At 33.6% G+C, this 57,671-nt stretch carries 49 protein-coding genes and 4 tRNA genes (2 of these 53 running past the window's edge); 18 read left to right on the top strand and 35 right to left on the bottom strand.

Annotated features, from left to right (window positions below; translation table 11 throughout):
- Positions 1 to 179, top strand: partial view of a phosphatase PAP2 family protein gene (locus OD917_RS16905; protein WP_263524555.1) — the end only. Its footprint begins 583 nt before the window's first position; the window shows 179 of its 762 coding nt (coding positions 584–762); the start codon falls outside the window, past its left edge; it ends in the stop codon at positions 177 to 179.
- Between the two features lie 91 nt (positions 180 to 270).
- Here OD917_RS16905 and OD917_RS16900 read toward each other — a convergent pair whose 3' ends face one another.
- Positions 271 to 1,044, bottom strand: coding sequence for an XRE family transcriptional regulator (locus OD917_RS16900; RefSeq protein WP_263524554.1), 774 nt, complete (start codon positions 1,042 to 1,044; stop codon positions 271 to 273).
- An 89-nt stretch (positions 1,045 to 1,133) separates the two neighbouring features.
- Between OD917_RS16900 and dinB the strand changes: the two genes are divergently transcribed.
- From dinB to OD917_RS16870, 6 genes are all read left to right on the top strand, one after another.
- Positions 1,134 to 2,315 (top strand): DNA polymerase IV, encoded by a 1,182-nt coding sequence (gene dinB, locus OD917_RS16895; protein ID WP_263524553.1) that lies wholly within the window; start codon positions 1,134 to 1,136, stop codon positions 2,313 to 2,315.
- A 2-nt stretch (positions 2,316 to 2,317) separates the two neighbouring features.
- Entirely contained in the window at positions 2,318 to 5,371 is a 3,054-nt protein-coding gene (locus OD917_RS16890; protein WP_263524552.1) for a DNA polymerase III subunit alpha, read from the top strand.
- A 106-nt stretch (positions 5,372 to 5,477) separates the two neighbouring features.
- Positions 5,478 to 6,860 (top strand): exonuclease domain-containing protein, encoded by a 1,383-nt coding sequence (locus tag OD917_RS16885; RefSeq protein WP_263524551.1) that lies wholly within the window; start codon positions 5,478 to 5,480, stop codon positions 6,858 to 6,860.
- A 39-nt stretch (positions 6,861 to 6,899) separates the two neighbouring features.
- Positions 6,900 to 7,526 (top strand): alpha-ketoglutarate-dependent dioxygenase AlkB family protein, encoded by a 627-nt coding sequence (locus tag OD917_RS16880; protein WP_248729651.1) that lies wholly within the window; start codon positions 6,900 to 6,902, stop codon positions 7,524 to 7,526.
- A gap of 159 nt (positions 7,527 to 7,685) precedes the next feature.
- The gene (locus OD917_RS16875; RefSeq protein WP_263524550.1) at positions 7,686 to 8,147 is read left to right on the top strand and encodes a DUF1810 domain-containing protein; all 462 of its coding nucleotides are present in this window, start codon (positions 7,686 to 7,688) and stop codon (positions 8,145 to 8,147) included.
- Between the two features lie 141 nt (positions 8,148 to 8,288).
- Positions 8,289 to 8,693 (top strand): MFS transporter, encoded by a 405-nt coding sequence (locus OD917_RS16870; RefSeq protein WP_263524549.1) that lies wholly within the window; start codon positions 8,289 to 8,291, stop codon positions 8,691 to 8,693.
- 89 nt (positions 8,694 to 8,782) lie between these two features.
- Here the strand turns inward: OD917_RS16870 and OD917_RS16865 are convergent, their stop codons facing one another.
- Positions 8,783 to 10,195, bottom strand: coding sequence for an APC family permease (locus tag OD917_RS16865; RefSeq protein WP_263524548.1), 1,413 nt, complete (start codon positions 10,193 to 10,195; stop codon positions 8,783 to 8,785).
- A gap of 202 nt (positions 10,196 to 10,397) precedes the next feature.
- Here OD917_RS16865 and OD917_RS16860 point away from each other — a divergent pair, with 202 nt between their 5' ends.
- The 6 genes from OD917_RS16860 (at position 10,398) to OD917_RS16835 (ending at position 14,622) form a co-directional block, all read left to right on the top strand.
- Positions 10,398 to 10,685, top strand: a complete 288-nt coding sequence (locus OD917_RS16860; RefSeq protein WP_263524547.1) for a hypothetical protein — start codon at positions 10,398 to 10,400, stop codon at positions 10,683 to 10,685.
- 3 nt (positions 10,686 to 10,688) lie between these two features.
- On the top strand, positions 10,689 to 11,087 hold the full coding sequence (locus OD917_RS16855; RefSeq protein WP_263524546.1) for a DUF5958 family protein: 399 nt from the start codon (positions 10,689 to 10,691) through the stop codon (positions 11,085 to 11,087).
- Positions 11,088 to 11,248: 161 nt separating this feature from the next.
- Positions 11,249 to 11,587 carry a hypothetical protein gene (locus tag OD917_RS16850; RefSeq protein ID WP_263524545.1) on the top strand — a complete coding sequence of 113 codons (339 nt, stop codon included), beginning with the start codon at positions 11,249 to 11,251 and terminating at the stop codon, positions 11,585 to 11,587.
- 28 nt (positions 11,588 to 11,615) lie between these two features.
- Positions 11,616 to 12,374 (top strand): methyltransferase domain-containing protein, encoded by a 759-nt coding sequence (locus tag OD917_RS16845; RefSeq protein ID WP_263524544.1) that lies wholly within the window; start codon positions 11,616 to 11,618, stop codon positions 12,372 to 12,374.
- Between the two features lie 450 nt (positions 12,375 to 12,824).
- Positions 12,825 to 14,249: a sensor histidine kinase gene (locus OD917_RS16840; protein WP_263524543.1), complete on the top strand. Its 1,425-nt coding sequence runs from the start codon at positions 12,825 to 12,827 to the stop codon at positions 14,247 to 14,249.
- Entirely contained in the window at positions 14,239 to 14,622 is a 384-nt protein-coding gene (locus OD917_RS16835) for a response regulator (protein WP_263524541.1), read from the top strand. Before OD917_RS16840 ends, OD917_RS16835 begins: the two co-directional genes overlap by 11 nt.
- A gap of 6 nt (positions 14,623 to 14,628) precedes the next feature.
- Here OD917_RS16835 and OD917_RS16830 read toward each other — a convergent pair whose 3' ends face one another.
- The 5 genes from OD917_RS16830 to OD917_RS16810 form a co-directional block, all read right to left on the bottom strand.
- On the bottom strand, positions 14,629 to 15,777 hold the full coding sequence (locus OD917_RS16830; RefSeq protein ID WP_263524540.1) for a peptidoglycan endopeptidase: 1,149 nt from the start codon (positions 15,775 to 15,777) through the stop codon (positions 14,629 to 14,631).
- A gap of 303 nt (positions 15,778 to 16,080) precedes the next feature.
- Positions 16,081 to 18,345 carry an aconitate hydratase gene (locus OD917_RS16825; RefSeq protein ID WP_263524539.1) on the bottom strand — a complete coding sequence of 755 codons (2,265 nt, stop codon included), beginning with the start codon at positions 18,343 to 18,345 and terminating at the stop codon, positions 16,081 to 16,083.
- A gap of 124 nt (positions 18,346 to 18,469) precedes the next feature.
- Complete coding sequence (locus tag OD917_RS16820; protein ID WP_263524538.1) at positions 18,470 to 21,241, bottom strand: bifunctional aconitate hydratase 2/2-methylisocitrate dehydratase; 2,772 nt, start codon at positions 21,239 to 21,241, stop codon at positions 18,470 to 18,472.
- A 390-nt stretch (positions 21,242 to 21,631) separates the two neighbouring features.
- Positions 21,632 to 22,585, bottom strand: a complete 954-nt coding sequence (locus OD917_RS16815) for an AAA family ATPase (protein WP_263524537.1) — start codon at positions 22,583 to 22,585, stop codon at positions 21,632 to 21,634.
- Between the two features lie 78 nt (positions 22,586 to 22,663).
- Positions 22,664 to 24,094 carry a peptidylprolyl isomerase gene (locus tag OD917_RS16810; RefSeq protein WP_263524536.1) on the bottom strand — a complete coding sequence of 477 codons (1,431 nt, stop codon included), beginning with the start codon at positions 24,092 to 24,094 and terminating at the stop codon, positions 22,664 to 22,666.
- Positions 24,095 to 24,595: 501 nt separating this feature from the next.
- On the opposite strand from OD917_RS16810, the gene OD917_RS16805 reads away from it, so the two are divergent.
- The gene (locus tag OD917_RS16805; RefSeq protein WP_263524535.1) at positions 24,596 to 26,035 is read left to right on the top strand and encodes an alpha-amylase; all 1,440 of its coding nucleotides are present in this window, start codon (positions 24,596 to 24,598) and stop codon (positions 26,033 to 26,035) included.
- Positions 26,036 to 26,184: 149 nt separating this feature from the next.
- Positions 26,185 to 27,777 carry a peptide chain release factor 3 gene (locus OD917_RS16800; RefSeq protein WP_132989548.1) on the top strand — a complete coding sequence of 531 codons (1,593 nt, stop codon included), beginning with the start codon at positions 26,185 to 26,187 and terminating at the stop codon, positions 27,775 to 27,777.
- A gap of 326 nt (positions 27,778 to 28,103) precedes the next feature.
- Here OD917_RS16800 and OD917_RS16795 read toward each other — a convergent pair whose 3' ends face one another.
- From OD917_RS16795 to OD917_RS16705, 19 genes are all read right to left on the bottom strand, one after another.
- Positions 28,104 to 28,415 (bottom strand): DUF3467 domain-containing protein, encoded by a 312-nt coding sequence (locus OD917_RS16795; protein WP_111283353.1) that lies wholly within the window; start codon positions 28,413 to 28,415, stop codon positions 28,104 to 28,106.
- Positions 28,416 to 28,425: 10 nt separating this feature from the next.
- On the bottom strand, positions 28,426 to 32,736 hold the full coding sequence (rpoC, locus tag OD917_RS16790) for a DNA-directed RNA polymerase subunit beta' (RefSeq protein ID WP_263524534.1): 4,311 nt from the start codon (positions 32,734 to 32,736) through the stop codon (positions 28,426 to 28,428).
- A 282-nt stretch (positions 32,737 to 33,018) separates the two neighbouring features.
- Complete coding sequence (rpoB, locus tag OD917_RS16785) at positions 33,019 to 36,831, bottom strand: DNA-directed RNA polymerase subunit beta (protein WP_263524533.1); 3,813 nt, start codon at positions 36,829 to 36,831, stop codon at positions 33,019 to 33,021.
- A gap of 266 nt (positions 36,832 to 37,097) precedes the next feature.
- Positions 37,098 to 37,469 carry a 50S ribosomal protein L7/L12 gene (gene rplL / locus OD917_RS16780; RefSeq protein ID WP_008466917.1) on the bottom strand — a complete coding sequence of 124 codons (372 nt, stop codon included), beginning with the start codon at positions 37,467 to 37,469 and terminating at the stop codon, positions 37,098 to 37,100.
- A 92-nt stretch (positions 37,470 to 37,561) separates the two neighbouring features.
- Entirely contained in the window at positions 37,562 to 38,065 is a 504-nt protein-coding gene (gene rplJ, locus OD917_RS16775) for a 50S ribosomal protein L10 (protein ID WP_091492767.1), read from the bottom strand.
- Between the two features lie 22 nt (positions 38,066 to 38,087).
- Positions 38,088 to 38,777 carry a 50S ribosomal protein L1 gene (rplA, locus tag OD917_RS16770; protein WP_025572415.1) on the bottom strand — a complete coding sequence of 230 codons (690 nt, stop codon included), beginning with the start codon at positions 38,775 to 38,777 and terminating at the stop codon, positions 38,088 to 38,090.
- Between the two features lie 13 nt (positions 38,778 to 38,790).
- Entirely contained in the window at positions 38,791 to 39,228 is a 438-nt protein-coding gene (rplK, locus tag OD917_RS16765; RefSeq protein WP_008466923.1) for a 50S ribosomal protein L11, read from the bottom strand.
- A 67-nt stretch (positions 39,229 to 39,295) separates the two neighbouring features.
- Positions 39,296 to 39,847 (bottom strand): transcription termination/antitermination protein NusG, encoded by a 552-nt coding sequence (gene nusG, locus OD917_RS16760; RefSeq protein WP_008466925.1) that lies wholly within the window; start codon positions 39,845 to 39,847, stop codon positions 39,296 to 39,298.
- 10 nt (positions 39,848 to 39,857) lie between these two features.
- Complete coding sequence (gene secE / locus OD917_RS16755; RefSeq protein ID WP_008466927.1) at positions 39,858 to 40,055, bottom strand: preprotein translocase subunit SecE; 198 nt, start codon at positions 40,053 to 40,055, stop codon at positions 39,858 to 39,860.
- A gap of 18 nt (positions 40,056 to 40,073) precedes the next feature.
- Positions 40,074 to 40,144: transfer RNA gene (locus OD917_RS16750), tRNA-Trp, on the bottom strand.
- A 55-nt stretch (positions 40,145 to 40,199) separates the two neighbouring features.
- Positions 40,200 to 41,387, bottom strand: coding sequence for an elongation factor Tu (gene tuf, locus OD917_RS16745; protein ID WP_057123935.1), 1,188 nt, complete (start codon positions 41,385 to 41,387; stop codon positions 40,200 to 40,202).
- A 55-nt stretch (positions 41,388 to 41,442) separates the two neighbouring features.
- Positions 41,443 to 41,514, bottom strand: a tRNA-Thr gene (locus OD917_RS16740).
- A gap of 85 nt (positions 41,515 to 41,599) precedes the next feature.
- Positions 41,600 to 41,680 (bottom strand) — tRNA-Tyr (locus OD917_RS16735).
- A gap of 59 nt (positions 41,681 to 41,739) precedes the next feature.
- Positions 41,740 to 41,813 (bottom strand) — tRNA-Thr (locus OD917_RS16730).
- Between the two features lie 90 nt (positions 41,814 to 41,903).
- Positions 41,904 to 42,206 carry a ribosome hibernation-promoting factor, HPF/YfiA family gene (hpf, locus tag OD917_RS16725; RefSeq protein WP_008466930.1) on the bottom strand — a complete coding sequence of 101 codons (303 nt, stop codon included), beginning with the start codon at positions 42,204 to 42,206 and terminating at the stop codon, positions 41,904 to 41,906.
- A gap of 33 nt (positions 42,207 to 42,239) precedes the next feature.
- The gene (locus OD917_RS16720) at positions 42,240 to 43,133 is read right to left on the bottom strand and encodes a tyrosine-type recombinase/integrase (RefSeq protein WP_263524528.1); all 894 of its coding nucleotides are present in this window, start codon (positions 43,131 to 43,133) and stop codon (positions 42,240 to 42,242) included.
- A 90-nt stretch (positions 43,134 to 43,223) separates the two neighbouring features.
- Complete coding sequence (rpsU, locus tag OD917_RS16715) at positions 43,224 to 43,418, bottom strand: 30S ribosomal protein S21 (RefSeq protein ID WP_026730435.1); 195 nt, start codon at positions 43,416 to 43,418, stop codon at positions 43,224 to 43,226.
- 144 nt (positions 43,419 to 43,562) lie between these two features.
- Positions 43,563 to 44,702, bottom strand: a complete 1,140-nt coding sequence (locus tag OD917_RS16710) for an acyl-CoA dehydrogenase family protein (protein WP_263524527.1) — start codon at positions 44,700 to 44,702, stop codon at positions 43,563 to 43,565.
- Positions 44,703 to 44,715: 13 nt separating this feature from the next.
- Positions 44,716 to 45,603 carry a helix-hairpin-helix domain-containing protein gene (locus OD917_RS16705; protein WP_263524526.1) on the bottom strand — a complete coding sequence of 296 codons (888 nt, stop codon included), beginning with the start codon at positions 45,601 to 45,603 and terminating at the stop codon, positions 44,716 to 44,718.
- Positions 45,604 to 45,864: 261 nt separating this feature from the next.
- On the opposite strand from OD917_RS16705, the gene OD917_RS16700 reads away from it, so the two are divergent.
- Positions 45,865 to 47,337 (top strand): APC family permease, encoded by a 1,473-nt coding sequence (locus OD917_RS16700; RefSeq protein ID WP_263524525.1) that lies wholly within the window; start codon positions 45,865 to 45,867, stop codon positions 47,335 to 47,337.
- A 51-nt stretch (positions 47,338 to 47,388) separates the two neighbouring features.
- Here OD917_RS16700 and OD917_RS16695 read toward each other — a convergent pair whose 3' ends face one another.
- The 5 genes from OD917_RS16695 to OD917_RS16675 all read right to left on the bottom strand — a co-directional run bounded on the left by OD917_RS16695 (position 47,389) and on the right by OD917_RS16675 (position 52,991).
- On the bottom strand, positions 47,389 to 47,616 hold the full coding sequence (locus tag OD917_RS16695; RefSeq protein ID WP_008466940.1) for a PspC family transcriptional regulator: 228 nt from the start codon (positions 47,614 to 47,616) through the stop codon (positions 47,389 to 47,391).
- Positions 47,617 to 47,693: 77 nt separating this feature from the next.
- Positions 47,694 to 48,965, bottom strand: a complete 1,272-nt coding sequence (locus OD917_RS16690) for a DUF2851 family protein (RefSeq protein ID WP_263524524.1) — start codon at positions 48,963 to 48,965, stop codon at positions 47,694 to 47,696.
- Positions 48,966 to 49,040: 75 nt separating this feature from the next.
- Positions 49,041 to 49,523, bottom strand: a complete 483-nt coding sequence (locus OD917_RS16685; protein ID WP_263524523.1) for a 3'-5' exonuclease — start codon at positions 49,521 to 49,523, stop codon at positions 49,041 to 49,043.
- Positions 49,524 to 49,603: 80 nt separating this feature from the next.
- Positions 49,604 to 50,965 (bottom strand): pyridoxal-phosphate dependent enzyme, encoded by a 1,362-nt coding sequence (locus tag OD917_RS16680; protein ID WP_263524522.1) that lies wholly within the window; start codon positions 50,963 to 50,965, stop codon positions 49,604 to 49,606.
- Positions 50,966 to 51,005: 40 nt separating this feature from the next.
- Positions 51,006 to 52,991, bottom strand: coding sequence for a putative porin (locus OD917_RS16675; RefSeq protein WP_263524521.1), 1,986 nt, complete (start codon positions 52,989 to 52,991; stop codon positions 51,006 to 51,008).
- Between the two features lie 168 nt (positions 52,992 to 53,159).
- Here OD917_RS16675 and OD917_RS16670 point away from each other — a divergent pair, with 168 nt between their 5' ends.
- Positions 53,160 to 53,822 carry a ribonuclease HII gene (locus OD917_RS16670; protein ID WP_263524520.1) on the top strand — a complete coding sequence of 221 codons (663 nt, stop codon included), beginning with the start codon at positions 53,160 to 53,162 and terminating at the stop codon, positions 53,820 to 53,822.
- 42 nt (positions 53,823 to 53,864) lie between these two features.
- Here OD917_RS16670 and OD917_RS16665 read toward each other — a convergent pair whose 3' ends face one another.
- From OD917_RS16665 to OD917_RS16650, 4 genes are all read right to left on the bottom strand, one after another.
- Positions 53,865 to 54,716, bottom strand: coding sequence for a nuclear transport factor 2 family protein (locus OD917_RS16665; RefSeq protein WP_263524519.1), 852 nt, complete (start codon positions 54,714 to 54,716; stop codon positions 53,865 to 53,867).
- 300 nt (positions 54,717 to 55,016) lie between these two features.
- On the bottom strand, positions 55,017 to 55,715 hold the full coding sequence (gene lipB / locus OD917_RS16660; protein WP_263524518.1) for a lipoyl(octanoyl) transferase LipB: 699 nt from the start codon (positions 55,713 to 55,715) through the stop codon (positions 55,017 to 55,019).
- A 5-nt stretch (positions 55,716 to 55,720) separates the two neighbouring features.
- Positions 55,721 to 56,470, bottom strand: coding sequence for a hypothetical protein (locus tag OD917_RS16655; protein ID WP_263524517.1), 750 nt, complete (start codon positions 56,468 to 56,470; stop codon positions 55,721 to 55,723).
- Between the two features lie 96 nt (positions 56,471 to 56,566).
- Positions 56,567 to 57,292 (bottom strand): hypothetical protein, encoded by a 726-nt coding sequence (locus OD917_RS16650; RefSeq protein ID WP_263524516.1) that lies wholly within the window; start codon positions 57,290 to 57,292, stop codon positions 56,567 to 56,569.
- Positions 57,293 to 57,574: 282 nt separating this feature from the next.
- On the opposite strand from OD917_RS16650, the gene lysS reads away from it, so the two are divergent.
- Positions 57,575 to 57,671, top strand: partial view of a lysine--tRNA ligase gene (gene lysS, locus OD917_RS16645; RefSeq protein WP_263524515.1) — the 5' end (the start) only. 1,607 nt of this gene lie beyond the right edge of the window; the window shows 97 of its 1,704 coding nt (coding positions 1–97); its start codon is at positions 57,575 to 57,577; its stop codon lies off the right edge, out of view.

The following is a 57,671-nucleotide window of genomic DNA, read 5'->3' as shown; positions in this document are numbered from 1 at the left end:
TGACAGATGTTGCTGCTGGAGCGGGAATCGGGATTTTAAGTACCAAAATTGCGTATTGGATTAATCCGTATATCACAAAAAAATTATTTAAGTCAGATTCTGAAAACAAATCGACTTCTATGATTATGCCTTTTTATAATGGACAGCAATATGGGTTGAGTTTTGCGAAGGTCTTTTAGATTTTTTTTGCCACGAAGGCACTAAGACACAAATTTTTTTTAGTTTTTTTGAATAGCTTTGTGTCTTGGCGCCTTTGCGGCAAAACTTTTTTTATGTATTCGAAGTATTATTCTTAATCTCTCGAACTTCACGTTTCAATTCTAAAAGCAAATCTTTCATCGCTCCAGTTTCCGTTGTTTCTTGTTTTTTATCCGAACGTCCGATGTTACATTCGTATTCCCAAATTTCCAAAATTTCAGAAGCTTTCACTTCATAATTTGGATAAAAACTGTTATCAGATTCTAAAACCAAACTATTCTTTTTATTTTTATTGAGACGTTTATACACTATTCCTTCATTCTTAGTAATCAAAATATAGGTTTTGCCATCCATAACCTCTCCCAACTTTTCCACATAACGGCCAATAATAATGGAACCATCTTCGTGTGGAGGCATTGAATCGCCTTCAACGGGAAATCCGCGGTGTTTTCCAGGACCTAAAAATGGAAGTGTAATCTGCTGTAAACTTTCAATATATTCTGGATCGGCATATCCGTTTAGATAACCTGCTTTTGCTTTTTGAGATACAATTTCGATATAATTTTCTCCAAAACTATCCACCTGAATTGGTAAAATGAGTCGATTGCCTTCTAGTTGTATCAAATTTTGCACATCAATTTTACGGATATCGACAGATAATATCAAGTCAATACTCATATGAAAATATAATGCAATCTTCTTTAGGATATCATACGGTGCTTCTGAAGTTCCGTCTTCGTATTTCACGTATCTTCCTCTGGTAATGCTAAGGTTTTCAGCTAATTTCTCCTGTGATATTTTATGCTTAACCCTTAACGCTCTGATGTTGTCTGAAAATAAGGACATAATTAATTTGTTATAATTTGGAACAGCAAATATACTAAAAATTGTTACCACCTGTACTAATTTTGTTTCATACAAAAACAAAAGGAAAAATGGCACGGGCAATTGTACATATGGATCTGGATACCTTTTTTGTATCCTGCGAAAGACGCACTAACTCTGAACTTAACGGAATTCCGCTTATTGTAGGAGGAGGAGACCGTGGTGTTGTAGCTTCTTGTTCTTATGAAGCTCGCAAATTTGGAGTCCGTTCTGCTATGCCGATTCGTATGGCTTTGAAACTTTGCCCAGATGCAAAAGTCATGAAAGGAGACATGGAATTGTATTCGCAATTATCTCATGATGTTACTGAAATTCTTCAAGAAAAAGCACCCGTTTTAGAAAAAGCGAGTATCGATGAATTTTATATGGACATTACCGGAATGGATAAATTTCACGGAAGTTATAAATGGACAAATGAATTGGCGCAGAAAGTCATTAAAGAAACCGGACTGCCAATTAGTTTTTCTTTATCTATTAATAAAACTGTTTCTAAAATTGCGACTGGAGAAGGCAAACCGACGGGAAATCTTGAAATCCCAGAACAAGGCGTACAGGATTTTTTAAATCCGCTTTCGATTCAGAAAATACCAATGGTTGGTCCTGTTACTTTTCAGCTTTTATCCAGAATCGGTGTTCGTAAAATTCAAACTTTAGCCGAAATGCCTGCTGAAGTTTTACAGCAAATGATTGGCAAAAATGGCTTGGAACTTTGGAAAAAAGCACACGGAATTGACCACACACCTGTTGAACCTTATACCGAAAGAAAATCAATTTCTACAGAAACGACTTTTTCACAAGACACGATTGATCTTGCAAAACTTAGAAGAATATTATTAGGAATGGTCGAAAAACTGGCTTTTCAACTTCGTGCCGAACAATGGCTAACCTCAACGGTGACAGTAAAGATACGTTATGCCAATTTTGATACCGAAACAAAACAATGCCGAGTAGCTTATACTTCAGCCGATCATGTTTTAACCAAAAATGTAATAGAGCTTTTTGAAAAAGTCTATCAGCGTCGTATGCGTCTGCGCCTAATTGGCGTTCGCTTTAGCGGATTAGTTAGAGGAACTTATCAAATTGATCTTTTTGAAGATACTCAGGAAATGCTTTCTCTATATGAGGCAATGGATAAAATGAAAAAACGCTATGGCTTTGATGCCGTAATGCGTTGCGCAGGAGCTCATTTTAAGCCAAATACTAAAGACGAAATTTTAAAACGTATCAAATAATCATGTATCTGAATTGTCATTCTTATCATTCTCTGCGCTACGGCACAATTCCACTTAAAGAATTGATTGACGAAGCTGTTTCGTGCGGTATAAATGCAATGGCATTAACAGATATTAATACCGTTACCGGAATTTACGATTTTATAAAAGCGTGTCACGAAAAAGAAATTAAACCTTTGGTTGGAATGGAATTTCGATTCCATCATGAATTCCGATATATTGGTTTGGCGAAAAATGCAGAAGGCTTAGCAGAAATGAATATTTTTTTAACTGATCATAATTTCAGTGGAGAAACACTGCCATTGCGTGCTCCAAAATTCAAATCGGTTTTTGTGATTTATACTTTAGAAAATGCTCCCGAAACACTTCATGAAAATGAATTTATCGGAGTTCGTCCTGAAGAAGTTTCTGGTCTTCTGACTTCAAAACATAAAACTAAAATCTCCAAAATGGTGATTTTACAGCCTGTAACTTTTAGAACCAAAACAGAATACAACCTGCATAAAATTCTTCGTGCTATTGATACAAATATTATTTTATCTAAACTCACAGAATCTGATTATTGCAAAATTTCTGATGTCATGCAGCCTCTAGAATCTCTTTTGCCTTTTTATGAAAAATATCCTGAAATTATAATCAACACACAGAAAATCATTGATGCTTGTAATTTTGAATATGATTTTAAAAGTCCTAAAAACAAAAAATTTTATACCGAAAGCCGTCAGGAAGATTTAGAAAAACTAACCGAATTAGCTTGGGAAGGATTTGAAAAAAGATACGGAAACGCAAATCTGGAGGCACAAAAACGTGTAGAAAAAGAATTAAAAGTTATTGATGAATTAGAATTCAGCGGTTATTTTTTAATTACTTGGGATATTATTCAGTACAGCAACAGTCAAGGATTTATGCACATTGGACGTGGCAGTGGTGCCAACAGTATAATTGCATACTGCCTCGGAATTACCGATATCTGCCCGATCGAATTAGACTTATATTTTGAACGTTTTTTAAATCTAAACCGTAAAACTCCGCCAGATTTTGACATCGATTGGAGCTGGCAAGAACGCAATATAATTTTAGAATATATCTTCGAGAAATACGGCAAAAATCATGTTGCTTTTTGCGGGACGAATGTAGAATTCAAATATCGATCTATTTTCAGAGAAGTCGGTAAAGTTTTTGGACTTCCAAAAGAAGAACTCGATATGTTGGCTAAAAATCCAATGGCTTTACATGAAACCAATAAGATTGTAAAAATGGTTCAGCAATATGGAATGTTGCTTGAAAAATATCCAAATCAACGCAGTATGCATGCGTGTGGAATTCTAATTTCTGAAGAACCAATTACCAATTACACGCCTTTGGAAATGCCTCCAAAAGGTTTTCCAATCGTATTATTTGATATGCACATTGCAGAAGAAATTGGTTTTGAAAAATTCGATATTCTGAGTCAGCGCGGTATCGGGCATATTGATGACAGTGTAAAACTGATTGAAAAAAATCGAGGTATAAAAGTTAATATTCGTGATACTTCCCTTTCTAAAGACGAAGCAGTTTGCAATTCTTATCTAGCAAAAGGACATACAATTGGCTGTTTTTATATTGAAAGTCCTGCGATGCGTGGCCTATTGCGTCGATTGAATTGCGACAATTATAAAATTCTTGTTGCTGCATCGTCTATTATTCGTCCTGGCGTTGCACAATCGGGAATGATGAAAGAGTATATTTTTCGTCATAATAACCCAACCCAGTTTGAATATTTTCATGAAGTTTTCAGAGAACATCTTGGTGAAACTTATGGAATTATGGTATATCAGGAAGATGTAATTAAAATTGCCCAACATTACGGCGGACTTCCTGCTCCTGACGGAGATATTCTGCGTCGCGCCATGTCTGGAAAAGGAAGATCCCTAGAAGCTTTACAAAAAGTAAAAGATAATTTCTTCGCGAGTTGTGCTCAAAAAGGTCATCCGTTAGAATTAAGTCAGGAAATTTATCGCCAAATTGAATCTTTTGCAGGCTATTCCTTCTGTAAAGCCCATTCAGCTTCCTATGCTGTTGAAAGTTATCAGAGTTTGTATTTGAAAGTAAATTACCCTGTTGAGTTTATGACTGCAGTAATTAACAATCAGGGCGGATTTTACAGAACCGAAGTTTATGTACACGAAGCTCGTATGTCTGGTGGAACGATTCATAATCCTTGTGTGAATAAAAGTGAATATCAGACCACTTTATACGGAACTGATATTTATCTCGGCTTTATGCACATTCAGAGTCTGGAATCGAAAACGGCACATTTAATTGAAGAAAACCGAAATAAAAATGGCAACTATATTTCGTTAGAAGACTTCATCAATCGTATTCCAATAGGTATTGAAAATATTAAAACTCTAATTTTTATCGGTGCTTTTCGTTTTACAGGAAAAACTAAAAATCAGCTTTTGGTAATTGCAAGTTTGCTCTTGAACAATTTTAAACCTGAAAACAGCAACTTAAAACTTTTGCAGGAACCAGTTAAAGAATATAAACTGCCTGTTTTGGAACGTTCTGTTTTTGAAGATGCCTTTGACGAAATAGAATTGCTGAGTTTTCCTATTTCTTGTACTGTTTTTGATATTTTACAGACCAAATATCGCGGTGATGTTATGGCGAAAAATTTAGTAAAACATCATAAAAAACAAGTAAAAATGCTAGCGTATTTAATCTCCAGAAAACACGTTCCAACAAAAAGAGGGGCTATGTATTTTGGGACTTGGATAGATCATGAAGGAACTTATTTTGATACGGCACATTTCCCAGATAGTCTCGAAAAATACCCTTTTCAGGGTGGAGGATGTTATTTATTGTTAGGAAATGTAGAAGTCGATTATCATTTTCCAACTATCACAATTATTAAGATGGCAAAAATGCCGTTCATTCCAGATCCGCGTTATATGGATTCGAAAGATCAATACAGAACACAAAATCAAATTAAAGAAGATATAAGCCTTACTCATAGAAAACCTTATCCGCAAGGTCATGAGATTAATCTACCCAGACACCGAATGAAATTTTAGTCATTAGTCACAGTCTTCATTATTCAAGTAAATATCGAACAATGGAACTGAAACTGAGAACTGAGAACTGAAAAAATAACCACAGAAGAACTTACGTTATATAAAGATGAAAAATACGGAATATGCTATAGTCGATATTGAAACCACAGGCGGAAATGCCAGTGGCAGCCGCATTACAGAAATTGCGATCATTATTCATGATGGTAAAAATGTGTTGGATCGTTATGAAACACTTGTAAATCCTGAGCAGGACATTCCTCCTTCTATTTTTGGATTAACAGGAATTAATAACGAAATGGTGGCCAATGCTCCAATTTTTGATGATATTTCAGAGAAAGTATTAGAAATGCTGACAGATAGAATTTTCGTCGCGCATAATGTCAACTTTGATTATTCATTCGTCCATCATCAACTAGAGCAAGCTGGTTTTAAATGGTCTGCAAAAAAACTTTGTACGGTTCGCGCAGCTAGAAAAATTAAACCTGGATTAGGTTCTTACAGTTTAGGAAATCTTTGCAATTCTTTAAATATTTCGCTAGAAAACAGGCACCGCGCTGGTGGAGATGCTGATGCTACTGCTCTGCTTTTTTCACTTTTGCTGGAATGGGACGATGCTGGAGAAATCGATAAAATGATCAAGAAAACAGCGCAAGATCAACGTTTGCCTCCAAATTTACCACAAGAAGATTTTAATAACTTGCCTGACAAACCAGGAGTCTATTATTTTTATAATCAGGCAAAAAAGGTGATTTATGTTGGAAAAGCCATCAACCTGAAAAAAAGGGTTACTTCTCATTTTACAGGAAATAATATCAATCCGCAAAGACAGCATTTTCTGAGAGATATTCACGGAATTTCTTTCGAAATATGTGCAACCGAACTCATGGCACTTCTTTTAGAATGTACCGAAATCAAAAAACTTTGGCCTACTTATAACAGAGCTTTAAAACGTTTTGAAGCCAAATATGGCATTTATCAATATGAAGCTCGAAACGGCTATAAATATTTGGCAGTTGGTAAATTGAGTAAATTTCAGACTTGCATTCATGAATTTAATAGTCAATACGATGGCATTAATTTATTACGAAGTCTAGCCGAACATTTTGAAATCGATCATCGTTTTTGCAAATATACAAGACCAGAAGAAGGCGATTTTTTCCAAAATAATGACACAAAAGCTTTGCCAGACGTTTCATTTCATAACGAACAAGTTGACAATGCTATTGAATTTTTATTGAATAACAGACCAAGTTTTGCCATTATAGACAAAGGACGTTCTACAGATGAAAGAAGCTGTATTTGGATCGAAAATGGTCATTTTCATGGAATGGGCTACATTCCGAGAGATGTTGCCATCAACGATTCTGATGAAGTCAAAAATTATGTTACGCCTTATAAAAGCAATCAATATATTGAGCAGTTAATTTTTGCTTACGCAGAAAAACATCCGAGAAAAATATTCTTTAACAAACAACTTTTCATTTCCTAAACCAATAAAAAATAGAGCTGTAAAACTAAAATCTGAATTATGACACTATTTAGCGACACCGAATTATTCACCACAGGTTTGGGAGGAAAAAAAATATTTGACATTCCAGATTCTGAATTGATCTTAATTGATAATTTTTTCACCAAAGAAGAATCTGATGTTTTTTATGAAAGAATACTTCGTAAAACGAAATGGAGAGAGTATGAAATGGAAATTTACGATAAAACCTATACCGTTCCTCGAATGATTTCTTGGTATGAAGATAAAGATAATCCCGGCGCAGATCCAAACGGACCAGATTGGACTTATGAATTGTTAAAAATTAGAGGCCGTGTAGAAAAAGAAACACAGCTTGATTTTAATACTGTTTTACTCAATTTATACCGAGACGGAAATGATGGCGTAGGCTGGCATAGTGACAAAGAACATAATACAGGACCAAATCCTATTATAGCTTCAGTCACTTTTGGCGAAACGAGAATGTTTAAACTTCGTCATAAATTCAGAAAAGAAATCCCGCCAATTGAGATTCCGCTGCATCATGGATCCTTTTTATTGATGGCTGGAACTACTAATAGTTTTTGGCAACATCAAGTTCCAAAAACAGCTCGCGATGTTTTACCAAGGATCAATCTTACCTTTAGGAGAACCAATCGAAATCTTTGATTTTTATAGAATTAATTCGCCTAAAAAAGATTTTTACAATCTAAAAACAGTAAGATATTACTTCTTTAAAAAGTTAAAACATGCACTGTATGAACGTTTTATTAGGCAAAACCTATCTTTTTTACTATTTTTGCAACCTTTTTTTAAATACACACCACGATGGCCTATTCGAACAATGATTTATCGCGTTTCTTAGATGCGCAAAACAAACTTTATCTTACTGCTCTTTCTGAAATCGGAAAAGGGAAGAAAGAAACACACTGGATGTGGTTCATTTTTCCGCAAATTATCGGTTTAGGAAAAAGTGATACAGCAAATCTTTATGCCATTAATGATTTAAAAGAAGCTTCTGAGTATTTGGAACACCCAATCTTAGGAAAACATTTAATTGAAATCTCAGAATTGCTTTTAACTTTTAAAATGAAATCGGCTGATGGTATTTTTGGAGATTTAGATGCTCGAAAATTACGCTCTTGCATGACTTTGTTTTCTTTGGTAGAAAATGCAAATCCGATATTTCAGGAAGTTTTGGAAGCTTTCTTCTCAGGAGAAACAGATCCATTAACACTGTCTATTATTAATTCAACTATAAAATCACCCGCTGAAGCTGCTGTTTTATAGCAAATTCATTGTGATTGTTTACATCAAAAGACACTGCTTCATTGTAGTGTCTTTTTTTATTAATGAATCTCTAAATCAAATCATTCATTTTAAAAGAATTAGCCTTAACTTGCATATTCAACCTCAAAGCTAAACCAAATCATGAATGAAAAAATCAAAACATTACAAATTATTCATCTTGCCATTTGCGCAGGAACCATTATCGCATATTATATTGTAGGCGATATCACGTCAGAGACGCTTCATATTCCTACTATTGACTCGTCTTCGATTGTATATCTTGCTATTCCAGTTTTAGCCTTTGTTTTAAGCAGTGTATTATTTAAAATGCAATTAAAGCAAATTGATCCAAAATTAAAACTCGAAAATAAATTGCCTATTTATCAAGCAGCTTCAATTATGCGATGGGCAGTTCTTGAAGGCGCAGCTTTCATAATTCTTTTCGTAAAACCTGATTTCATACTATTTGGAATATTACTTATTATATATTTGATTTTCCTTAGACCTACCGAAGAAAGAATTAATAATGATTTGTCGGGTCTTTAAAATTATAAAAGACTGGAATTTTTCAATAAAAAAAGCGTCTTAAATTATAAGACGCTTTTTATTTTTAGCTTTTAAACTTGAAACAAAACTTACTCTCCTTTCGGTTTTGTTAAGTAATAAACTGGAATTCCCGCAACCATAATTAACACTCCCCATCCACAAGTTGAGAATTTTGTTATGAATAATGATATACAAATTGCTGCTGCAATAACAATATACAGCATTGGCAAAAATGGATATCCAAATGCTTTATAAGGTCTTTCTACATCTGGCATTTTTCTTCTTAAAATAAAGATTCCGTAGATTGTTAGAATGTAAAAAATCAAAACTATGATGATTACGAAATCTAATAAATCGCCATATTTCCCAGTCAAACACAAAGCCGAAGCCCAAATACATTGTGCCCAAAGCGCCCAAGCAGGCACACTTGAACTATTTAAAACAGCTGCTTTTTTGAAGAACAAACCATCTTTTGCCATTGTATAATAAACTCTTGCTCCCGCCATGATTAATCCGTTGTTGCAGGCAAAAGTCGAAATCATAATCATAATTGCGATAATCAGCGCTCCAATATTTCCAAAAATATAATCTGAAGCCACAACCGCAACTCTATCAAATTTTGCTGTAGCGATTTCGTCAAACGGAATTACAGCCAAATACATAATATTTGTCAAAACATAAATAATCGTCACAATAAAAGTTCCTAGAAACAAACTGAAACCAACATTACGTTTTGGATTTTTAATTTCTCCTGCAATAAAAGTCACTCCATTCCAAGCATCACTCGAAAATAAAGAACCTACCATTGCAGCAGATATTCCAGAAATCAAAGCTGTTCCGCCAATTGGCAGCCACGAACCGCTATCTTTATCAAATGTACGTGTAGTCCATCCGTCTGCCCAGTTTGCATCCCAAACAGAAGCTTTCGCAGCTAGCGTTAATCCGAAAACAATTAATCCTAATAAGGATAAAATTTTAATGATTGTTAAAACGGTTTGCAGAATTTTACCGTTTTTCACCCCTCTACTATTAATAAAAGTCAGTACAATAATTGTAAAAATCGAAACGAGTTGCGCCGCATTAAGTTTAAAAGCACCTAATTCAAACAGAATATTTTCGTCGCTTAAAGGTTCGTACAAATAAGCTGCGAACTTAGAAAAAGCCACTCCCACAGCCGCAATTGTACCCGTTTGAATAACTGCGAAAAAACTCCAGCCGTACAAAAAGGCAATCAATTTGTTATAGGCTTCTTTCAAATAAACATATTGTCCGCCCGCTTTTGGGAACATGGCACTCAATTCGCCATAACTTACTGCCGCAATAATCGTAATTAATCCAGACAAAAGCCAGATCAAAGTAAGCCATCCTGCTGAACCAACTTGTCTGGCGATATCGGCACTTACAATAAATATCCCAGATCCTATCATAGACCCAACCACAAGCATGGTTCCGTCTAAGAGTCCTAGTTCTCTTTTAAAATTTTCTTGGTCGTTTTCTTGCATTTTTATTGGTTTAGGTTGGTTAAAGATATACTTTTTTTGGAAATGCGAATCTTCAAATTCTAAATTCCGATAATTCTTTAATAAAATTTAGTAGAACAAAACCTGATCACTTTTTAGAAGGTTATTTGCTTCTATCTCTTACGTATACAATGGCAACAAGACAAAAAAGTTTTTCTATATTTAACCATTAAAACCAACTAATATGAACCAGAAAATAATTTTCAGATTATTAATTTTTATTACCATTTCCTTCATCATTTATCTATTACAAAACAGTTTCAAACAGCATAAAATTCAGAAAGCTAATAAAGATATTGAAGAATTTTATACTCAATTAGACGGACGTTATATTGGTGATTATATGCAAATTCAAAGAGATTTACAGCAATTATTTTTAAATCATGAATTAACCGAGAGTCAAAAGAAAAGGCTCTTATTTACTCAAGATAGTTTGAGAATAGAATTTGGAAAATCAATTCAAAAGAAATAAAAATTGAAAAATATAGAGGTATTAATCAACAAAATTGCTCAAGACAAAATAGACTTTCATCTTGGAATACCTCTTTTGTTGGTAAACGATTATAGTTTTAAAGAACTTTTTACAACTTTACACAATTACATTATTAATTCTATCCCAAACAAAACAGACTATAATACCGAAGCTTATCAAAGAGCTATAAATACAATTCCATTAAAACAGACTTATACACCAATTGTCATTCTAAAAAATTTTTCTACAAAAATTGCTTTTAATAAACTGGCTTCACTTCCAGAAAGCGAAAACGACAAAACAGTAATCTGTTTACTTTGGATTTTTAAAATCGTAGATACTGAAAGAAGGAATACAGAGTGTAAAAATGGTTGCGGACACTTTTGGCACAACCTTGATTAAAAATAAAATTTTATAAAATACTTAAAAACTGCAACTCTTTGAACTTGTAGTTTTTTTTTATACAAAATTAGCGTTTTACGTTTTCCCGTAAACTTATACAATTTCTACTATTTATATTTGATCAACTAATCAAGAAAAAACCAAAGATAAACAACCAATTTATGGAAATCCCTAACCAAGATTCTTTAGAAATTTCAAATCAGATTTACAATTATGCCGCAGACTTAATGTTAAACGAGCAGAAATCAGCTTCCGAAGCAAAAAACGTATTGATCGCACTAGGATTAAGCTCTGAAAATGCAACACTTGTTGTTGAAAATATAGAAGATCAAATACAAGAAGCACATAATTCAAAGGCTAGAAAAGATATGATTTATGGTGCATTATGGTTTGCTGGCGGAACTATTTTAACTCTTTTAAATATTGGATTCATTTTTTGGGGAGCAATATTATTTGGAGGCATCCAATTTTTTAGAGGTCTGATAAATTTAAATTCTTAACTTTAAGATTAGAATTAAAAACAATATTATGACTTGGGATCCTAAAAAATATAATGAATTTAAAACAGAACGTTCTAAACCTTTTGATGATCTTACAAGTCATATTATTGATAAGCAAAATCTAAAAGTTATCGATTTAGGCTGCGGAACAGGCGAATTAACTAAAAAATTATTCGATAAACTTACCAATCCAATTGTTCTTGGTATTGATAATTCAGCAGAAATGCTGGCTAAAACAACAAGCCATGAAAATCTTGAATTTAGAGAAAAATCTATTTTAGAACAAGTTAAAGATGAGACAAAATGGGATTTAATTTTCTCCAATGCTGCATTGCAATGGATTGATAATCATTATGAGCTTTTTCCGAAAATTATTTCCCGTATTAATCCTGGAGGACAACTTGCTGTTCAAATGCCTCAACAGAATGAAAATATTCTCAACAAAATGCTTTTTCAATTAGTTCAAGAAGAGCCTTTTGCTTCTTATCTTAAAAATTGGACGCGCCCTTCTCCTGTACTGACTTTGGATGAATATGCTAAAATTCTTTTCGAAAATGGCGGTAAAGATTTAGTTCTTTATGAGAAAGTATACCCTTTAATTTCGACGAAAAAAGATGATTTTTTTGATTTTATTTCTGGCTCAGCTTTAACGGTTTATCAAGAGCGTTTAAAAGAAAAAGAATTTGAAGAATTAGCAACTGAATTCAAAAAGAGAATAGACACTTATTTTCCTACTGTTCCATCAATCTATGCCTTTAGAAGATTGCTTATTTATGCTAAATTTTAATTTTAAAAAACGCTTTTATTCTACAACTTTCTTTTAAGAAACAAATTCTAAAAATATTTAAATACTTAAACAAAAGGATTATTTTTTCATTTTGTTTAAACGAATATATTTTAGACTTTTTACTACTAAAAATTGAATAAACAAAGAACAATTCGAAATGACAAAATGATTTTCTCCTTCAAAATAAAACAAACAAAACTCTGATTAACAAAAAATTAAACAAAAATAATTATTTACAGAATATTTTTATTCTTAGAATATAATTTTTAGAAAAAGCATAAGATAAATTTTACTATATTTGAAAGAACCAATCTAATCGTATTCATAAATAGCAAATTATATTAACAAGTGTTTAATGTAAAATATTAAAATTCTCTCCCCAAAGATTATTTGTAATTACAAAAAGCACGCAAAAAGGCACTTTATTATTAACCTACTAATTTTAAGTTTATGTCTAAGTTGCAAGCATTAAAAAACTTTCGGTTCCCAAATGTTTTCATTCTTATTTTAATAGTTTTTATTTCATGCGCATTGCTTATCTGCATCAATTTTTTCACCATTAAAATCTTATCTGCTAATAGAGCTTATGTAAATGGAGAATCACATTATTCCAAAGGACAAAAAGATGCATCGTTGCATCTTATTAATTATCTCTATACTAAAAATCCAATTCAATGGAAATTGTATTTAGAAGAATTAAAAGTTCCGCAAGGAGATGGCACTGCAAGAATTACGCTTTTAAAAGCTGGAGACAATGAAATTGCGCGAAAAGGGCTTTTAATTGGCCGAAATCACGAAGAAGATTTAAATGATATTATTTGGCTTTTTGACAATTTCAAGCATGTTTCTTATTTATCAAAAGCTATCGATGAATGGGGAAAAGGCGATAAATTGATCTTTAAATTATTCGTTATTAGTCAGCAGATTAATGCAAAAATCGAACGCAATCTTTTGACTGTTGAAGATCAAAAAAATTATTTAAAACAAATTAGTTTGATAAGTGATCGACTAACAGTAAATGAACGTAATTTTTCGAACACATTGGGGGAAGGAACAAGAAAAATAAAAGATTTATTAATTATCACAAATGTCTTCTTCATTTTAGTCATAATCTGCAGTGTTTGCCTTTATTATTCTATAATGGTAAAAAGATTATTGGTTTCAAAAAAAGAAACAGAAGTAAAAAATGAGAATCTTATTATTGTAAATCGGGAATTGGATCGATTTGTTTATAGCGCATCACATGATTTAAGATCTCCAATTACTTCACTAAAAGGGCTCATTGAAATAACAGCATTAGAAGACGATGTACATCAAGTTCGAAATTATCTGCAAATGATGCACCAAAGTCTTGCCAGACAAGATCAGTTTATTAGTGATATTATTGATTATTCTAAAAATAAAAGAAAAGAAATAATCATGGAACCTGTAAGTTTAAAGGAACTATTTAACGAAGCCATTTTACAATTAATGCATATTGAAAATGCTAACAGAATTAAATTTACACAAGAGTTATTAGTTGATCAAATTGAAAGCGATGGGCTACGCTTAAAAATAATAATTAACAATCTGATTTCCAATGCTATAAAATACTCAGATTGTAGTAAGCAAGAAATGTTTATTACAATCAAAACTTACTTTAGCGAAGGTTTAAATAAAATTGAAATATCTGATAACGGAATCGGAATTCATGAGGAACATAAAGCCAATATTTTTGATATGTATTTTGGAACAAACAAAAATAAAGGATCTGGATTAGGGTTATATATTGTAAAAGAAGCTGTTGAAAATATTAAAGGAGATATCTCTGTTTTCTCAGAAAGCAAAATTGGAAGTAAATTTATAGTAACAATACCAAATTCGTATGCAGTATAAAACTCAATTTGTAATTATAGAAGACAATTTAATTGACCAATTTATCACTAAGAAGCTACTTAAAAAAGGTCTTGATGTAAATCCTCTTTACATAGCCAATAATGGCAAAGAAGGAATTGATTGGCTACTTAAAAACCCGAATCACAATTCGCTGGTTATTTTTTTAGACATCCAAATGCCTATTATGAACGGATTTGAGTTTTTGGATGAATTTTCCAGACTGCCAGAAGGTATAAAGGAAAAAATTAGAATTTATGTTCTTTCTTCGACTTTAGATATTGATGAAATCAAAAAAGCTAAAGAGAACAAATATGTATCTGATTTTTGGAACAAGCCATTCCGTTTAGATACTCTGAAAAATACTTTTCTATAAAAGATACTAATTTAAAACGCGGTTTACTTGAGAAAATGCTCTTGTATAATACGGTTCTTTCGTTGAAGAAATCATTACACCACCGTGAGTAGAAGAATGTACAAATTTAATTTCACCATCAGAAACCTCTACAATCATTCCAACATGATTGATATGTCGCCTTCCGTTTGTTCTAAAGAAGATTAAATCTCCTTTTTGAGCTTCGTCAGTACTAACTTTTGTTCCTATGCGCGACTGTTCTATCGAACTTCTAGGCAGTTTAATATCGAAATTATTAAAAGTACAAATCATTAAACCTGAACAGTCAAAACCTGCTTTTGTTGTTCCTCCTGATCGGTATCTAATTCCAATATTTCCTGTTGCATTAGCAATAAGCTGATCTATTAATTCAGAATTAGTTCCTGTCCTGACAAAAGTAGAGTCCCTTTTTATTTCTGGAGCAGTTTCAGCAATTTGAATTGAAGGGGAAGAAATATTTGTTTCCTGTAAAGTTTTTTCTGCTTGAATTGCATCTGCTTTTTCTTTTGGAACACGTATTTTTAAAAGAAATCCAACTGGCATTTTCTTTTTTATTGATGGGTTCTGACGCACCAGTTCAGCCACCGTAATTCCATATTCTTTAGAAATACCATATTTGGTTTCTTTCGATTTAACTTCTCTATAAAGTTCTACATCGGTTGAAACGATTTCTGGGGCATTTTCGACTGGTTTTTCATTAACTGCAACAATACCTGAAGGAATAACAATTTGCTGTCCGATTTTCAACCCTTCTGTTTCTAGTTGAGGATTTGCTTTTTTTAAATCTTCTACAGAAACATCATATTTTTTTGAAATCCCCCACAATGTTTCTTTTGATGCAACTTCATGAGTTCCAGATGTATTATTGGACGGAGCATTATTTACTGCAACTTCGGCATTTTTAGTTTTTGCCTTTGCAGTACTTTTATTTTTACTAGGAATTAAAAGAGTTGAGTTAAGCTTAAGGATTTTAGGAGCATTTGGGTTTGCATCTGCAATATCCTTTACTTTTACTCCATATTTTTTAGCAATAACAGAAAGGTTCTCTCCTTGCGAAATTTTGTGCTTAATGAAATTATCCTGCGCAAAAGCTCCAAAACTAAAAAAAAACAATACTATTATTAACCTATAAACCATATTTCTTGAATTACATTTTTATTACTATTTCAAGAGCTCAAAACATTAATTTTTAAACTCAAAAAAATCATTTTTATTACGTGCATGGCGAATTTAACTTTTTAAAGTAAAAAAACCTCGATTTTCAACAACAAATTTTTGTCAAAACCTCAAATTTAAACGTTAGTTAATACCCAAAAATCCTTTTTAACTGAATTTCAAAACGTTACAAATTTGAAGTATTTTTCTTACAATTAAAAATAATAACAAATAAAAACGCCCTGTTTTTACAGAGCGTTTAATTTATAATCGAAACTTAAAAAGTTAAGCTTTTCCTGCAGCAATTAAGTTTAATGCAGAACCCGCAACAAACCATCCAATTTGTCCCTCGTTGTAAGTATGGTTTGCCAAGATAATATCTTTAGAACCATCTGCGTGAACAAATTCTAATGTTAATGGTTTACCTGGAGCAAATTCTGTTAAATCTAAGAAATTGATGGTATCATCTTCCTGAATTTTATCGTAATCTGCTTCATTTGCAAAAGTCAATCCTAAAAGACCTTGTTTTTTAAGGTTAGTTTCATGAATACGAGCGAAAGATTTCACTAATACCGCTTTAACCCCTAAGAAACGAGGCTCCATAGCCGCATGCTCACGAGAAGAACCTTCTCCGTAGTTATGATCTCCAACTACAATAGATGGAACTCCAGCTGCTTTGTATGCACGAGCAACAGCAGGAACAGCATCATATTGACCTGTCAATTGGTTTTTAACTGAGTTTGTTTTTTGGTTATATGCATTTACAGCTCCAATCAACATATTGTTTGAAATATTATCTAAGTGCCCACGGAAACGTAACCAAGGTCCAGCCATAGAAATATGGTCAGTTGTACATTTACCAAATGCTTTGATTAGCAATTTAGCACCTGTAATATTTTTTCCATCCCAAGCATCAAAAGGAGCCAATAACTGCAAACGCTCTGAAGTTGGATTAACAACTACTTGAACACTTGATCCATCTTCAGCCGGAGCTTGGAATCCTGGATCTTCAGCATAGAAACCTTTAGCAGGTAACTCATCTCCTGTTGGCTCTTCAAGCATTACTTCTTCACCGTCTTCGTTGATTAATTTATCTGTTAATGGATTAAATCCTAAATCACCTGCAATAGCCAAAGCTGTCACCAATTCTGGAGAACCAACAAAAGCTAAAGTATTTGGATTACCATCTGCACGTTTTGAGAAGTTACGGTTGAAAGAGTGAACAATTGTGTTTCTTTCTTCTTTTTCTGCTCCTTCTCTATCCCACATACCAATACATGGTCCGCAAGCATTTGCAAATACAGTCGCGTTGATTTTATTAAAAGTATCGATAAATCCATCTCTTTCAATTGTAGAACGCACAACTTCAGAACCTGGAGTAATTGTAAATTTAGCTTTAGTTTTTAAGTTTTTTGCCGCTACTTGCTTAGCCAAAGAAGCTGCTCTAGATATATCTTCATAAGAAGAGTTTGTACATGAACCAATTAAACCTACTTGAACTTGTAAAGGCCAGTTATTTTTGATTGCTTCTTCCTTCATTTTAGAAATCGGAGTAGCTAAATCTGGAGTAAAAGGACCATTTAAGTGTGGCTCCAATGTAGATAAGTTGATTTCGATAACTTGATCAAAATATTTTTCTGGATTTGCATATACTTCTGGATCTCCAGTAAGGTAAGAAGCTACTTTATCTGCAGCATCAGCAACATCTGCTCTATTTGTAGAACGTAAGTAACGGCTCATAGAATCATCGTAGCCAAAAGTTGAAGTTGTAGCTCCAATTTCAGCCCCCATATTACAGATTGTTCCTTTACCAGTACAAGACATTGCAGTTGCACCTTCACCGAAATATTCTACAATTGCTCCTGTACCACCTTTTACAGTCAAAATACCAGCAACTTTAAGAATAACATCTTTTGGAGCTGTCCATCCTGATAATTTACCAGTTAATTTAACTCCAATTAATTTAGGAAATTTAAGTTCCCAAGCCATACCAGACATTACATCTACAGCATCTGCTCCACCAACACCAATTGCTACCATACCTAAACCACCTGCATTTACGGTATGAGAATCGGTACCAATCATCATTCCGCCTGGGAAAGCATAATTTTCAAGTACTACTTGGTGAATAATTCCAGCTCCTGGCTTCCAAAACCCAATTCCGTATTTGTTAGAAACAGAAGATAAGAAGTCGAAAACTTCATTACTTTGTGTTTTTGCTCTAGCTAAATCGGTTGCAGCATCAATTTTCGCTTGAATCAAGTGATCGCAGTGAACGGTTGTAGGAACTGCCACTTTAGATTTTCCTGCATGCATAAACTGCAATAACGCCATTTGTGCTGTAGCATCTTGACAAGCAACACGGTCCGGCGCAAAGTCAACATAATCAACTCCTCTTCCAAACGCCTTAGTCGGATTTCCATCCCAAAGGTGATTGTATAAAATTTTCTCTGTTAAAGTAAGCGGACGACCAACAATCTCACGCGCTTTATCAACGCGTGCAGGCATATTTTCGTACACTTTTTTAATCATTTCGATATCAAAAGCCATAGATTTTTTGTTTTTATTATTCTTTTTTGAACATGACAAGATACAAAAAATAGAACAATTATTACTAAAAAAGCCCGAGTTTTACGACTCGGGCTTTTAAAATTATTCTTAAATAATCTATTGATTACATAACTAATTGTTTATTAGAAGGAGCAAACTTAGTTAAGTTGATTCCATCTACCGCTGCAGTATATTCTTCCATAGTTGGAGTTCTGCCTAAAATTGTAGAAAGAACCACAACTGGAGTCGAAGAAAGCAATGATTCTCCTTTTTTACCTTCAGCATCTTCTACAACTCTTCCTTGGAAAAGACGAGTAGATGTTGCCATTACCGTATCTCCTTTAGCTGCCTTTTCTTGGTTACCCATACAAAGGTTACATCCAGGACGCTCTAAGTATAGCATATTTTCGTATTCAGTACGAGCCGCACCTTTAGGAGCGTTATCGTCAAATTCGAAACCAGAGTATTTTTGTAAAACTTCCCAGTCCCCTTCAGCTTTTAATTCATCAACGATGTTGTAAGTAGGAGGAGCAACTACAAGAGGAGCATTAAATTCAACTTTTCCTGTTTGCGCTTCAACGTTTTTCAACATCTGAGCAAGGATTTTCATATCACCTTTGTGGACCATACAAGAACCAATAAATCCAAGATCTACTTTTTTCTCTCCACCATAGAAAGATAATGGTCTGATAGTATCGTGAGTATAACGTTTAGAAACGTCTTTATTATTAACGTCTGGGTCAGCGATCATTGGTTCAGCAATTTGATCCAAATCAACAACAACTTCAGCATAATATTTAGCATTTGCATCTGGAGTTAAAGCTGGTTTCTCACCAGATTTAATTTCTGCAATTCTCTTATCAGCTTTATTGATTAATCCTTGAAGAACTTGTCTATCGTTATCCATTCCCTTGTCGATCATAATTTGAATTCTGCCTTTAGCAATTTCTAATGATTCGATCAAAGTGTCATCCTCTGAAATACAGATAGAAGCTTTGGCTTTCATCTCTGCAGTCCAGTCTGTAAATGTAAACGCTTGGTCAGCAGTAAGAGTTCCAATATGCACCTCAATGATTCTTCCTTGGAATACGTTCTCACCGTTGAATTTTTTTAGCATTTGAGCTTGTGTGGCATGAACTACATCACGGAAATCCATGTAATCCTTCATATCTCCTATGAAAGTTACTTTTACAGATTCCGGAATTGGCATAGAAGCCTCTCCAGTAGCAAGAGCAAGAGCAACAGTTCCTGAATCAGCGCCAAAAGCTACACCTTTAGACATTCTCGTGTGAGAATCACCACCGATAATGATTGCCCATTCATCGATAGTAATATCGTTAAGCACTTTATGGATTACGTCTGTCATTGAATGATAAACACCTTTCGGGTCACGAGCTGTGATCAAACCGAAGTTGTTCATAAACTTCATCAATTTAGGAATGTTAGCCTGAGCTTTTTTATCCCAAACCGAAGCAGTGTGACAACCAGATTGGTAGGCACCATCAACAATTGGAGAAATAACTGTAGCAGCCATAGACTCTAATTCCTGAGCAGTCATAAGACCTGTAGTATCCTGAGAACCTACAATGTTTACTTCTACACGAACGTCAGAACCAGCATGTAAAACTTTTCCTTGAGCAATCCCTACAGCATTTTTATTGAAGATTTTTTCAACTGCTGTTAAACCTTGTCCTTCATTAGAAATCTCTTTAGACGGAGCAAATACAGCAGGAGCCTCGATATCTAATACTTTAGCTGCGAAAGTCTGAAGTTTTTTACCGAATACAATTGCGTAAGATCCTCCAGCTCTAATGAACTCTTTCTTCTGAGGAGTAAATGATCTAGAAATATCTATTAATTCTTGATCACCATTGTATAATTTTTTAGTTTGAGTATTGATAGTCAAAACAGTTCCTGTAGCAACAGAATATGCTTGCTCAAGAATTGGTTCGTTATTTTCGTTCAATACAGGTTTTCCATCTGCATCAACTTTTTTAACCCAGTTTTTAAGGTCAATTCCAATACCTCCAGTTACGTCAACTGTAGTAAGGAAAATTGGAGAAATACCATTTGTTCCTCCAACAATTGGAGCTATATTTACAAAAGGAACGTATTCACTTGCTTGTTTTCCTGTCCAAAGCGCCACGTTGTTTACACCTGACATTCTAGAAGAACCAACTCCCATTGTTCCTTTTTCAGCGATTAACATTACGCTTGCATCTGGATGTTTTGCTTGTAATGCTTGAATTTCCTCTTGTGCTTGAGGCGTAATCATACATTTACCGTGAAGCTCACGATCTGAACGTGAGTGAGCTTGATTTCCTGGAGACAATAAATCTGTAGAGATATCACCTTCTCCAGCAATATATGTAACAACTTTGATTTCTTCAGCTATTTCTGGAAGCTTAGTGAAGAATTCAGCTTTTGCATAACTTTCGATGATTTCTTTTGCGAATGCATTACCATTTTTGAAAGCTTCTTTCAAACGATCAGTATCAGCATCGTAAAGGAAAACTTGTGTTTTAAGAACATCTGCAGCTTGTTGAGCAATTGCTGCATCATTTCCTAAAGCTAAATCTAATAACACCTCGATTGAAGGTCCACCCTTCATGTGCGATAATAATTCAAAAGCAAAAGCAGGTGTAATCTCTTTAACTACAGATTGACCTAAAATGATTTCTTTTAAAAACTTTGCTTTTTCACCAGCAGCACTTGTAGTACCAGGTAAAGTATTGTAAATAAAAAACTTAAGAGAGTCTTCGCGATATGCGTTATCAACATCTTTAATTTGAGCAATGATTTCGCTTAATAATTCAGCTCCATCGATTGGTTTAGGGTGCAACCCTTGATTTTTTCTTTCTTCAATTTCTTGAAGGTAATCCTGATAAATATTCATAATAAAAGCGGATTTATTTTTTTGTGGCAAATTTAAGCATTAAACCCGATAATTAAAAAAAATATAATAGAACAAGCCTTTTCAAAAATTATTATTGCTAAAAAACGATTTTCACCGCTTGTTTTTGTCAAAAAATCAATTTTAAATTAAAATAATGAATTATTAATATTTAAAAATCTTTTCTTTAACAAAGTCGAAATTCGATGTTATAAAGTAAGTAAGTTTTTACTTCTGTTTTCACTAAGAATCTTTCTAAATAAGCAATTATAACGTTATAGTTGATCTTTTTGGCGTCGTTTGAACGTCGTCGATCGATTTTAAAATTCCAGACCAAAACAAAAAATCCCGACAATAACTTGTCAGGATTTAGTATAGCTGTTTTTGCAAGAATTACATCAATTTTTTAATGATTGTTTCTTCTGTAATTCCTTCTGCATCGGCCTTATAATTTTTAATAATTCTATGACGAAGAATTCCAGTTGCAACAGCTCGAACATCTTCAATGTCTGGTGAAAATTTTCCGTTAAACGCGGCATGTGCTTTTGCTGCCAAAATCAAGTTTTGTGAAGCTCTTGGTCCAGCACCCCAATCTAGATAGTTTTTCACAAAATCATTAGTCAAACTATTATCTGGACGTGTTTTACTTACTAAAGTCACTGCATATTCTACAACATTATCTGCAACAGGAATCCTACGAATTAAATGCTGGAAATCGATAATTTCTTGAGCAGTAAACAACGGATTAATTACTGTTTTAACATCAGAAGTTGTTCTTTTTACTACCTGAACTTCTTCTTCAAAAGTTGGGTATTCTAATTTTATGGCAAACATAAAACGATCTAGCTGTGCTTCTGGCAACGGATAAGTTCCTTCTTGCTCAATTGGGTTTTGTGTTGCTAAAACAAAATAAGGTAAATCCAATTTATGATGCTGTCCAGCAATAGTTACTGATCTTTCCTGCATTGCCTCTAATAAAGCTGCCTGAGTCTTTGGCGGGGTTCTATTAATCTCATCTGCTAAAATAATATTAGAGAAAATTGGCCCTTTAATAAATTTGAAGTTTCTATTTTCATCCAAGATTTCACTTCCTAAAATATCAGAAGGCATTAAATCTGGCGTAAACTGAATTCTCTTAAAATCTAAACCTAAAGCTTGAGACAAAGTATTAATCATTAAAGTTTTTGCCAAACCTGGAACCCCTATTAAAAGTGCATGTCCTCCAGAAAATATACAAAGTAAAATTTGATCTACAACGGCGTCCTGCCCTACAATGATCTTCGCTATTTCTTTTTTTAATTCGTTTCTTTTTTGAACTAAATTATGAATTGCTGTTACGTCAGACATTTATGAATGTATTTAAAATTAAAAAGAGTTAGTTCTACGAATTCATAAAACTAACTCTTTTTATTTATTTAATAAAAATTATTTTTTCAACCAGTTATTTGCAAAAGAACAATCTTTGTACTCTCCAATGATTTTGATATAGGTATCTTTAATCTTATTATCAAACCATTTTGCAATTGCGTTAATTTGTTTTTCTTTTAATGCTAATTCTTTAATTTTTGTATAGTCTTTAGCATAATCAGCTGTGTGCTCGTCAATTCTATTGGTAACAGTAATTAACTTATACGTTTTTTTATTTTTATCATCTGTATTTAAAAGTGGCTGAGAAATCTCGTCTCCTTTTAAATTTGAAACTTGACTATATAATGTTGGATCCATTTTTGTCAACTCAAAACGAGTATCTTGTGTTGTAGGATTCACTAAAGTACCTCCATTTGCTCTTGTTTCTTTTTCATCAGATTCTGTTCTAGCAGCTTCAGCAAATGTCAGTTCCTTATTAATAATCTTATTTCTGATATTAGTAATTCTTTCTTTTGCTTCTTTCAAAGCCGCTTCTGAAACCGTTGGCGAAATTAAAATATGTCGAAGTTCTACTTCTTGTCCTTTGATTTTTTCAACCATTATAATATGAAACCCATAAATTGTCTCAAAAGGTTGTGAAATTTCTCCAGCTTGTAAACTAAAAGCAACATCTTTAAATTCTTTTACAAAAGGAGTTTTTCTTGTCATTTTATAATAACCTCCATTAGGGGCAGATCCTGGATCTTGAGAATACAAAACAGCCTTAGTAGCAAAACTTGAACCTTCAAGAACATCTTGTCTTATAGCATTCAATCTATCAATAACTTTCTGTTTGTCTTCCTTAGATACTTTTGGTTCAACAACAATTTGAGCTACTTCCATTTCAGCACCAAATGTTGGCAATTCATCTTTTGGGATTTTTTTAAAGAAATTACGAACTTCTTCTGGAGTAATCTCAACATCTTTAATGATTTTATCTCTCATTTCAGAAGCTAATTTTTGCTCTTTTAAGATGTCTGCAAAATAAGTCTTAAATTCTTCAACAGAACCTTTTTTATAGTATTCAACTACTTTATTAATATCTCCAACCTGCTGAATCATATAATTCAGACGATCATCCATCATACCTCTAACTTCGGCATCACTAACAATGATACTATCCTGAATAGCTTGGTGAGCATATAATTTATCCTCTAACAATTTACCAAGCATTTGACATCTTGTGATATCTTTTGTACTACCGCCAGAAGCTGCAATTTCCAAAAATCCTTTATCAATATCAGAATCTAAAACGATATAATCTCCAACTGTAGCGATAATTCCGTCAATTTTCAACTTCCCACCAGTAGGAGCTTCAACAGGTTTTTGAGCAACAACATCTGGAATTATTTCTTGTGCCGTAATAACTGGAGCAAAAAAAAGAAAAAAACAAATTGGTAATACAAACTTGTAATCAATTGTTTTTAGCTGTAATTTTTTTAATAACATTATTTTAAAATTTTATTTTAATGTAAGTCTGTTTTAGATAATCCGCTTAAATCATCGATGTTTTCTGAATACCTCCATAAAACATAAATAATTAAAGTATAGTTCTTTCGTAACTTATAACGAACAAAAATAACAATTCAATTACATAATACAACTATCCGCTTTACTATTAACAAAAAATTATAGGATCATTCTCTTTTAACAGCAAAAAAACCTTTTTTACTTTTTTATAAATCAATGAAACAATCTCATACACCATTATTACTTTTTAGATTTTTTGCAACAAATAAAAACCTAATTATTAGCACTATAAAAAAAGTTCTCAACACTACAACGTTTTCGTAATAAACTATTTTCTTACAAAATAAAATTAAATCAAAAAAATTCTACTTTAGATGCGTAATTATTAATTTGTGGTATCAAAAAATAACAAATATTTATTTTTAAAACCTTAAAATCTAATAATTACAGAACTTACTATTTAACTTAACCACATCTATTATGAAAAAACCTATTGCAAAATTGTGCCTAATTATGGCACTTGGCGGATTGCTTTATTCGTGTTCACAAAATGAAATGAACGAAGTCGATTCAAAAGCTGAAAGTCAAAAATTTAAGATTATTGATGTTACGCACCACGATGGAAAACCTTTTAGTACAGGAACTTCAAGTTCTTTAACTGGGAAATATGTAGATAATCCTGGCGGAGGCGTTATGATGCAGGCTTTTTACTGGGACGTTCCTGCTGGAGGAACTTGGTGGAATACTGTAAGCAGTAAAGTAACAGCTTGGGGAAATGCCGGAATTGGTTCAATATGGCTTCCGCCCGCATCGAAAGCTCAAAACGGTGCCTTTTCTATGGGATATGATCCAACAGATTATTTTGATTTTGGAGATTACAATCAAAATGGAAGTACCGAAACCCGATTTGGATCTAAAACTGAATTAGTAAGCTTAATTACAGCAGCTCATAATGAAAACATTAAGGTCTATGCAGATATAGTAATCAATCACAATAGTGGCGGACAATCTGAAGCTAATCCTTTTACAGGAACCAATACTTGGACAAACTTTACTGGAATTGCTTCTGGTAAATTTCCTCGTAACTATAATGATTTTTACAAAAATAGCTACGGAAATAATGATGAAGGATCTTTTGGAGGTTTTCCAGATTTATGCCACGCTGCGCCAAATGTTCAAAACTGGCTTTGGCTAAGAGCAGATGGTGTTGGAAAATATTATAAAAATACTATGAAATTTGACGGATGGAGATTTGATTACGTAAAAGGTTTTGCTCCTTGGGTTGTGCATGACTGGAATGCAAATGTAGGCGGATTTTCTGTTGGAGAATATTGGGATTCTAACGTAAACACATTGGAATGGTGGGCTAACAATGCAAACAGTTCTGTTTTTGATTTTGCTTGCTACTATAAAATGAATGATGCTTTCGACGGAAACAATCTTGCTCTTTTAAATGATGACATGATGTGGAAACGAAATCCTTATAAAGCGGTGACTTTCGTAACCAACCATGATACAGATGAAATTTGGAGCAAATTATTAGCTTATTCATATATTTTAACTCACGAAGGTTATCCTACAATTTTCTATAGAGATTATGAAGAATGGTTAGATAAAAACAAAATGAACAATCTGATCTGGATTCACAATAATAAAGCTACAGGAACAACTTCTATTTTATATTCTGATAATGACGAATATGTTGCTAGAAGAAATGGTTACAACGGAAATCCAGGTTTAGTAGTTTATATCAATAATTCAGATGTTTGGCAGGAAAGATGGATTCAGACCAATTGGGCAAATACTCAAATTAAAGATTTCACAGGAAACTCAACTTGGTATCCAACTACTCAGGCTGACAAATGGGTAAAAATACAATGTCCTCCAAAAGGGTATTCAATTTGGTCAATTAATCAGTAATTTAAAAATGACTATTTTAAGGCTGTTGCAAAACAGCCTTATTTTTTTCTAAAAAACCTCTCGATAATAAAAGACTTCTCAAATTTACGAAGTGAATATTTTTATAAAGCCGTATTTAATAGTACTTTTGCAACCTATTTATACGAAATATGAGCTTTTTAAAAGAAATACAACGCAGAAGAACATTTGGAATTATCTCGCATCCCGATGCTGGTAAAACGACATTAACGGAAAAACTATTGTTATTTGGAGGTGCTATTCAAGAAGCAGGAGCTGTAAAGAATAACAAAATTAAAAAAGGAGCAACGAGTGACTTTATGGAAATCGAGCGTCAGAGAGGTATCTCGGTTTCGACTTCTGTACTTGCTTTTAATTATAAAGATAAAAAAATCAATATCCTTGATACTCCTGGACACAAGGATTTTGCTGAAGATACATTTAGAACTTTAACTGCTGTTGATAGTGTTATCGTTGTGATTGACGTTGCAAAAGGGGTTGAGGAACAAACTGAAAAATTGGTTGCAGTTTGTAGAATGCGTAACATTCCGATGATTGTTTTCATCAACAAATTAGACCGTGAAGGTAAAGATGCTTTCGATCTAATGGATGAAGTTGAACAAAAATTAGGCCTAAAAGTTACGCCATTAAGTTTCCCTATCGGAATGGGTTATGATTTCCAAGGAATTTATAATTTATGGGAAGAAAACATTAACCTTTTCAGTGGAGACAGCCGTAAAAATATCGAAGAAACAATTGCTTTTTCTGATGTGCAAAACAATCCTGAATTGGATAAAATTGTGGGAGAAAAGGCGGCTAACAAACTTCGTGAAGAGTTAGAATTGATTGATGAGGTTTATCCAAAATTTGAGCGTCAAGATTATTTAGATGGAAAAATTCAACCAGTATTCTTTGGTTCTGCTTTAAATAATTTTGGAGTTCGTGAATTGTTAGACTGTTTCATTACAATTGCTCCTTCTCCGAGAGCAAAAGATTCTGAAACTCGTACAGTTGAGCCTACAGAAGAAAAAATGTCTGGATTTGTCTTCAAAATCCATGCAAATATGGATCCAAAACACCGTGACCGTTTGGCTTTCATTAAAATCGTTTCTGGAACTTTCGAAAGAAATAAACCATATTACCACGTTCGCCAGAAGAAAAATCTAAAATTCTCGAGTCCGAATGCGTTTTTCGCTGAGAAAAAAGAAATCGTTGATATTTCTTATCCTGGTGATATTGTTGGTTTACACGATACAGGAAACTTTAAAATTGGAGATACTTTAACAGAAGGCGAAATCATGAGCTTTAAAGGAATTCCGAGTTTCTCTCCAGAGCACTTTAGATATATCAACAATGCTGATCCGATGAAAGCTAAGCAATTAGAAAAAGGAGTTGATCAGTTAATGGATGAAGGAGTTGCACAGTTGTTTACCTTAGAAATGAACAATCGTAAAGTAATCGGAACGGTTGGAGCACTTCAATATGAGGTAATTCAATATCGTTTAGAGCACGAATATGGTGCAAAATGTACTTACGAAAACTTCCCTGTACATAAAGCTTGTTGGGTCAAACCTGATGATGCCAAAAATGAAGAGTTTAAAGAATTTAAACGTATCAAACAAAAATTCCTTGCACACGATAAATATGGTCAATTGGTATTCTTAGCAGATTCTGATTTTACAATTCAAATGACGCAAAGCAAATATCCATCTGTAAAATTATATTTTACATCAGAGTTTGATTAAATCTCAACTTTAAATAAATAAAAAAGGCTGTTTAATGTTTTAAACAGCCTTTTTTTATTTATCTATATGAATTCCACACTTCAACTTAAAAAATTGTATAAAAAAAGCGCTAATTTTAGAATTAGCGCTTTTTTATAATTTGAATTAAATTAACCGTACTAAGTCATTATATTTCAAAAAAATAATCTTTTAAATAGGAAATACAAAAATATACTTCCGGATAAAAAGGATGAAATTTTCTCGACTAAAGTAAATTAAATCTGATTAACTGCATTTTATTCTAATTCAAGTATAAAAAAAGCCCCTTAAAAAGGGGCTTTTAAAATTTATGCTTGTCCTGTTGGACCAAAATTAAGCGGAATTGGTGCTTGTTCCGTTTCTTTGATTTCGCCATGAGCAGCTTCAAATCTGTGGATATTTTCACCTATTGCTTTCAATAATCTTTTAGCATGTTGTGGTGTCAAAACAATTCTTGACTTTACCTTGGCTTTAGGAATACCTGGCATAATGCTCACAAAATCTAAAACAAACTCTGATGATGAGTGGTTGATAATCGCAAGATTAGAATAAATTCCTTCTGCGATGTTTTCATCTAACTCAATATTAATTTGCTCTTGTTGTTGTTTCGGATTACTCATAGTTTCCTAATTAATAAATGTATTCTTCTTTATTAGCCATCATTTCGTTGTAATCGTCTTTAGATCCTACAATAGTGTTATCGTACTCTCTCATACCAGTTCCTGCAGGAATTCTGTGTCCAACAATTACATTTTCTTTCAATCCTTCTAAATCATCTACTTTACCAGCTACAGCAGCCTCGTTAAGTACTTTCGTTGTCTCCTGGAACGAAGCTGCAGAAATGAATGATTTAGTTTGTAACGAAGCTCTTGTAATACCTTGTAAAACTGGCGTTGCAGTTGCAGTAATTACGTCTCTTGCTACAACAAGATTTTTATCTGTACGTTTCAATAATGAATTTTCGTCACGTAACTCACGAGGAGTAATGATTTGACCTGGTTTTAATACCGAAGAATCTCCAGCATCTTCAACCACTTTCATACCATACAATTTGTCATTTTGAATGATAAAGTCTTTAGTATGGATCAATTGATCTTCTAAGAATAAAGTATCTCCTGGATCTTCAACTCTTACTTTACGCATCATTTGACGAATAACTACCTCAAAGTGCTTGTCATTGATTTTTACCCCTTGTAAACGATAAACCTCTTGAATTTCATTTACCAAGTACTGTTGAACAGCCGCTGGTCCTTGAATTCTTAAGATATCATCTGGTGTAATTGCACCATCAGACAATGGAACTCCCGCTCTTACGAAGTCATTTTCTTGTACTAAGATTTGGCTAGAAAGTTTAACTAAATACTTTTTAATCTCACCAAATTTAGACTCGATAACGATCTCACGGTTACCTCTTTTAATTTTTCCGAAAGATACAACACCATCAATTTCAGATACAACTGCTGGGTTTGAAGGGTTACGAGCCTCAAGAAGCTCAGTAATTCTTGGTAAACCTCCCGTGATATCGCCCGCTTTAGAAGAACGACGTGGGATTTTTACTAATACTTTACCTGCTTTAATTTTCTCACCGTTTTCAACCATTAAGTGTGCACCAACTGGTAAGTTGTAAGAACGAATCAATTCACCTTCTTTACCATAAACTAATAAAGTTGGAATTAATTTTTTGTTTCTAGCCTCAGAAATTACTTTTTCTTGGAAACCAGTCTGCTCATCGATCTCAACCATGAACGATTGTCCTTGCTCTAAATCTTCGTAAGCAATCTTACCAGTAAACTCAGAAACAATTACACCGTTATATGGATCCCATTTACAGATTACAGTTCCTTTAGCAACAGTATCTCCGTCATTAACAAAAATACTAGATCCATAAGGAATGTTATGCGTATTTAAAACAATTCCAGTTTTCTCGTCAACTAATTTCAACTCAGTTGAACGTGAAACTACGATATCAACAGAGTTACCTTCTCCGTCTTCTCCTTTAACTGTTTTTAAATCTTCAATTTCAAGTCTACCTGCGAATCTTGTAACAATACTAGACTCTTCAGAGATACCTCCAGCAACCCCTCCAACGTGGAACGTACGAAGTGTCAACTGTGTACCTGGCTCTCCAATAGACTGAGCTGCAATAACTCCGACAGCTTCACCTCTTTGTGTCATTTTTCCAGTAGCTAAGTTTCTACCGTAACATTTCGCACAAATACCTTTTAAAGCTTCACAAGTTAATGGAGATCTAACCTCTACTTTTTCAATTGGAGAAGCTTCGATAGTTCTCATAATTGATTCTGTAATTTGCTCTCCTGATTTAACCATTACTTCGTTAGTAAGAGGATTAATAACGTCTTGTAATGCAACACGTCCTAAAATTCTTTCTCCTAAAGATTCAACGATTTCCTCATTTTTCTTCAATGCAGCAACTTCAACACCTCTTAAAGTTCCACAATCTTCGATGTTAACAATAACATCTTGAGAAACGTCATGAAGCCTTCTTGTCAAGTAACCAGCATCGGCCGTTTTAAGAGCCGTATCCGCAAGACCTTTACGAGCACCGTGAGTAGAAATGAAGTACTCAAGGATCGAAAGACCTTCCTTAAAGTTAGAAAGAATCGGGTTTTCAATAATCTCACCACCACCAGCAGTAGATTTTTTAGGCTTAGCCATCAAACCACGCATACCAGTTAACTGACGAATCTGCTCCTTAGAACCCCTCGCTCCAGAGTCAAGCATCATATATACAGAGTTGAAACCTTGTTGGTCTTCTCTAATATTTTTCATTGCTAACTCTGTTAACTGAGCATTTGCTGAAGTCCATACGTCAATAACTTGGTTGTAACGCTCGTTATTTGTGATAAGACCCATGTTATAGTTAGTTGAGATACCTTCAACTTGCTCTCTAGCATCTGCAATTAACTTCGTTTTTTGTTCTGGAATTCTAATATCACCTAAAGAGAATGATAAACCTCCTCTAAATGCGAATTTATACCCCATATCTTTCATATTATCCAAGAAAGCTGCCGTTGTAGGTACATCAGTCACACTTAAAATGTGTCCGATAATATCTCTAAGGTTTTTCTTAGTCAATACGTCGTTGATATATCCAGCTGCTTCAGGTACTACTTCGTTAAATAATACACGCCCAGCAGTTGTCTGGATGATTTTGTACACTAATTCTCCAGCATCATTAAAATCTTTTGCTCTAATTTTCACACGAGCATTCAATTCTAATCTTCCTTCGTTTAATGCAATGTTTACTTCTTCAGCAGAATAGAAAGTCAAATCCTGACCAATAATTTTATGATCTTCTGTAGAAATACGCTCTTTGGTCATATAGTATAGACCCAAGACCATGTCCTGAGAAGGTACAGTAATTGGAGCACCATTTGCAGGGTTCAAGATATTGTGAGAAGCCAACATTAATAATTGAGCCTCTAAAATAGCTTCTGGTCCTAATGGTAAGTGAACCGCCATCTGGTCACCATCGAAATCGGCGTTGAATGCCGTACATACTAATGGGTGTAACTGGATCGCTTTTCCTTCAATTAATTTTGGTTGGAAAGCCTGAATACCAAGTCTGTGCAAAGTAGGAGCACGGTTAAGTAATACTGGGTGTCCTTTAATTACGTTTTCAAGGATATCCCAAACTACAGGCTCTTTTTTGTCGATTATTTTCTTAGCAGATTTTACTGTTTTTACAATACCTCTTTCGATCAACTTACGGATAACGAAAGGTTTGTATAATTCAGAAGCCATATCTTTTGGCAATCCGCACTCATATAATTTTAACTCAGGACCAACGACGATTACCGAACGAGCAGAATAATCCACACGTTTACCAAGTAAGTTTTGACGGAAACGTCCTTGCTTACCTTTTAATGAGTCAGATAATGATTTTAATGGTCTGTTAGATTCTGTTTTAACAGCAGAAGCTTTACGAGTGTTATCGAATAATGAATCTACAGATTCTTGTAACATACGTTTCTCGTTTCTTAAGATAACCTCGGGAGCTTTAATCTCCATTAATCTTTTCAAACGGTTGTTACGGATGATTACACGACGATATAAATCGTTCAAATCTGAAGTTGCAAAACGACCTCCATCAAGTGGTACAAGCGGACGTAATTCTGGTGGGATAACTGGAACCACTTTCATGATCATCCATTCTGGACGGTTTTCGCGGTTTTCATTAGACTCACGGAAAGATTCAACAACTTGTAATCTTTTTAAAGCCTCAGTTTTTCTTTGTTTAGAAGTCTCGTTGTTAGCGCTGTGTCTTAATTCATAAGATAAAGCATCTAAGTCAATACGAGCTAATAAATCCATGATACACTCTGCTCCCATTTTGGCAACAAATTTATTTGGATCTAAATCATCTAAATATTGGTTTTCTTGCGGAAGAGTATCTAAAATGTTTAAGTATTCTTCTTCAGTTAAGAAATCTAATCTTTGTAAAGATTCTCCATCTGCATTTTTAGCAATACCAGCTTGGATTACTACATATCTTTCGTAGTAAATGATCATATCTAATTTCTTAGATGGAAGACCAAGGATATAACCAATTTTGTTTGGAAGAGAACGGAAGTACCAGATGTGAGCAATTGGCACAACAAGGTTGATGTGTCCTACTCTATCACGACGCACTTTTTTCTCAGTAACTTCAACACCACAACGGTCACAGATGATACCTTTGTAACGAATTCTTTTATACTTACCACAAGCACATTCGAAATCTTTTACTGGTCCGAAGATTCTTTCGCAGAAAAGTCCGTCACGCTCTGGTTTGTGAGTTCTATAGTTAATTGTTTCTGGCTTTAAAACCTCTCCTCTTGATTCTTTCAAGATAGATTCAGGTGAAGCCAATCCAATAGAAATTTTGTTAAATCTTTTTACTGGATTCTTATCTTTATTATTGTTTCTGTTATTCATCATAGTTTTTACTATTGATTTATTTGCAATTAAAAAATTGAATTTAGATTTATAATCTACTCTTAAAAATTTAAGAGTTAATCATTCAGCTACTACCTCGGGTTACTTCTCTAAACCTCAAAACTGAATTTTGAAGTGCTAGTTATAAAATGCCTCGCATTGTTATAAAAAATCGGAACGGGTTACGGGTATAAATCTTTAAAAACTTGTAACATTTAGTAAACAGTCTCAGTCCCAGTTTTCAGTGCTAAACTGAATACTGAGACTGTAACTGAAAACTTTTATTTATTCTTCCAAACGAAGATCTAAACCTAGACCTTTCAATTCGTGCATTAATACATTGAATGATTCTGGTAAACCTGGTTCTGGCATAGTTTCACCCTTAACGATAGCCTCGTAAGTTTTAGCTCTACCAATAACGTCATCAGACTTAACAGTTAAGATTTCACGTAGTGTACTAGAAGCTCCATAAGCCTCAAGTGCCCAAACCTCCATCTCTCCAAAACGCTGACCTCCAAATTGAGCCTTACCTCCAAGTGGTTGTTGCGTAATCAATGAGTATGGTCCGATAGAACGTGCGTGCATCTTATCATCAACCATGTGTCCTAATTTAAGCATGTAAATTACACCCACAGTTGCTTTTTGTGCAAAACGCTCTCCAGTTCCACCATCATAAAGATATGTATGTCCAAAACGTGGTACGTTAGCTTCATCAGTCAAAGCATTGATTTCGTCAAGAGACGCACCGTCGAAGATTGGAGTAGCAAATTTTCTACCCAAGTTCATACCAGCCCATCCAAGAACAGTCTCATAAATCTGACCAATGTTCATACGTGAAGGTACCCCAAGTGGATTCAATACGATATCTACTGGTGTTCCGTCCTCTAAGAATGGCATATCTTCGTGACGAACGATTCTTGCAACAATACCTTTGTTACCGTGACGACCCGCCATTTTATCACCTACTTTTAACTTACGTTTTTTAGCGATATAAATTTTAGCCAATTTCAAGATTCCAGATGGTAATTCATCTCCAACTGTAATAGTGAATTTCTCTCTTCTTAAAGCTCCTTGTAAGTCGTTCAGCTTAATTTTATAGTTATGAATTAAATCATTAACCATTTTATTAGTAGCATCATCAGCAACCCATTGACCTTTGCTTAAGTGAGCAAAATCTTCTACTGCGTAAAGCATTTTTTGAGTATATTTTTTACCTTTTGGTAAAACTTCTTCACCCAAATCATTCATTACACCTTGAGATGTTTTTCCGTTAACGATCAAGAATAATTTCTCAACCAATCTGTCTTTTAATTCAACAAATTTAGTTTCGAACTCCATTTCTAAAGCGCCTAAAGCATCTTTATCCTGAGTACGTTTACGTTTATCTTTTACGGCTCTTGCAAATAATTTTTTGTCAAGAACTACACCATGTAAAGATGGAGAAGCTTTTAATGAAGCATCTTTTACATCACCAGCTTTATCCCCGAAGATTGCACGAAGTAATTTCTCCTCTGGAGTTGGGTCTGATTCTCCTTTTGGTGTAATTTTTCCGATCAAAATGTCGCCAGGTTTAACCTCTGCTCCAATTCTAATCATACCGTTTTCATCTAAATCTTTAGTAGCTTCTTCAGAAACGTTAGGAATATCGTTTGTTAACTCTTCGTTTCCTAACTTAGTATCTCTAACCTCTAATGAATAATCATCAACGTGGATAGAAGTAAAAATATCATCACGAACTACTTTTTCAGAAATCACAATTGCATCCTCGAAGTTGTACCCTTTCCATGGCATGAACGCAACTTTTAAGTTTCTACCTAAAGCTAATTCACCATTTTGAGTAGCATATCCTTCAGACAATACTTGTCCAGGAACAACTCTATCACCTCTTCTTACGATAGGTTTCAAGTTGATACTTGTACCTTGATTAGTTTTTCTAAATTTAATTAAGTTGTACGTTTTCTCATCAGCATCAAAACTAACCATTCTCTCGTCTTCTGTACGATCGTATTTAATAGTAATGATGTTAGCATCTACGTATTCAACAGTACCATGCCCTTCAGCATTGATTAATACTCTTGAATCTGAAGCTACCTGACGCTCTAAACCTGTACCAACAATCGGAGCTTCAGGACGGATCAAAGGAACTGCCTGACGCATCATGTTAGATCCCATCAACGCACGGTTCGCATCATCATGCTCCAAGAAAGGAATCAATGACGCAGAAATCGAAGCGATCTGGTTAGGAGCAACGTCTGTATAATGAACTACAGATGGTTCAACAACTGGGAAGTCACCTTCTTCACGAGCAATAACATTGCTAGCTGTAATTTTACCAGTTTCATCCATTTCAATGTTTGCCTGAGCAATCATTTTACCTTCTTCTTCTTCAGCACTTAAGTAAACTGGTGCGCTTTCTAAATCAACAACACCATTTGTTACTTTACGGTATGGAGTTTCGATGAATCCCATTCCGTTTACTTTTGCATAAACACCAAGAGATGAAATCAAACCAATGTTTGGTCCCTCAGGAGTTTCAATCGGACATAAACGACCATAGTGAGTATAGTGAACGTCACGAACCTCGAAACCAGCTCTCTCTCTCGAAAGTCCACCTGGTCCAAGTGCAGAAAGTCTTCTTTTGTGTGTAATCTCAGCTAATGGATTCGTTTGATCCATAAATTGAGATAACTGGTTAGTACCAAAGAAAGAGTTGATAACTGATGATAATGTTTTAGCATTAATCAAATCAATTGGTGTAAACACCTCGTTATCTCTAACGTTCATTCTCTCACGAATAGTTCTAGCCATACGTGCTAAACCAACACCGAATTGTTGAGACAATTGTTCACCAACTGTTCTAACACGACGGTTTGATAAGTGATCGATATCATCAATCTCTGCTTTAGAGTTGATCAATTCGATCAAATATTTAACGATTGTAATGATATCCTCTTTAGTAAGCACTTGCTTATCCATAGGGATATCTAAATCTAATTTCTTATTCATTCTGTAACGACCAACTTCACCTAAGTTATAACGTTGATCAGAGAAGAACAATTTATCTATAATACCACGAGCAGTTTCCTCATCAGGCGGTTCAGCGTTACGCAACTGACGGTAGATGTGCTCTACAGCTTCTTTTTCAGAGTTAGTTGGATCTTTTTGTAACGTGTTGTGGATAATAGCATAATCTGCTTGGTTATTATCCTCTTTGTGTAACAAAATAGATTTTACATTAGAATCAATGATTTCTTCAACATTATCCTTGTCGATAATAGTATCACGATCAAGGATAATTTCGTTACGTTCGATAGAAACTACCTCTCCAGTATCCTCATCTACGAAATCCTCATGCCATGTATTCAATACACGCGCAGCAAGTCTTCTTCCAATATATTTCTTAATACCAGTTTTAGAAACTTTAATTTCTTCAGCTAAGTCGAAAATTTCAAGGATATCCTTATCTCTTTCGAAACCGATAGCACGGAATAAAGTTGTTACAGGTAATTTTTTCTTTCTATCGATATACGCGTACATTACGCTGTTGATATCAGTAGAGAATTCTATCCAAGATCCTTTAAAAGGAATTACTCTCGCAGAATAAAGTTTAGTTCCATTTGCGTGGAATGACTGTCCAAAGAAAACCCCTGGAGAACGGTGTAATTGAGATACTACAACACGCTCGGCACCATTAATAACAAAAGTACCACTAGGAGTCATGTAAGGAATTGTTCCAAGATATACATCTTGTACAATTGTTTCAAAATCTTCGTGTTCTGGATCTGTACAGTATAGTTTTAACCTAGCTTTTAAAGGCACACTATAAGTAAGACCTCTCTCTATACATTCTTGAATTGTATAACGTGGCGGATCAACAAAATAATCTAGGAATTCCAATACAAAGTTGTTTCTTGTATCTGTAATTGGGAAGTTTTCCATGAAGGTATTGTATAACCCTTCGTTGCCTCTTTCGTCAGATTTCGTTTCTAATTGAAAGAAATCTTTAAAAGATTTAACCTGAACATCCAAGAAGTCTGGATAGTCAGGAATATTTTTTGTAGAGGCAAAATTCAATCTTTCAGTCTGATTTGTTATCATCAATGGACAAAATTTTGATTAAAAAAAAGTAATTTATTTTTGTGTAAATACACACTGTTTAATCTATACTTTCTTATTATAATCAATACATCTTTAAAAATTAGTTCTATAAATTAAGTCTAATTTTCTTTCTTCGTATTGATCAAAAACTTTTTCGTATTTTAAACTATGGGATAATAAAATTGATATATTTTATTATACGAAAAATGGTTTAGGCCTTTGAGTGTTAACTCAAGACCTAAACCTAGTTCTTAAACTGAGTTTAATTATTTAAGCTCAACAGTAGCTCCAGCCTCTTCTAAAGATTTTTTAAGACCTTCAGCCTCTTCTTTAGAAACACCTTCTTTAACGTTGCTTGGTGCACCGTCAACTACATCTTTAGCTTCTTTAAGACCTAAACCAGTTAATTCTTTAACTAATTTTACAACAGCTAATTTAGAAGCTCCTGCATCTTTCAATACAACTGTAAATTCAGTTTGTGCTTCTTCAGCAGCACCGTCTCCTCCACCAGCAGCAACTACTACAGCAGCAGCAGCAGGCTCGATTCCGTACTCATCTTTTAATATTGTTGCTAATTCGTTAACTTCTTTAACTGTTAAGTTAACTAATTGTTCTGCGAATTGTTTCAAATCTGCCATTTTTTCTATCGTTTAAAATGATTTGTGTAAAAAATATAATTTAATTATTGTGCGCTAATTAAGCAGTAAGGAAGCAAACTCCCTTACGATAATTACTCTGCTCCTTCTTCTTCGCTTCCAGCGAATTTGTTTTGTAAAGCAGAAATAATTCTTTGAGCTGGAGATTGTAATAATCCAATGATTTCTCCAATAAGCTCTTCTTTAGATTTAATTGTAGCTAATGCATCTAATTGGTTATCCCCAATATATACTTCAGAATTGATGTAAGCTCCTTTTAAAACTGGTTTGTCAGATTTCTTACGGAAATCTTTGATAATTTTTCCAGGTGCGTTAGCAACATCTGAAATAAAGATAGCACTGTTACCTGATAAAACTGTAGGTAAATCACCATAATCATTATCAGAAGCTTCCATTGCTTTTGCAAGCAAAGTGTTCTTTACAACCTCTAATTTGATACCTGCTTTAAAACAAGCTCTACGCAAGTTTGAAGTTGTCTCTGCGTTTAAACCAGAAATATCAGAAATGTAAATGATATTTGTACCAGCTAACTGCGCAGTTAAATTTTCAATCGCGATTGATTTTTCTTCTCTAGTCATACTAAAAATTTTTAACTACCAATTATACTGCCTTAGGGTCTAATGCGATAGCAGGACTCATTGTGCTTGTAAGGTGAATACCTTTGATGTATGTACCTTTAGCAGCAGTTGGTTTAAGTTTTATTAATGTTTGAATAATTTCGTGTGCGTTGTCAACAATCTGCTCAGCTCCAAAAGAAACTTTACCGATTCCTGCGTGTACGATTCCTGTTTTGTCAACTTTAAAGTCGATTTTACCAGCTTTAACTTCTTGAACAGCTTTAGCAACATCCATAGTTACAGTACCTGTTTTAGGGTTTGGCATTAAACCTCTAGGTCCTAAAATACGACCTAACGGACCTAATTTACCCATAACAGCAGGCATAGTAATGATCACATCAACATCTGTCCAACCGTCTTTAATTTTTTGTAAGTAATCGTCAAGACCAACGTGATCTGCTCCTGCTTCTCTAGCTTCCGCTTCTTTGTCTGGAGTAACCAATGCTAATACTTTAACGTCTTTTCCTGTTCCGTGAGGTAAAGTAACTACACCTCTAACCATTTGATTCGCTTTTCTTGGATCAACACCCAAACGAACTGCGATATCAACAGACTCATCAAATTTTGCAGAAGCAACAACTTTAATTAATGCAGCAGCATCTTTTAAAGAGTATAATTTGTTCTTTTCAATTTTTGAAGCAGCCTCTTTTTGCTTTTTTGTTAATTTTGCCATTTCTTTTTCTTAATTAAAAAGGAGCATCTCCTGATACAGTTATACCCATAGATCTAGCTGTTCCAGCAACCATACTCATAGCTTTCTCAATTGTGAAAGCATTTAAGTCTGGCATTTTGTCTTCAGCAATAGTTCTAATTTGTTCCCAAGTAACGCTAGCTACTTTTTTACGATTAGGCTCACCAGAACCAGATTTTAGCTTTGCAGCTTCCATTAACTGAACTGCTGCTGGAGGAGTCTTAACAACAAAATCAAATGATTTGTCTTTGTACACAGTGATTTGCACTGGACAAATTTTGCCAGGTTTATCCTGAGTTCTAGCATTAAATTGCTTACAGAACTCCATGATGTTAACCCCAGCAGCTCCTAAAGCAGGTCCAACCGGTGGCGACGGGTTCGCAGCACCTCCCTTAACTTGTAGTTTAACTACCTTACTAATTTCTTTAGCCATTTTTAAAAAATTTAACACTGTAATCAATGGAAGCGATTACAATGGTTTATTATAGTGTAACAAAAAATTATACTTTTTCAACTTGCATAAAACTCAATTCTAATGGAGTTTTTCTTCCGAAAATCTTAACCATTACCTCAAGCTTACGCTTCTCTTCATTGATTTTCTCAACAGATCCATTAAATCCGTTGAAAGGCCCATCAATAACCTTTACCGTTTCCCCAACACTAAATGGAATAGAACGAGTATCTGTATTTACAGCTAGTTCATCCACTTTACCTAACATACGGTTTACTTCAGAAAGTCTTAAAGGAACAGGTTCTCCGCCTTTAGTTTCTCCTAAAAATCCAATAACACTAGTAATTGACTTAATAATATGAGGAATCTCACCAACTAAGTTAGCTTCGATCATAACATATCCAGGAAAATACACTTTATCCTTAGATGATTTCTTCCCATCTTTTACAGTAACCACTTTTTCAGTAGGAACCAAAACCTGAGAAACATAATCCTCCATACCTAGTCTCGCAATCTCAGTCTCAATATAAGCTTTCACTTTATTCTCTTGACCACTAACTGCTCTAACTACGTACCATTTTTTCACATTATTATCTGCCATCACAAAAAAATTATCCTTTTAACCAGTTAAAAAATCCAGCCAAAGCTTTTGCAAAAAATTCGTCTACTCCCCAAGTTGCCAAAGCGAATAAAATCGAAAATACAGCCACAACAATTGTCAATTTTTGAACTTCAGCCCAAGCTGGCCAAGTAACATTTGACTTTAACTCTTCGAAAGCCTCTGATAAATAATTAGTAACTTTTGTCATTTGATATATTTTTTATTGCACGGGCGGAGGGATTCGAACCCCCATCAACGGTTTTGGAGACCGCTATTCTACCCTTGAACTACGCCCGTAATTAAAGCCAGTGATTAAAAAATAATCACTGGCTTTTTATTTATTTTAATAGAATTACTCTACGATTTCAGTAACCTGACCAGCACCAACTGTTCTACCACCCTCACGGATAGCGAAACGCAAACCTACGTTCATAGCGATTGGGCTTAATAAAGCAACTTCAATAGTTAAGTTATCACCTGGCATTACCATCTCTACACCTGCTGGTAAAGAAATAACTCCTGTTACGTCAGTTGTACGTACGTAGAACTGTGGACGGTAGTTATTGTGGAATGGAGTGTGACGTCCACCTTCTTCTTTTTTCAAGATATAAACCTCAGCTTTGAATTTAGCATGTGGTTTTACTGAACCTGGCTTAATAATAACCATACCTCTTTTGATATCAGCTTTATCAATACCTCTTAACAATAAACCTACGTTATCTCCAGCTTCACCTCTATCAAGGATTTTACGGAACATCTCAACTCCTGTAATAGTAGAAGTTAATTTTTCAGCTCCCATACCAATGATTTCAACAGGATCTCCAGTGTTAGCAACTCCAGTTTCGATACGACCTGTAGCAACAGTTCCACGACCTGTAATTGTAAATACGTCCTCAACTGGCATCAAGAATGGTTTAGCTACGTCACGCACTGGCTCTTCGATCCAAGCATCAACAGCTTCCATTAATTCAATAATTTTAGGAACCCAAGCAGGATCATTATTCAATCCTCCTAAAGCAGAACCTTGAACTACAGGACCATTATCTCCATCATATTCGTAGAAAGATAATAAATCTCTAATTTCCATTTCAACAAGCTCTAATAACTCAGCATCATCAACCATATCCACTTTGTTCATGAAAACAACGATTCTTGGAATACCAACCTGACGTCCTAAAAGGATATGCTCACGAGTTTGTGGCATTGGACCATCTGTAGCAGCAACTACTAAGATAGCTCCGTCCATTTGAGCAGCTCCAGTAACCATGTTCTTTACGTAATCCGCGTGACCTGGACAGTCAACGTGAGCGTAGTGACGGTTAGCTGTTTCGTACTCTACGTGAGATGTATTGATAGTAATACCTCTTTCTTTCTCCTCTGGAGCGTTATCGATTTGATCAAACGATTTTGCTTGACAGTAACCAGCATCTGACAATACTTTTGTAATTGCAGCAGTTAATGTAGTTTTTCCGTGATCTACGTGTCCAATTGTACCTATGTTTAAGTGCGGTTTGGAACGATTAAAATTCTCCTTTGCCATTTTACTTAATTTTTAATCTTAGTTATATATTAATTTTCAATTTCCTACTTACTTGAGCCAATGTCGGGATTTGAACCCGAGACCTCTTCCTTACCAAGGAAGCACTCTACCCCTGAGCTACACCGGCAGAGAGTTCTGATTTTAGAATTTAGATTTTATATTTCAGATTTAACAATCTTTAACCTACAATCTAAAAACTAAACTTTTATTTGTGGGGAGAGCAGGATTCGAACCTGCGAAGTTCACACAGCAGATTTACAGTCTGCCCTCGTTGGCCGCTTGAGTATCTCCCCTAATTTTAAAATTCCATTATTTTAAAGAACCAATTTCAAATCGCATTTGAAATTTATCGAGCCGATAGAGGGACTCGAACCCACGACCTGCTGATTACAAATCAGCTGCTCTAGCCAGCTGAGCTACATCGGCGAATGCATTAAAAAAGTCCGCTATTTCTAACGGACTGCAAATGTAGCTATTTTATCTTTTAATCAAAACATTTTTCAAAAAAAATTTCAATTAAATGTGTGCTCTAATTTTTTCCTTCCTTTTTACAAGTAAACGTTCTAATGATTCTGCCGAAAGCTCAACCGCTTCTTCAAATGTCTTACACTGTTTTTTTACCAAAAAATCATCACCAGGAACATTAATCTTTATCTCCACCACCTTATTCTCCTTATCACTTGTTCTTTCAACTTTTAAAAAAACATCTGACGAAACCACACGATCGTAGTATTTTTCCAGTTTACCCATTCTTTCTTGGATAAAATCGACCAATTTTCTGTCGACAGTAAAATTAACTGCATGAACATCTACCTTCATAATAAAAATTTTAGAGTTAACATTTAAGAACCATTATTTATTTCTTGGATGCGCACCTATATATACTTTTTTAAGTTCCGCCAAACTATTATGAGTATAAACTTGTGTAGAAGCCAAACTAGAATGTCCTAATAATTCTTTAACTGAATTCAAATCTGCCCCATTATTTAAAAGGTGAGTTGCAAAAGTGTGACGTAGCACATGCGGACTTTTTTTTACCTTTTCTGAGACCCTACTAAAGTATGAATTTATTAAACGATAAACAAAAGATTCACTTAATTTTAATCCTTTTTTTGAAACAAAAAAATAGTCCCTATCAACCAAATCTTCTAAGCCTTCCCTTTCTCTCATATACAAACCTATTTGACTTGCAATAATTGGCAAAACAGGAATAATACGCTCTTTATTTCTTTTCCCTAAAACCTTAATTGTATTAGCAGAACAATCAACATTCTTAACCATTAAATGAATCAATTCTGCACGACGCATTCCAGTAACATAAAACATTTCAATAATAAGCTTATCTCGCACTTCTTCAAAACCAACAGGATTATCTATTTCCGAAAGCAAATCTTTTAATTCCTTTTCCGAAAAAGGAACCTGAACCGTTTTCGGGGTTTTCAAAGATTTATGCTTCAACATCGGATTAATTTCTATCTGTTTTGATTTTAAAAGAAATTTATAAAAAGCCTTCAAAGACGCCATCTTTCTATTAACAGAAACATTGGAAATATTCTGATCCACCAAAAAAACAATCCAGCTTCGAACTTGACTATAATTAACTAAATCAATACCATCTTGATCAAACGTTTCTTTCACAAAAGACTCAAAAGAAACTACATCATTCAAATATGCCTCTGCCGTATGAGGAGAATATTTTTTTTCTAGCAAAAGATAATCTCCAAAAGCTTCTTTGTACGTTTTCATAAAAATCTAAAAATTAAGCATAAAAAAACCGTTAGCATCAAAATTAAAACATTTTGACCACTAACGGTAATTATTTTTAAAAAGCTAATACTAACTCTCTAAACTATCTTTCAAGCCTTGGATGTAAGCAGCTTTTTGAATTTGAGCTCTTTTGATAACAGAAGGCTTAATAAAAGCAGTACGTGCTCTTAATTGACGAACAGTTCCTGTTTTATCAAATTTTCTTTTATAGCGCTTTAATGCTCTATCGATATTTTCTCCGTCTTTAATTGGTATAATTAACATAATATAGACACCTCCTCTCGTTAAGGCTGCAAATGTATATATTAATTATGAATTATGAGTTATAAATTCTGAATTATTTTCTCTTTAGGGTTGAAAATAGAAATAAAACCAATTATTGAGACTTAATTCAGCCTTTACATTCTACTATTTCAGCAAATTTCTGGAAATAACAAGCTTTTGAATTTCTGTTGTTCCTTCTCCTATTGTGCATAATTTAGAGTCTCTGTAGAATTTTTCTACTGGAAAATCTTTGGTATAACCATAACCCCCATGAATTTGAACTGCATCATTAGCAATTTTAACACATGCCTCAGAAGCATACATTTTAGCCATAGCGCCAGATGTTGTTACTGCTTTATGTTTTTGTTTTAGGAAAGCAGCTTTATGGAGCAATAATTCTGAGGCTTCGATTTCGGTTGCCATATCTGCTAGCTTAAAAGAAATTCCTTGAAAATTACTAATTGGCTGCCCAAACTGATATCTTTCTTTTGAATATTTCAAAGCCGCCTCATAAGCACCTTTAGCAATTCCTAAAGACAAAGCCCCGATAGAAATTCTTCCTCCGTCCAAAATTTTCATAGCCTGAACAAAACCTTCACCTACTTCTCCTAATCTATTTTCATCTGGAACACGACAATTATCAAAAACCAATTCGGCTGTTTCGCTAGCTCTCATTCCTAATTTGTTCTCTTTTTTTCCAGACGAAAAACCTTTCATACCTTTTTCAAAAACAAAAGCCGTCATTCCTTTAGAATCACCTTTTTCTCCTGTTCGCACTACTACAACAGCAACATCACCAGAAATACCATGCGTAATAAAGTTCTTTGCACCATTTACAATCCAATGATCTCCATCTTTAACCGCTGTAGTATTCATGCCACCTGCATCTGAACCGGTATTGTGTTCTGTCAGTCCCCAAGCGCCTATAAATTCAGCTGTAGCTAATTTTGGAAGCCACTTTTTCTTTTGCTCTTCATTTCCGAAAGTCAAAATATGATTGGTGCATAAAGAATTGTGCGCTGCGACAGATAATCCAATTGAAGGATCTACTTTTGAAATTTCTTCTATTACGGTAATATATTCGTGATACCCTAAACCTGAACCTCCATATTCTTCTGGAACTAAAACCCCCATGAAGCCCATCTCGCCAAGCTGCTTAAATAACGGAACTGGAAAAATTTGTGCTTCATCCCATTCCATTATATAAGGTCTAATATTTTTTTCTGCAAAATCTTTTATTGACTGTGCAATCATTAGCTGTGTTTCGTTGTAATCAAAGTTCATGAGTTAGTTTCTTTTAGAACTCCAAATATAAACTAATTATTTTTGCTTTTTCAACAGGAAAATCTTTAATTTTTGCTAAATCCTCAATATTATTAAAATTTCCATTCATACTTCTGTAAGTTACAATCTGTTTGGCGAGTCCATATCTGAAGTACGAAAACTGTGCTAACTCCTTTAATGATGCTTCGTTTACATTTATTTTCTTCAAAGAAGAAGGAATCACAACTTTAAAATGACTATTTAATTCATTTATAACTTCAGGCGAAAGCCCCCAAATCTCTTTCATTTGCTCCATTGAAACAAACGAACCTAAAATTTCTTTTTGTTTAAGTATTCGAGACGACAGACCTTCACCAATACCGTAAATTTTCATGAGATCTTCTTGAGACGCTTGATTAATATCCAATATTTCAAGCTTTTCTTTTTTTGGAAAAGTTCTCTCAACAAATTCTCTTTTCTCTTTTTTGAAATTATTTGGATGTTGTGCCCAATCTGGAAATTTGAAGAGAGGAGAAATTTTATTTAGCAATGAATCTGAAATCCCCGTAACCTTTTGAAACTCTTCTGCTGAGTTTACATATTTGTTTTCTTTACGAAATGCCATTAAGCGGTCAATCTCTTCAACAGACATTCCGAGTTTGTATCCTTTATAATCAGAAATAAAATTTGGGTTAAAAAGATAAATTGTAGGTTTTGCATTTTTACTCGTCAATTTCTCCTTATCAATCTCTGATTGAAGAGCTAGCCATTCCTCTTTTTCAGAGCTTTTGCTTTCTTTGATGTTAAAATCAGATAAAAAATAAAACAATTGTAGTAATACTATAATAATGAAGAGTATAAAAACACCTGTTCGCTGTTGTTTGGTAAAGTTGAAATACTTTTTTAAAGGTTTAAAGTTCATGATAAAAATACTTTTAAAAACAAAATAAGAAAAAACTTTCAAATTTATTAAGAATATTAGTAAGAAAAATTGTTTTTAAAAAATTATCATATCTCTTATAAAACTCTTATTAATTTAATGAATGTCAATACTTAAAGAAAGTTTCTTGAGAGTCCTGTAAAAAAAATAAAGATTTTATAACTTAAAACATGATATTTGTTTTTATTTTTTACAAAAAACAATACATTTGGCACTTAATAACAAATAAACCAATAAAATAGTATGTCAATTTGGAGAGTTAAACCTATATCAGCCTTTGAGGCCGATATGAAAAAAAGTGATTTAAAGAGAGTCCTAGGAAAATGGAGTCTTACTGCCATTGGTGTTGGTGCCATTATCGGTGGAGGAATTTTTGTACTTACAGGTACTGGGGCTTATTATCATGCTGGTCCAGCATTAGCAATTTCGTTCATCATCGCAGGTATTGCTTGCGTTTTTGCGGCTCTCTGCTATTCTGAATTTGCTTCTATCTTACCTGTTGAAGGATCTGCTTACGCATATGCTTATGGTACGATTGGAGAAGTTTTTGCCTGGATTATTGGATGGGGGCTAATTCTCGAATATGCAATGGGATCAATGACTGTAGCAGTTTCCTGGTCTGGGTACTTTAACAAATTGCTCAAATTATTTCATATAAAACTTCCTGATTGGCTTACAACAGATCCTGCAAGTTATACTGGAGAGGGTTTCTCTATGAATCTTCCTGCTTTCTTGATCGTTCTTTTAGTTATTTCATTGCTTATTAAAGGAACAAAAAGCGCTGCTAAAGCAAATAACGCCATTGTAATTCTTAAAGTATCTGCAGTTATTTTCGTAATTATTGCTGGTCTTTTCTTCATTAACACAGCAAACTGGAGCCCATTTATTCCTGAAGCAACTCAGATTATTGAAAAAGAAACTACTCACAATGCTTACGGAATTGGAGGTATTATCTCTGGAGCTGCAGCTATTTTCTTTGCTTATGTTGGCTTTGATGCCGTTTCTACACAAGCAGGAGAAGCTATTAATCCTAAAAAAGATGTCCCTTTTGCGATCATTGCTTCTTTATTAATCTGTACTACTTTATATATTCTTGTTTCTTTAGTATTAACAGGAATGATGAATTACCAAGACTTTAACCCACTAGGAAAATATCCTGAGGCTATTAAAGCTCCTGTTGCTTATGCTTTTGATATTGCTGGACAAGGTTGGGCAGGATTTATTATTACAGTTGCTGCTACTATTGGTTTAGTTTCTGTATTAATGGTAATGATTATGGGACAATCTAGAATTTTCCTAGGAATGTCTAAAGATGGTTTAATTCCACAAGTTTTCTCTAAAGTAAACCCTATTTCTGGAACTCCTAAAACGAATTTAATGATTCTTGGTGTTATAATCGCAACTGTTGCTGCTTTTACTCCAATCAACAAATTAGCTGATATGACAAGTTTTGGTACTTTATTTGCCTTTACTATGGTTTGTATCGCTGTTTGGATTTTAAGAGTAAAACAACCAGGATTAACTAGAACATTTAAAGTTCCTGCTTTACCAGTTATTGCGGTATTAGGAATTGCAATCAACTCTTATTTAATTTTTAATTTAAGTAAAGATGCACAGTTACTATCTTTTGGATGGCTTATTCTTGGTATAATTGTATACTTTGGATATAGCAAGAAAAGATCTAGACTTAATAATACGGATGCAGATGTTGAATAATTTTCAATTCTAGTCATAAAAAAAGCTCCAAAGTAAAATTTGGAGCTTTTTTTATAAATCAAATACTGATGTTCTTTTTGAGCGAATTAAATCTTTTAATCTAATCCAGAAAGCAAGTGTTAAATAAACTCCGAACCCTAAACCCGCCGTAACAAAAGAGATATAAATAAAAAACAATCTCACACTCGTTACACGCATTCCTAATTTATCTGCTAATCTTGAAGAAACATGGAAACCATATTTTTCAAAGAAGAATTTAAGTTTTAAAATTGCTGACATCTTTATATTTTAGATTTAAGATTTTAGACTATAGATTGCAAAAATACAATTATCTCATTACGATATTTTCTAATTGCCTAATTATTTTTAAGCAGTTCTAATCCGATGGCACATTTTAAACATGCTTTACGCTCACAATATTCATTTTTAAGCTCAAGTAATGCCTGACTTTCAAATGCTGATTGCGGTTTGATTCCAAACAAATTAAATTTATCAATGATGGCATTTTTTTCTGAAACTACTTCATTCATAAAATCAATTAAATCTTCCGCAGTCGATTCACCCATTATATTTGAATAAGCAAATTGAAGCGGAATAATTGTATTTATAATTACTAAATCAATGAAGGACTTAGAAAGCATTTTAGATTTCTTTGGACTTTCTTTATCAAACTGATAATGGTTCTGCCAATACAGACTTGCAGAAATATTCAGCAATCGATATACTTCATCAACCGATTTTAAACCAATTATTTTTGAGAAAAGATTTTGATGTCTATGATACAAACTCGCCAATTGAGAAAGTCTTATTGTAGGGAAATTATCTGGACGAAGTTTAAAAAACTGAACAGGATCTACATATGTTTTTTCTATTTGATATTTATGCAGCAAATAAAAATAACGGAATCTCAAATCTTTATAATAAACATCTTCTTTTTCTATTTCTAATAAACCAGAAGTTCCGAAAAGCAATGCCTCTAGATTTTCGACTTCGAAACTCTCTTTTCTAATAACTGAAAACGGGATTGCTTTTGAGATTTGCAAGAAAGAATTTCCGTTGGTATTTAATCCAAAATTCTTCGCTAGAAGGCAAAATAAGACAGCTTCCCAATCTTGATTGGTTTCTTCTAATAATTGATAAATAAACTTAGATTTTCGCTCTAAGCGTTCAAAAAACAATCTTTCCTGCCAATTTTTAAAAACAAATGCATCGATTTCTTTTAATTGCCTTTCGCAAGAAATCCAAGTTTTCGGAGAAACTAAAGCATTGTAATTTTCGATTGTTTCTTTTGAAACATAATCTTTAAGAACCAAAACAGGAATTTCAGTATTGTTTTCTCTAAAAATAGCGGTATCATTTTCCCAAACTACATGCAGAATAACATTTTTATAGGTGGGATCTTTTTCATGATTGTGCAAATACCAATCTGAAGATTTTAAATGAATTTCTACATTACCAGCCCATTTTTGATTTCCAATTTCGATATGCGCATTAAAAAAATCAGGGCCAGAAAGTTCTAAATAATCACCAGTTTTGATAATGGTAATTTGTTCATTTTGAACAGATTTCAAATTCAAGGCGTCAAACTTCTTGAATTTCCAGAGATAATGAAGGAAGTCTTCTTTCATTTAGATTTTATAGTGTAATTACAAAAATCTAAAAGTAATTAAATTTTAATATTATTCTTACAAAATAAAATTATTTTAACGCAACATATATAATTTAGCACAAGCTCTCGCATCTGATAAAGCTTCGTGATGATTCAATTGAATATTCATTTCGCGACAGCAGTCACTTAATTTAGTTGGTTTTATACCTTTTCCTTTGTAGATTTTAACAGTGCATTCCCATTTTGCAGCAATGTTCAAATCATCATAATTTAAGCCGTGTAACAGCATTGTCTTCATTAAAACATTTCGGTCAAAACTTTCATTGTGTGCTACAACAACCCTGTTTTTTAATCTCTTTTCAATTTCAGGATAGATTTGAAAGAATGATTTTGCATTGATGGTATCTTTGGGATAAATCCCATGAACACGAATCGTAAAAGGATTGTATTCGTTATTTGGCGGTTTAATTAGTGACACAAATTCATCAACGATAATTCCGTTTTGAACTGTAACAATTCCAACCGAACATGGATGATAACCAGTTGCCGTTTCAAAATCTATTGCTGTAAAATTCATTTTATATTTTTAAAAGACAAATCCATAAATCAAATCGTTTCTCACAATAAGATTTATGGATTAATTTAATTCTAATTCGCTTATTTTATTGAGCCAATAATATCGTATTTCGTAATAATGTGGTGATGTCCATTTCCTAAATCAACCAAAACAGCATCATTTTCTTTTGAAAATAATTTTGAAACTTCTTCAATTGGAGTTCCTAACTTCACAATCGGGAAAGGTTTTCCCATTACTTCTTTAATTGGCTTTTCGGCAACATTTTTATCTGCAACATAACTTCTAAATAAATCCGTTTCGTCAACAGAACCTACAAAGCCATTAATATCTACAACTGGAATTTGAGAGATTTTATATTTACGCATACGCTCGATTGCATGCGAAACCAATTCTTCAGTACGAACAACGATTAATTCTTTATCAATATGATCTTTAATAACGTCTTCAGCTTTTGTTATGTTTTCTTCTAAGAATCCGCGTTCACGCATCCAATCATCATTGAACATTTTACCTACATAACGGCTTCCAGAATCGTGAAATAATACCACAACAACATCATCTGGCTTGAAATGCTCTTTCAATTGCAACAAACCTTTAATACAGGCTCCAGCTGAATTTCCAACAAAAATACCTTCTTCCAAAGCAATTTTTCTAGTGTAAACAGCCGCATCTTTATCGGTAACTTTTGTAAATCCATCAATTAGAGAGAAATCTACATTTTTTGGTAAAATATCTTCTCCAATGCCTTCTGTTATGTACGAGTAGATTTCGTTTTCGTCAAAGATTCCTGTTTCATGATATTTTTTGAAAACTGAACCATAAGTATCAATTCCCCAGATTTTGATATTTGGGTTTTTCTCTTTCAAATATTTTCCAACACCAGAAATAGTTCCACCTGTTCCTACTCCCACTACAAAATGTGTAATTTTCCCTTCTGTCTGTTTCCAGATTTCAGGCCCAGTCTGTTCATAATGCGCCAATGAATTTGACATATTATCATACTGATTTACATACCATGAATTTGGTGTTTCTTCTGCTAAACGCCTAGAAACCGAATAATAGGAACGTGGATCTGTTGGTTCAACATCTGTAGGACAAACTACAACTTTCGCGCCCACAGCACGAAGAATATCCATTTTTTCTTTTGACTGTTTGTCTGAGATAACACAAATCAATTTGTATCCTTTTACGATTGCAACAAGTGCAAGTCCCATTCCAGTGTTTCCAGAAGTTCCTTCAATAATGGTTCCACCAGGTTTTAAACGTCCATCAGCTTCTGCATCTTCAATCATTTTCACCGCCATTCTGTCTTTTACAGAATTACCTGGATTAAAGGTTTCGACTTTTGCCAATACTAACGCATCAATTTCAGCAACAATTTTATTGAGCTTTACCAATGGTGTGTTACCAATTGTTTCTAAAATATTATTTGAAAAGTCCATTTTTATTTAAGTTTAATATGTGGTTCTAATTAGTAAGTTTTTATTGGAAGAAATTCCAAACTAAACCAAAACGCAAGACAAAATCACGATAAGGATCGTGTGGCGCTGCATAATAATTACTTTGCGAGAACAAAGCATTAAAATGTTCTGCTTTTAAATAAAAGCGAGTTTGACGGATTCTAGCATTTATGAAAAAATCGAATGTTGCAAAACCGCCTGTTTTTTTCTCTTGCTGTACAAAAAATTCAGCAATAACAGGATTATAATCATCCCCATAATATTTGGTAAGATAATTAAATACAAGTCCTGTTTGCATGTATAATGCCTTTTTAAAGAAATGATTTGAATAATAAAATGTATTTCTTGTCACAAAATCAGGCACATTTAAGATTAAATCTGACTGATCTACTTTTTGGTATAAAAGTGTATTATCTAATGCAAATTTTCCAAATTTGAATTCACGGCTAGCTTTTATTTCCAAATAATTAATCACATTTCCATATTGAAATGGCTTCACTATTTGCTCACCGCTTGCCTTTTGCTCATCGTTTGCGGCATCTGTAAAATACAGATGATCTTTCAATACTGTATATTGAACTTGTCCTGTTAACCAAGGTGTTGTAATTTCGGCACTAAGCGAGTTAATTTTTTCATTTTTAAAATCGTTTGACCAATTGTATGAAATCCAACTACTTTGATACAAATTATAATTATTATTTGGCAGTTTGTTGATGTTGCGATATCTAAAATCAAATTTAATTTTATCGCTCATATCGTATCTCAACTTAGCATCTAAATCTGAAAGCGACTGATTTGTAATTGATCTTGAATACAAAAATCTACCATTCCACTTGTTTTTCTGATATTCATACTGCGCACCAAAATTATTGAACTGTAAATACAAATTGTCCGGAACTGCATTTCCTAAACTATCAACAATAATTCGCTCATACTTGTAGTTTGATCTGTAATCGTCTACAAAAAATATAAACTTCCCTAAAAGCGAATTTTCATAGGCCGCTCCAACTTTGTTATAAAGTCGTTCATATTTAGTATGGTCGTTCATGTTGCTGGTTACATACGAATCGCCGAAACGCTGTATACGTGTACTTACGTTATCGTCATCTGTAACTGTAGAAATTATCGTTGGCTGTTTATATTCGTACCCTTTGTTTTCGTAATTAAACTGGTGCGTTATGTATAAATTATTGCTTCCATCTTTTGGATTTACCCTAAATGCATGATCGAAAAACAATCTTCTCCCTTTTAACATCGATTCTGCATCAGTTAAATAAACTTGCAATCTTTGTCGGTTTTTATAATCCTGATTATCGCTTTCAAAATTTGAATCGTTTGTAATCCCGCCATTTTCTTCGTTCATAATATCTTGGTAGGTATAATGAGCATTAATGGCATAACGTCGGCTGGTTGTAGCATAACTTGCTGTCATTCTGAAATTTCCAGCACTAACCAATTGATTGTTATAGTCTCCTTCAGATCTTAAACCTTTATATGCGATTGAGAAATTAAGGTTTTTAGAAACGTTTAATGTTATAAAAGAATCTACATTTTGCCCTTTATTAATTGTTGTATTAAAAAACAATTCTGTAAACGGTGTTGCTGCAGAATAATATCTTATTTGATCTGCTTGCATGTAATTAGAATGTTTTCCACTGAAACCAATTTCTGGATATGGCGAAAAACTAGTCAAACTATACTGTAATGTATTTAAAGGTTGTCCGATATTAGAAAATTCCTGAAGTCCAAAAAGATCTTTTCTTAGATGATTTTGCCTGTAAGCACTTTTAATAGTCAGAGACGTATCTACATAAATCGTATCGTGTTCTAGCGTAACAATTTTATACTGATCAATTGTTGCTATTTTTTGTTTTTTCTTCTTTACGGTATCTGTAACACTAGAATATTCCGTATTCATATCTAAATTACTTTTAGGAGCAGGTTTTTTTTCTTGAGAAAACAATAAAGTTGGTACAACTAATAGATATAGAAAAATGAATATTCTCATTTGATGGCTTTGTATAAATTTATTTTGACAAATTTGCTAAGCAAAGGTAAATTATAAAAACAAATAAAGAAAAAAACAGTTCATTTTATACAATTGCCTTGGCTGACAGTACGAAAACGAATATTTTTGCTGAAAATTTCATCGAATTTGTTATTAAAAACCTAAAAAATGCTCGAAAAAAATTTCTCAGGATTTGTTTTAGAAACTGGAACTGACGAAGCTGGCAGAGGCTGTCTCGCTGGTCCGGTTACTGCCGCTGCTATAATTTTACCAGAACATTTTGAAAATGCAATTTTAAATGACAGTAAGCAATTATCAGAAAAAGCAAGAGCTCTTTTAAGACCTATTATAGAAAAAGAAGCTTTGTGTTATGCTGTTACTCATTTATTTCCAGATGAAATTGACGAAATAAATATTCTTAATGCTTCGATGAAAGGAATGCAAGAATGCATTTTGAAGTTAAAACATATTCCAGAATTCATTATTGTCGATGGAAATCGCGCTTTAAATGCAAAACTTGGACTTAAAAATACTTTTGGAAAACAATTTACGTCTGATGAAATCACGTTATTAAAATCGATTCCGAATCAAAGTATTATAAAAGGCGACGGGAAATATTTGAGTATTGCCGCAGCATCTATTTTAGCTAAAACGTATCGCGATGAATATATGGATCAAATTCATGAAGAATTTCCGATGTATAATTGGAAACAAAATAAAGGATATCCAACCAAAGAGCATCGCGAAGCTATCAAAGAATTTGGAACGACAAAATACCATAGAATGAGTTTTAGACTTTTACCAGAACAGTTAGAACTCGATTTGTTTTAATAAAAAACGACCTAAATAATTAGGTCGTTTTTTATTTACTTTTTACTTTTTACTTTTTAAAAACTCAGCAAATTGTTTTGTATCGTAATAAAAAGGTCTTACTGCCGTAATTTTTCCATCTTTCAAATCGAAATGTTCTGAAATTGGAACTGACATTGTTTTACCCGATTTTTTAGCTTTGCAGCTTATTGTAAAATAAATGATAACTTCATTTTTAGAAGCATCGCTAAAATAAGTTGGTTCTTTCTCTATTTGCAAATCAAAAAACTCTGTCGATTTTGTGAACATTTTAGTCCATTCGCTAAAACCTGTATAGGTACCTCCGTAAGGCAAACCTGTAGCTTGACTGTAAACTGCGCCATCTGCCACTACAGTAGCCAAAGCATCAAAATCTCTTGTTTTAAAAAGGCTTTCGTAATATTTTGCTACTACTTTTAAATTATCAGCTTCTAAGTTTTTCAAAATATCCGCTTCAGATAGAGATGCTCCTTTATCCCAAAAACCAATAATTTTACTTACTTGCCCTTTGCCATTTAAACGTGCAAAATCGCGGCCAGCCATTATAAGATTGTTTTTAGAATCAAGAACTTTCCATTCCCAGGTTACATAATTGTCTTTTACAATTTTGGCTCCCGAGGTTAAAACTGCATCAGGATTCTTTTTGTAAAATTCGTTAATAACATTATTAAATGCGACAATTCCTTTTGTAGATGCAGACGGATCTTCAAAAGTACTGTCTTCTAACCAAATCAATTTAATTAGTTTTAATCTGGCATCACTATTTTTTTCCTGCCACACTTTTTCATAAACCGTAATCGGATATAATTTATCTTTCTTTTGAGCAAAAAGACCATTAAGAATAAAAAGAAAACATAATAAGTAGATTTTTCTCATAAGCAATGAAATTAGATTTGATTAAACTTTATTAGTAATGTTTCAAATTTAGCATAAATACTGGCGGGAATTACAAAAGTTGCGCAATTTGCCATCCTTTCAAAATCTTAACTTTTGCCAAATACTTTTTAAAACTTTTGAATATAATTTTAGAAAAAAACAGCTTTCTATCTAAATATTGAAATCCCATTTAGAGAAAGAATATACTTCGTTTATCTTGAAATAGTCTTATTTTATTGGAAGAAAATAAAAAAACCGTCTCAAAAAAACTTGAAACGGTTTATATTTTTAGAAGGTTATTTAAACAAATTCAGCTTCAAATAGCTCTTTTAAATGTTTGATGATTTTTGCTTTTACTTCTTCTTCATCTACTTTTTCTACGCCAAGTTCGACGTTTAATGATGTGACGCCTTTTCCGCGAATACCGCAAGGAATAATATTGTCAAAATATCCTAAATCGACATTTGCGTTTAAGGCAAATCCATGCATGGTAACCCAGCGTGAAGCACGAACACCCATTGCACAGATTTTGCGTGCAAACGGAGTTCCAACGCCAAGCCAAACTCCAGTTTCTCCTTCGCTCCTGCCCGATTCTAAGCCGTATTCTGCTAAAGTTAGAATAATTGATTCTTCTAAAAAACGCAAGTATTTATGAATATCGGTAAAGAAATTTTCTAAATCAAGTATCGGATAACCTACAATTTGCCCGGGCCCATGATATGTAATATCACCGCCACGGTTGATTTTATAAAAAGTCGCTCCTTTGGCTTCTAATTGTTTTTCGTTTAATAACAAGTTTTCAAGATCGCCACTTTTTCCTAAAGTATAAACGTGCGGATGCTCAACAAATAATAAATAATTTGGTGTTGGCAGATCAAGTTCTTCTCTTCTGTTCTTGATTTTTAAATCGACAATGTCCTTAAAAATTTCTTCTTGATATTCCCAAGTCGATTTATAATCTCTTTTTCCCAGATCCTGAAGTTGGATTTTTTTATTCATTTTAATTATTTTTCAAACTCAACGTCAAAGTTTAGTTTGTCAGGATTCTCCATATAATCCGTAAAAGTGTATTGAATTGTAATCGATTTGCGATCGTCGCTAAATAAAGCCGTTGGGTTAGAGACTTTCTTTATTTTTTTTGGAAAATGGTATTTTACGATATAACTAGATGAAGCAAACATCATTTTAGACATATCTCCAGCAGAATCTTTTGCTTTTGCTGCCTTTTTCTGCTGGTCGATAACTGCTTTTCGTGTAAATTTCTTTCCGTCATAAGAATAACTTAATTTACTGCCATTATCTCCAAAACCGCTCCCAAGCGGATTTGCTGCTGCACCTCCTTCTAATTTTTGGAATGTGCTTAAAGTTTGTAAAATATCTTGAAGTTCGTTTACATTTTTAAAATCAGTTGCCATTGTCATTAGAAACTGCTTTTTCTCGGAACTCATTTTTGTAGATACTATGAAATTCTCGAGTTTTTTAAGCTCTTTCTGTGTTTCTGGCGACAACTTAGCGATACTGTCTTTTTTCTCTTCAAATACTTGTTTAAAAGTAAAAGTAGTATCAATATCTTTTTTAGCGTCTCCCATTTGACCTGCGATTTGATCACCAGCCATTTCCATTAATGCAGAACCATCCATGTCGACAGAGAACTTTCCAGTTCCGTTATCATTAATTGTAATGTTTTCAGTAAAAGTGCAGCTTGTTAATGTTGCTAATAGAAAAGAAAAACTAAGTAATTTATATAATTTCATCGTTTACAATTTTTTATCAAATATACGAACTTTTTTAAGGCGCTAAGGCTCCGAGATTTTAAGTTACTAAGTTTATTAAAAAACCGACAAACCTTTTTATTCTAAAATGACTTCTAGATTGGTGCTTTCTGGATCTTTTAAACAATCAATAAGCTGAAATTCTAAGGTCAAAGATTTTTTATCTGAACTTATAACCGATTTTGAGTTTGAAACTGATTTTATGTTTCGAGAAAAATGATATTTTAAAACATACGATTGTGCCAGTTTTGAAGAGCCATATTTTTCTTTGAATTTTTCGGAATCTGCTTTTGCCTTTTCAAATTCTCGTGTGCTTATAATTGAAACTGTGCGTTTGAAAACTTTATCATCAAAATTATATGAGATTCTGAAATAATGATTTTCTGCCGTCAAAGCGTAATTATGCTGAATGTCAGACGCATAATCTTCTGTCTTAAATAAATCTGGAATTTCTGATGCTTTATTGAAATGAAGAAAAAATTCCGTTTTGTATTCTTTCTCAAAAGAACTCTTTTTTAAATGTGCTTTCACATTGGCATATTTTTGAAATAGCTGCTGTTCTTCTGGCTGATATCTTATGAAGTTTTCATTGTATTTATCGATATAATCTTTAAAAACATAAGTCGTATCCTGAAAAATATTTTCTTTACCATATTCTTCCCCTGCCAATTGCATATAATTATTTTCTTCTCGAAGCTGGACGACTTCGATATTCCCGCTTCCGTCTGGATTAATCGTGATTGTTTCGGTAATTTGACAACTTGCAAATAAAATTAGAATTAATAAGCTTGATAAATATTTCATTTTTTAAAGAAGGTTCTGATGTTTTGAGTTGCTAAGATAATCTGTTTTTAATTTAATTTCTTACAATATAGAAGGTCTAATAAAAACAAAATAGTCTAATCTAGCCCCGATAGAAGCGGTATCCTTTTTCTCCCTTCTTTAGGGAGGAAAAGATACAAGCGGATAGCGGGACTAAAGGTGATTGAAAACCAATAAATTGATGCTTCAAAAAATCTAAAAACTGCATTCTAAAATTTGCATTCTTTTCTTTATCTTTGCACACTTAAAAAAATAGCACAAAAAATGGCATTATCAGAACAAGAAATCATCAGAAGAGAAAAACTTCAAAACTTACGCAATCTGGGAATCAATCCTTATCCAGCTAATCTTTTTCCTGTAA

It is taken from the genome of Flavobacterium sp. SH_e (genome assembly GCF_025717045.1).
Lineage (GTDB): Bacteria > Bacteroidota > Bacteroidia > Flavobacteriales > Flavobacteriaceae > Flavobacterium.
This window is presented reverse-complemented; position numbering and strand designations above follow the sequence as displayed.

Coding starts and splice junctions, on each gene's coding strand:
- OD917_RS16650 (WP_263524516.1), bottom strand. CDS start 57,292: ATGAAATATTTATCAAGCTTATTAATTCTAATTTTATTTGCAAGTTGT.
- OD917_RS16680 (WP_263524522.1), bottom strand. CDS start 50,965: ATGGACTTTTCAAATAATATTTTAGAAACAATTGGTAACACACCATTG.
- OD917_RS16685 (WP_263524523.1), bottom strand. CDS start 49,523: ATGAATTTTACAGCAATAGATTTTGAAACGGCAACTGGTTATCATCCA.
- rpsU (WP_026730435.1), bottom strand. CDS start 43,418: ATGTTAATTATACCAATTAAAGACGGAGAAAATATCGATAGAGCATTA.
- nusG (WP_008466925.1), bottom strand. CDS start 39,847: ATGGCAGATAATAATGTGAAAAAATGGTACGTAGTTAGAGCAGTTAGT.
- OD917_RS16795 (WP_111283353.1), bottom strand. CDS start 28,415: ATGAGTAATCCGAAACAACAACAAGAGCAAATTAATATTGAGTTAGAT.
- OD917_RS16890 (WP_263524552.1), top strand. CDS start 2,318: ATGTATCTGAATTGTCATTCTTATCATTCTCTGCGCTACGGCACAATT.
- secE (WP_008466927.1), bottom strand. CDS start 40,055: ATGACAAAAGTTACTAATTATTTATCAGAGGCTTTCGAAGAGTTAAAG.
- OD917_RS16850 (WP_263524545.1), top strand. CDS start 11,249: ATGGAAATCCCTAACCAAGATTCTTTAGAAATTTCAAATCAGATTTAC.
- OD917_RS16835 (WP_263524541.1), top strand. CDS start 14,239: ATGCAGTATAAAACTCAATTTGTAATTATAGAAGACAATTTAATTGAC.
- rplK (WP_008466923.1), bottom strand. CDS start 39,228: ATGGCTAAAGAAATTAGTAAGGTAGTTAAACTACAAGTTAAGGGAGGT.
- OD917_RS16900 (WP_263524554.1), bottom strand. CDS start 1,044: ATGTCCTTATTTTCAGACAACATCAGAGCGTTAAGGGTTAAGCATAAA.
- OD917_RS16875 (WP_263524550.1), top strand. CDS start 7,686: ATGGCCTATTCGAACAATGATTTATCGCGTTTCTTAGATGCGCAAAAC.
- OD917_RS16810 (WP_263524536.1), bottom strand. CDS start 24,094: ATGTTATTAAAAAAATTACAGCTAAAAACAATTGATTACAAGTTTGTA.
- rpoB (WP_263524533.1), bottom strand. CDS start 36,831: ATGATAACAAATCAGACTGAAAGATTGAATTTTGCCTCTACAAAAAAT.
- OD917_RS16695 (WP_008466940.1), bottom strand. CDS start 47,616: ATGTCAGCAATTTTAAAACTTAAATTCTTCTTTGAAAAATATGGTTTC.
- OD917_RS16815 (WP_263524537.1), bottom strand. CDS start 22,585: ATGTCTGACGTAACAGCAATTCATAATTTAGTTCAAAAAAGAAACGAA.
- OD917_RS16800 (WP_132989548.1), top strand. CDS start 26,185: ATGAGCTTTTTAAAAGAAATACAACGCAGAAGAACATTTGGAATTATC.
- OD917_RS16880 (WP_248729651.1), top strand. CDS start 6,900: ATGACACTATTTAGCGACACCGAATTATTCACCACAGGTTTGGGAGGA.
- OD917_RS16830 (WP_263524540.1), bottom strand. CDS start 15,777: ATGGTTTATAGGTTAATAATAGTATTGTTTTTTTTTAGTTTTGGAGCT.
- OD917_RS16670 (WP_263524520.1), top strand. CDS start 53,160: ATGCTCGAAAAAAATTTCTCAGGATTTGTTTTAGAAACTGGAACTGAC.
- OD917_RS16845 (WP_263524544.1), top strand. CDS start 11,616: ATGACTTGGGATCCTAAAAAATATAATGAATTTAAAACAGAACGTTCT.
- OD917_RS16860 (WP_263524547.1), top strand. CDS start 10,398: ATGAACCAGAAAATAATTTTCAGATTATTAATTTTTATTACCATTTCC.
- OD917_RS16825 (WP_263524539.1), bottom strand. CDS start 18,345: ATGGCTTTTGATATCGAAATGATTAAAAAAGTGTACGAAAATATGCCT.
- OD917_RS16705 (WP_263524526.1), bottom strand. CDS start 45,603: ATGAACTTTAAACCTTTAAAAAAGTATTTCAACTTTACCAAACAACAG.
- OD917_RS16710 (WP_263524527.1), bottom strand. CDS start 44,702: ATGAACTTTGATTACAACGAAACACAGCTAATGATTGCACAGTCAATA.
- lipB (WP_263524518.1), bottom strand. CDS start 55,715: ATGAATAAAAAAATCCAACTTCAGGATCTGGGAAAAAGAGATTATAAA.
- tuf (WP_057123935.1), bottom strand. CDS start 41,387: ATGGCAAAGGAGAATTTTAATCGTTCCAAACCGCACTTAAACATAGGT.
- OD917_RS16885 (WP_263524551.1), top strand. CDS start 5,478: ATGAAAAATACGGAATATGCTATAGTCGATATTGAAACCACAGGCGGA.
- OD917_RS16865 (WP_263524548.1), bottom strand. CDS start 10,195: ATGCAAGAAAACGACCAAGAAAATTTTAAAAGAGAACTAGGACTCTTA.
- rpoC (WP_263524534.1), bottom strand. CDS start 32,736: ATGATGAATAACAGAAACAATAATAAAGATAAGAATCCAGTAAAAAGA.
- OD917_RS16840 (WP_263524543.1), top strand. CDS start 12,825: ATGTCTAAGTTGCAAGCATTAAAAAACTTTCGGTTCCCAAATGTTTTC.
- hpf (WP_008466930.1), bottom strand. CDS start 42,206: ATGAAGGTAGATGTTCATGCAGTTAATTTTACTGTCGACAGAAAATTG.
- OD917_RS16720 (WP_263524528.1), bottom strand. CDS start 43,133: ATGAAAACGTACAAAGAAGCTTTTGGAGATTATCTTTTGCTAGAAAAA.
- rplJ (WP_091492767.1), bottom strand. CDS start 38,065: ATGACTAGAGAAGAAAAATCAATCGCGATTGAAAATTTAACTGCGCAG.
- rplA (WP_025572415.1), bottom strand. CDS start 38,777: ATGGCAAAATTAACAAAAAAGCAAAAAGAGGCTGCTTCAAAAATTGAA.
- OD917_RS16675 (WP_263524521.1), bottom strand. CDS start 52,991: ATGAGAATATTCATTTTTCTATATCTATTAGTTGTACCAACTTTATTG.
- OD917_RS16665 (WP_263524519.1), bottom strand. CDS start 54,716: ATGAGAAAAATCTACTTATTATGTTTTCTTTTTATTCTTAATGGTCTT.
- rplL (WP_008466917.1), bottom strand. CDS start 37,469: ATGGCAGATTTGAAACAATTCGCAGAACAATTAGTTAACTTAACAGTT.
- OD917_RS16690 (WP_263524524.1), bottom strand. CDS start 48,965: ATGAAAGAAGACTTCCTTCATTATCTCTGGAAATTCAAGAAGTTTGAC.
- dinB (WP_263524553.1), top strand. CDS start 1,134: ATGGCACGGGCAATTGTACATATGGATCTGGATACCTTTTTTGTATCC.
- OD917_RS16700 (WP_263524525.1), top strand. CDS start 45,865: ATGTCAATTTGGAGAGTTAAACCTATATCAGCCTTTGAGGCCGATATG.
- OD917_RS16820 (WP_263524538.1), bottom strand. CDS start 21,241: ATGAATATTTATCAGGATTACCTTCAAGAAATTGAAGAAAGAAAAAAT.
- OD917_RS16655 (WP_263524517.1), bottom strand. CDS start 56,470: ATGAAATTATATAAATTACTTAGTTTTTCTTTTCTATTAGCAACATTA.
- OD917_RS16870 (WP_263524549.1), top strand. CDS start 8,289: ATGAATGAAAAAATCAAAACATTACAAATTATTCATCTTGCCATTTGC.
- OD917_RS16805 (WP_263524535.1), top strand. CDS start 24,596: ATGAAAAAACCTATTGCAAAATTGTGCCTAATTATGGCACTTGGCGGA.